This is a genomic window from Ruegeria sp. CL3 (assembly GCF_056536505.1).
The window spans coordinates 1-42,657 of sequence record NZ_JBQFPT010000020.1 but is presented as its reverse complement, the minus strand read 5'-3'; the positions used below and the strand labels follow the sequence as shown (position 1 = coordinate 42,657).

Genomic DNA, 42,657 nt, shown 5'->3' with positions numbered 1-42,657 from the left:
GACAAGCTGGACCACACCATGTCCTTCATGTTCGAAACCCGCTTCCCACAGCATCTGACGGCCTTCGCCGCGACCGAGGCCCCCTTGCAGGACGACTATATTGACTGCTGGGCAGACATCGAAAAGAAATTCGACCGCACGCCCGGCAAAAAATGAAACAACAAATCCGCTCGTGACAAAAGTCTGGATATGAAATGCCTTTGATGAACTCCTGGGTGACATCGGCCAATAATGAAGCCCATCCCTTTCCCTTGAACAACCTGCCCTATGGGGTTTTTTCGACCGAAGGCGGCGAACCCCGTTGTGGTGTGGCCATCGGTGATATGATCCTCGACGTCTCTGCCGCCGAGGCCGAAGGCCTGCTTGCGCTGAGCGACGAACCCCTTTTCGATTTGCCCTTATGGAATCCATTGATGGAAGAGGGCCCGGCTGTTTGGGTGGCATTGAGGGACCGGCTGATAACCCTGTTGGCCGAAGGCGCCAAAGAACGAGATAAAATCGAACCGCTGCTCGTCGCGCAAGACGATGCCGAGATGCATATGCCTTTCACCGTTAGCGAATACACAGATTTCTACGCGGGTCGACATCACGCTTTCAATGTTGGCACCATGTTCCGCGGACCGGAAAACGCGCTGCCCCCGAACTGGCTGCACATCCCAATCGGTTACAACGGTCGTGCCTCATCAGTGGTCGTTTCGGGCACGGACATTCGACGCCCCTGGGGTCAGCTGAAAGGTCCAAACGACACCCTGCCCCGGTTTGCCCCGTCGCAACGGTTCGATATCGAGCTTGAGATGGGCGCCATCGTTGGAACCCCTTCGGATGGTCCGATCTCCGTGCAAGAGGCGGATAGCAACATTTTTGGCTACGTACTACTAAACGACTGGTCTGCACGCGACATTCAGGCTTGGGAATACCAGCCGCTGGGGCCCTTCCAGGCCAAGGCCACGGCAACCTCGATCAGCTCCTGGATCGTGACCAAAGCTGCGCTTGAGCCATTCCGCTGCGACACCCCTGCGCGGGAGTTCGAATTGCTGGACCACCTGAAGGATTGTGGCCCGATGCTATACAACATCGATCTGTCGGTCACGTTGGCTCCTAAGGGCAAGGCGGCTACAACCATTGCCCGCACCAATTACAACGAAATGTATTATTCGGCGGCTCAGCAACTGGCCCATCACACCACGTCCGGGTGCCCGATGAATACCGGCGATCTGCTGGGCTCGGGTACAATTTCCGGCCCGGAAAAGCACAATCGCGGCTCCCTTTTGGAACTCAGCTGGGGTGCCAAAGAGCCATTTACTCTCGACACCGGTGAGACCCGCAGCTTTGTTGAAGACGGCGACACCCTAACCTTGACGGGTGCGGCGATAGGCGACGGCTATCGGATCGGTTTCGGCGAATGCACGGGGCAAGTCCTCGCAGCACTCGACGATCCCTACAAACGCAACTGACACGAAATTCGCCCTTACGGGCACCGGAGGAAATCCATGGCTAAAGCATTCGCATCGCAAGGCGACATGACAGAAAAGAAAATAACCTTCGATGAGATCGGCGAGGGCCTTTGGGCCTTTACTGCCGAAGGTGACCCGAATTCGGGCGTCATTATCGGCGACGACAGCGTCATGATTGTCGAGGCGCAGGCCACGCCGCGTCTGGCAAACAAAGTGATCGAGAAGGTGCGCGAAGTCACCGACAAGCCGATCAGCCATGTTGTACTCACGCACTATCACGCGGTGCGCGTTCTGGGCGCCTCGGCCTTCAACGCGCCGCAGGTGATCATGTCGGATGTAGCGCGCTCGATGGTCGTGGAACGCGGTCAAGAAGACTGGGACAGCGAGTTCCAGCGTTTTCCGCGCCTTTTTGAAGGTCATGAAAGCATCCCCGGCCTGACCTGGCCCACCACCACTTTCAGCGACAGCATGACGGTCTATCTGGGCAACCGCCGCGTGGATATCAAACAGATCGGCCGCGCGCATACGGCAGGCGATGCGGTGATCCATGTGCCTGATCAGAACGTCATGTTCACCGGCGACATCGTCGAGGACCACTCGGCCTGCTATTGCGGAGATGGTCACTTTGCCGATTGGGGCCAGACGCTGGACAATATCAAAGCCTATGACGTCGACGCCATCGCACCGGGGCGCGGCGGCGCGCTGATCGGCAAAGAAGCGGTCGAACGGGCCATCGAAAGCACGCGCGACTTTGTCAACTCAACCTACGAACCCGCCAAAAAGGTTGCGATGAAAGGCGGCAGCCTAAAAGACGCCTGGGATGCCGTGCGCGACGCCTGCGATCCTAAGTTCAAGGACTACGCGATCTACGAGCACTGCCTGCCATTCAACGTCAGCCGTGCCTATGATGAAGCTCGGGGGATCGCCCACCCTCGCATCTGGACTGACAAACGTGATCTGGAAATGTGGGAACAGTTGCAAGGCTGAACCCACTCATCTCCTCCGAACTCAACAAGCTAGGTGTTTCGATGCTTCAGGACCGATATTCCCTCGCCTTCAAGCTTTACCCTTATGAGAAATCAAAAGATCAAGACGCGCCCGTTGCGGTGCGCCACCCGGTTGTCATAGTTGGAGGCGGCCCTATCGGTATGGCCGCCGCGCTGGACCTTGGTCGACAAGGTATTCCGGCGTTGGTTCTGGACGATCACGAAGGGATAGGCATGGGCAGCCGTGCCATCTGCTTTGCCAAGCGAACGCTGGAAATCGCGGACCGTTACGGCTGTGGCGCGCCGATGCTCGAAAAAGGGGTGGTCTGGAATGTCGGAAAGGTATTTCAGGACTACCGAAAGGTCTTTGAGTTCAACCTTCTGCCTGAATCCGGCCATCGCAACCCGGCCTTCATCAACTTGCAGCAGCCTTATTTCGAAAAGTTCATTTTCGAAGCGATTTGCGCGGAACAGGAACGCGGCGCGCCGATTGAAATCCGAGGCAAGAACCGGGTCGAAGCTGTAGACGTCAAGGACGACCATGTTTTTCTGTCCGTCACAACTCCGGACGGGCCTTACCAGCTTAAGGCGGATTGGATGATCGCCTGCGATGGCGCAAGTTCGCCAACGCGCGACATGCTGGATCTGGGTTTTGAAGGCCGGGTTTTTCAGGACAGCTTTCTGATCGCTGACATCCGGATGAAGAACAACACGTTCCCGACAGAGCGCTGGTTCTGGTTCGAGCCCTACTTTAAGTCGGGCGCCTCGACTTTGCTGCACAAACAACCTGATGACGTGTGGCGCGTGGACTTCCAGATCGGCTGGGATGTCGATCGCAAGGAGGAGTTGAAAGAGGAAAACATCCGCAAGCGGCTGGATGCGATGTTGGGCGATGACGTCGACTATGAAATGGTCTGGTCATCCATCTACACCTTCCAGTGCCGGCGTATGAACAAATTCCGCCACGGGCGCGTTGTTTTTGCTGGCGACGCGGCGCATCAAGTGTCGCCCTTCGGGGCACGTGGCGCGAATTCCGGCTTTCAGGACGTCGACAACCTTGGCTGGAAACTTGGCCTCGTGATCTCGGGCAAGGCACCGGAAAGCCTTCTGGACACCTATGATGACGAACGGATTTTCGGAGCAGACGAAAACATACTGAATTCGACCCGTTCAACTGATTTCATCACGCCAAAATCGAAGGTAAGCAAGAATTTCCGGGACGCTGTGCTTAGCCTGGCGGAACGCCATACATTTGCGCGGCCTCTGGTGAACTCGGGGCGCCTGTCAGTGCCCTGTACCTATGATCACTCGTCTCTGAACGGAGCGGATGACCTCGCAGGAGGTCCTGACACGTCCAGAGTGGGATCTCCATGCAAGGATGCCCCGGTTGGCGACGGCTTCCTTCTGGATCAGCTTGGAAACGACTTCGTGATTTTGGCACTCAACACCGAAGTTCCGAACAGCCTCGATATCGACGGTATCACGGTCAGAAGCGTGTCCCTTACGGCTTCGGACACATTGGCGGAGCGCTATCTTGGATCCGAAAGCCAGGCGGTTTACCTCGTCCGCCCCGATCAGCATGTCGCGGCGCGCTGGCGGAACTACGACGAGGCTGCACTGCGTTCAGCAGTCCTTAAAGCCTGCGGAAAGGAATAAGCTGATGCCCCTGATTACCGAACCAAATTTGTATTCTCCGGATGATTTTTACGCAGACCTCATCGCAGTTCATGAAGGGTTGTCGGATGAGGAAAGCGAAGCCCTGAACGCGCGCCTCATTCTCATTCTCTCTAACCACATCGGGGATCGAGAAACACTAAAACAAGCGCTGGAAGCCGCGAAGGAAAGCTGACCTCTTGGTTGCCGGCTCGACAACTTTTCGGCTGTACTGTGACCAGCGAAACCACTTCGCCCCAAAAGACCCCGAACTCGTGCCCGAAATGCGCCGCATCTATCAGTAGCCATACGATGATGGTGTTTTGGTACGGATCGACGCCAACGACATCATCCTTCCCCCGCCCCTTATCGTACATCGATCCAGCGGGCTGATCAGATCCTGGATTGTCTGCATTCGGCGCTGCAAAACTAACAGAAAACAAGAAGACACGAAATGAATGGGCGGCCTATTGCAGGCCGCCCTTTTAGTTTCATTTGCCATCAATCACTCGCGGATCGTCAACGCCGGGTTATGTGCAAAAAAGTTGAACGGCATGATGTGAACCGTCTTCCATTCGGTCGACATCACAGGCCAGTCTTCCATACGCGGGATGTGGTGGAACCCTGCGGTGAACCAGGACACAATATCCTGACCCATTAGCGGCTTGTCCTCCTTGACCCATTCCGCCAGCGTGTCGGAACCGTCGCTTTGCATCGCGTATTTACCACCTGCATAGCGCTGCTCTTGGTCATAAACAGTCGTCCACGAGGAATACTCGATATAGGCGTTGCGCTTGAACGGCGGGTCGCTTTCAAAGTCGAACGGACCGTATGCGATCGAGCCGTGGTGGATCATCCAGCCCGGAGTGTGGCCCAGATACCCTTCCAATTGCGGGTTCGAGATATGGACGTGACGCGGTTTGGAGGCGCTGAAGCGATAGCGCGCGTCCAGCTCACTGTCCGGCATCACATGCTGCCAGGTCCACATCGATTTGCGCGGGCTGTCCGCAGGCACTTCGGCCGGAACGATTTCCATCAGACCCATGTGGTTGACCGGCTGGTCGATGTCAAAGTCGATCCGGAAGTTGAAGTAGTGGTCGTGGTTGGCCGCAACCAGATGCGGTGCAATCAGCGTGCCATACTTGGTGTCTTCCGCAGCGGTTTCATCATTCATCGAGGTCGAAACCACGCCTTTGACGGCGTCCAGACCGGTTGCGCCTATCTTGATGAACATCTGACCATCCTGCTTGAAGCGGTAGTCGATCAGATAGTCATAGTTACCGACCTCTGACGCAGTGCGCACAACCAATTCGGTTTCGGAGCGGCCTTCTGCAGGTACAAAGTTGTCCGGCGTCTGTGCAAAGATCTCAAAGTGGCGCCAAGCAGGGTCACCAATGTTGCGCTCGAAGATGCAGATCGCATCCGGGATTTCCAACGGCATACCTGCGTCATCCGCGATTACAGCAGGCAAGAAGGTTGCATATTCAGGGCAATCCACTCCCGCACGCAACGGCGTCAGGAACAGACCGAACCCGTATTCGCCACTGTCCATGTAGGTCCGCCAGTACCACCCCTCCGTCGGGTCCATATAGGGGACAAACACTTCGGACAGATGCGTCTGATAGATGACCGAACGCCAATTGCCCTGATCGTTGACATCAATGTTAGAGACAACGAGGCCGGCACGCTTTTCCGCGCGCAGATTCATGCGCCAGATGTCCCATTCCAGATGGCTCCCATCCAGAGTGTAGTTCGGACCACCTTCCTGCGTCAGCAGAACCTTGTTGGTTTCCGGGCGTAACTCGACCCGTTCGGCAACCTCTTCGGCCGTGTAACCCCAGGCGTCTTTCGGCAAGGGGATCGCACCAGTGTCGATGACCTCAACAACCTCTTGCTTGCCGATGTCGTAGATTGCGAACAATCCTTCGATCGGCTTGGCGTAGAAGTTTGAGCCTGTCGGGTTCTGATAACAGGGCACCTTCATCAGGCGCGTACCATCGAATTCGGGGGTAAAGAAGTTACCGGCAGTCAACGGCAGACAAAACGCGTCTTCATTTGTCAGGCCACGCGCTTCGAGCCCCGCGATCATATCCGGGTGACCCAAAGCCCCTTCCAGTGCACCGATGAACTCCGCAAACAATACCATCGGCTGACCCGAGCCTTCGATGGCAAAGTTTTCTTCAACGGTGCCTTGCGTGATGTTCACGATAGCTTCGCTGAATCCTTCGTCGGTGGTGTATTGCACAATCGCCTTGCGATCCAGTGCTTCGCCTTCTTTCCAATCCAGAACTTCGGCTTTCGACGGCTCGTGCAGATCGATCAAAGGGTACAGTGTCTCGTCGGTGACGGTGCCGCTTTCTTTAAGGATCGTGTTGATTTGCTGGAGTTCGTCCGGCGTTAACCCGTCCAGGGGATGTGCCAAAGCGCTGCCGGCGAAAACGGCGCCCAGTGCAGTTGTGGCAAGGATACTTCTGATCTTCATCTCTTCCTCTCCTGTCTTGTTCTTAGCTGAATACGACTTGGATATCGGTGTATTCGGCCAAACCTTCGTCCGCGAATTCGACACCAACGCCAGATGACTTGACCCCGCCGAACGGGGCATTGGGTTGAATGGCGCCATGTTTGTTGATCCAGACCGAGCCACACTCCATGCGGCTGGCAACGGCCTTGGCGGCGTCGATATCGGACGACCAAACCGAGCCACCCAACCCGTTCGGGCTGTCATTGGCGGCCGCAATTGCGTCTTCCACTTCTGAATACTTGATGATTGGCAGCGCCGGGCCGAACTGTTCTTCATCGACCAGCGGATCGCCGTTATTCAGACCCGCGATGATCGTGGGAGGGAAGAACAACCCGTCGCCCGGCGCACCGCCCAGCAAGACCTGGCCACGCTCTTTCGCGTCGGCCACCAGGCGGCTGACCTTGTCAAACTGCATCTTGTTCTGGACCGGACCCAGGATCGCGTTGTCGTCCATGCCATCTCCCACCGGGATATTACGGGCGAAGGCCACCAGCGCGTCGCAAACCTCGTCATGGATGCTTTCGTGGACATAAAGACGTTTCATCGCGGCGCAGGTCTGGCCGTTATTGATGAAACCACCCCAGAACAAACCTTCGGCGATCGCTTGCGGATCTGCGTCGGGCAGAACGATACCGGCATCATTGCCCCCCAGTTCCAGGGTCAGGCGTTTCATGGTTTCCGCGGCCGAGGCCATGACCTTCTGCCCTGTCGCACAGGACCCAGTGAAAACGATTTTGCGAATGTCCGGATGGGCCGACATAGCCCCTCCGATATTGTCGCCCTTGTCATCGCTGGTGATTACATTAACCACACCAGCGGGCAGTACTTCGTTCATGATCTGAACAAGGCGCAGGGTCGACAGTGGGGTCAGAGGCGAGGGTTTGACAACCACCGTATTGCCGGTGCGCATCGCTGGCATGATGTGCCAGATCGCAATCATCACCGGGAAATTCCATGGCGTGATCGAACCCACAACGCCCAGCGGCTTGCGATGCAGTTCAACACGGCCTTCGTTGTTATCTTGCAGCACTTTCATTGGTAAGGACAGCCCGGCAGTATATCCTGCCCAGGCCCCTGCCCCGCCCATTTCCCAGCGCGACCCAAGACCATTCAGCGGCTTACCCTGCTCAGCCGTAATGATTTGTGCTAGCTCCTCGGAATGTTCTCCGATCTTCTGCGCAACGGCCTCGCACGCGGCCTGCAGTTCTTCGTCCGATTTGGCCGACCAGCTTTCGAAAGCAGCTTTCGCAGCTTTAACAGCAGTATCCAGATCAGCGCGTGTCGCATTGGGCGCACGCCCTGCGACTTCACCGGTTGACGGGTTCAATACGTCAAAGCTGGCGGCGGTAGATACCGGTTGACCCCCGATAGTCAGATCGTATTCGATCACGGCTTGTCCTCCCTAAATCGCGATGCCTGTGCGCGAACGCAGCAAGGCTGGGGAGCACTATTATCCGACCGGTCGGTCGAGTCTTGGGGTTTTGCGCCAAATATTATGGCTTAGGACGACATATTCTTCCGCACCGCCCCCGGTGAGACACCAAATCGTTCCCGAAAGACCTTGTAGAAATGCGACAGGTCGTTGAAACCGGAATCATACGCAACCGCAGCGATCGTGTCGCGCCCTACGTCAGAGTTCACCTCTTTTAGCCGGGCTTTCGCTGTTTCAAGCCGCACAGACATAAGGCGTTTGCTTGCGGTTTCCCCAATGGTTCCAAAATGACGCTGAAGTGTCCGAGGCGAAACCTGCAATGCTTCAGCCAATGCCTGCGGTCCAAATGCTGGATCCATCGCGTTCTGTTCAATCAGTTGAAGAGCGCGTGAGAGGACGGCGTTTGCTTCTCGCCCGCGTTGGTCTTCCTGATGGCTGACACAGCGGAAATACGCGCCTAACAAGCTCAGAAAGGCTTCGCCCAAATGTGGGGCCACAGCGGCTTCCTCGGTAAATATCTTGGCCAGAACGGCACGCATGGCGAAAAACAGGGGGTCGTTTCGGTCCACCACGATACCGCCTGTGCAGATCTCACCGAATCTGTGGACCATCTCGTCGCGTGGCAAATGGATCGAGACCTGACGCGAGTTCATCCCGTCATAAACAAACTCGGAGCGTTTCGCGCTGTCGACCAGATACATGTCGCCCGGTCCCAGCAAAACCGAGGTATCATTCTGGTGGATACGGCAGTTTCCCTTATCCTGGATGAGAAGAAACAAGTGCTCTCCGGGGTCTTGTCGGATCATACGCTCGTCCCGAAAAACCCTTTGTGCGTCCAGTGATACGATTGCCGTCTCAAAGCGTGAGACCGGCAAGGTGGAGATGTCCCCGTCAATGCGTCCGCGCGTGGCAACACTGGACTCGACAGCAAACTGCCCGCAGATCTTTTCCAGATCCTGAGAAAACCCCTCTACAGATCGTGAACGCAAATTCGTCCGCACAAGCGGTTTAAAATATGCGCTGTCTAGCTGTGGCTTCATGGGTGACGGGCTTGCTATGACTGGATCAGCGTAAAGAATACCCGCGATGTGAGTTTTCAGCAAAACGTTTTGTCATGTCTATGACTGGTGGATTTGGCGAGATAGGCCCGAGGCTTTGGCGTCAGTCCAGACCGAAGACCAGCCGACTTGGCCCTTGTGGCTACAAACCGGAATGATTGCAGGGATTTCGCTTGTACTCACCTGACTATATGTGACTCGGCCCAAACTGTTTGCGGTAGGACGATAGCCACGGGCTGGCAAATTGGTTACGGCGCGTTCTCAGTTGTGAATAGCGAGGAGCCAAATTTTCAGCCTGTGAATTCGCATAGGCCAACTGGTCTTTCATTCCCCATTGAGCGAATTTCTGAACCCCCGGATAGTCGAGGATCTGAAGTGTTACCGAATGGCCCATTGCGATCAGTCGTCAGGCCACGTCCGACAAACCCCAGCCCTACACTGCTATTTTTCTTGTCATCCCAGGAACTTGGGCCTCGCCTCAGACTAGAGGACGGACCCAAAATCGGTCCAGTCAAGCGATTCACAAAGGCGTTCTCAGTCCAAAAGTCTTCAGCGTGTCATTCATCGTCTGGCTCCAGCGCTCTTTCAGGGAACTGTTTTTATTCCGCCGCAGACCAAGAGATTTCAACAACTCGAACCGTTTCGGATCGTCGCCCCCGAAAGACACCGCGACGCGAGGCCACCAGTAGTCGACCGAGACCTGCATTTGCTCAGCTTCGCCTCGTTCGATCAACTTAATTGCGCCTTCCATAGCCAATTCACCATGGTGTGCTTCGATCGGAGCAATTGAGCGGAACGCCTCGGCCAGGGGTTGGTAGGAAATCGTCGAATACTCAGCCAGTTGTTCGGCGACGGCGCGGCTCATGAGCAGATTCATGATCACGGCATCCGTCCAACCCGAGAACGGATAGTTGAACACAGCCAAGCGCATATCATGTTCGGAACGCGTTGCTCCGATGTCCGCATCCCTGCTTAACCGGGCCGTCCACGGATGATGATTGGCGTAGCGTTCCGTGTCGGCTCCGAACTCTCCCATAATGTTCAGAACACGATTTGCATGATCCGTTTTCTCAAGCACGATCTTCGCGGCAGCGATACGTTCTTTAATTCCCGGCCCGAGGTTAATTACGTCAGCAAAACCGGCAGCGCCTGCTAATTCACTGTCAACAAAAGTTGCCATCAGTTTCAGCAACTCAGCGCGATAGCGCGGTGGAACATTTGAAGGGTTGGTCAGCACGCCGCCTGCGGCAAGATAGCTGTCGAGAGTCATCGTATCGGTCATGTCTACCTCTCCTCTACTGATCGTAATCCACGACCACACGGTCCGTTATCGGATAGGCCTGACAACTGAGCACATAGCCCTTCTCGACCTCGTAATCCTCAAGCGCGTGGTTTGCGACCATCTCGACCTCACCTTCCAGCACCTTGCAGCGGCAGGTCGAGCAGACTCCGGCTTTGCAGGCATAGGGGGCGTCCAACGCGTTTTCCAAAGCTGCATCCAGAATGGACAAGTCCTTGGGGATGGTCAGAGTCTGGGTTGACCCATCCAGCGTAATGGACGCGTTGGTCTGATTGTCTGTCCGACCGGCATCTGCCGAACTTGCTTTGCGTTTTGCGCGACCCGGCTGGGCGCTGGCAAAAAGTTCGAATTTGATCTGGCTGTCGTCTAGCCCGTGGTCGCGCAGGGCCGCTGCGATCCCCAGCATCATGGGTTCAGGACCACAAATGAACGCCGTATCGACGTTTTCGATATCGACCCAGTGCTTGAATAGTTCGGCGCATTTTTCCTGTGTCACCAGCCCGGTGAACAGGTCAATTTCCTGGGAATCCGTTTCGAGAATATGGATCACGTTAAGGCGCCCCATATACAGGTTCTTGAGGTCCTCAAGTTCTTCGCGGAACATGATCGTGTTGATGCCCTTGTTGGCATAGATCAGCGTAAAGCGCGACTGGGGTTCACGGGCGAGTGTCGTTTTGAGGATCGACAGAACAGGAGTCACCCCGGACCCACCGGCAAAACCGAGATATTGCTTTTCTGAATCTGCGTCGATGGGAGCGTGAAAACTACCCATCGGCGGCATTGCCTGCACGATGTCCCCGACATTCAGTTCCGAGTTCGCCCAGCCCGAGAACGCCCCGCCGTCGACGCGCTTGATCCCAACCTGCAGGACACCGTCGTCCTTGCCTGCGCAGATCGAATAGGACCGGCGCAATTCTTCGCCGTCGAACTCGCGGCGGAACGTCAGGTATTGACCAGCGGTAAAGTCAAACTCTTGCGCTGCACCATTCATGGGCTCCAGCGTCAAAACCACCGCGTCGCGGATCGTTTTGTGGATGTCGGTGACCTTCAGGTCGTGGAAACGTGCCATCCGGTGCTCCTCCTCAGATGCACTTGAAATAGTCAAAAGGTTCAAGGCAGTCGGTGCAGCGCCAATGTGCCTTGCACGGGGTCGAGCCGAACTGGCTAACCTTCTCAACCGCCTTACTGCCACAATGCGGGCACCGCTGCGGACCGCCTGCCGGTTGTGGCGGGGCGATTCCGTATTCTTCCAGCCGGGCGCGGCCCTTGTCGCTGAGCCAATCGGTGGTCCATGCGGGAGCGATGGTGGTCTCGATCCGGATATCTTCGATCCCGCGATCCCGTAGCGCGGTTTCAATGTCCATGCTGATGACCGACGTTGCTGGACAGCCGGAATAGGTCGGTGTCACCGTCACCTTCAAGGTTCCGGCATCCCAGCACACATCGCGTACAATCCCCAGATCGACCACGGAAATGACTGGTATTTCAGGGTCGGGCACGGCATCCAGCCAGTCCCATATCTGATCTGTCGGCACCCGTTCCATATCGGCTTACCAGCTTGCGCCGGGATAGGCGCGTTGCAGCCACTGCATCTGAGTTAGCAAGTGCCCCAAGTGTTCGGTATGCGTCTGCCCGGTGCGCCCACCCTTATGCGCGAAATTGCTGTCTGGGATCGTTAGCGTCGCATCCGCCAAGACCCGCTGAACCAAAGCGTCATATTCATCGCGCAGATCGGCGGGATTGGGCGCGATGCCAGCAGCTGCCATTTCGGCGTCCACGTCGTCGCTGGCGAACATCTCACCCACATAGGGCCACAGATAGTCCAGTGCAGCTTGCATCCGGTCCTGGCTTTCCACCGTTCCGTCACCCAAGCCAACAACCGTGTCGCCAGAGCGTTCCAGGTGATAGGCGACCTCCTTGCTGGCTTTGGCCGCAATGGCCGCAACACGGTCGTCTGACGATTTGATCAGACGCCCCAGCATGATCGAATGCCACGCATCAAACAGGAACTGGCGCATCAGGGTCCGGCCAAAGTCTTCGTTCGGAACTTCGACCATCAAAACATTGCGGAAATCCCAAGCATCGCGCAGGAACGCCAGGTCATCTGCGCTTTGGCCGCCGTCGATTTCGCCTGCAAGGCCAAGCCACATCTGGGTTTGGCCGATCAGGTCCAGCGCGGTATTGGCTAGCGCGATATCTTCTTCCAACACGGGCGCACGGCCGCACCACTCGCTCACGCGGTGGCCAAGGATGAGTGTGTTATCCCCCATTCTCAGCAGAAACTGCAGGAAGGCTTCGTCGCGGGTCATCACATCGCCCCCACTTCATCGGGAATGTCGAAGAATGTCGGGTGACGGTAAACCTTGCTTTCGCTGGGCTCATAGAGCGGGCCTTTGTCACTGGGGGATGAGGCCGAGATATTGTTTGCTTCGACCACCCAGATCGACACGCCTTCGTTGCGTCGGGTGTAGACATCGCGTGCGTTCTTGATCGCCATTTCTGCTTCGGGTGCGTGCAATGAGCCGACATGACGGTGGCTCATACCGTGCTGACCGCGGATAAAGACTTCCCACAGGGGCCATTCGTTTTTCATCGGGTTTCCTCCTTGGGTCAGGCTTATTCAGCGGCCACTTGACGGGCGCGTTTCTTCTTGGCGTGGGCCAGCAGGCCGTCGCGCACCCATTGCCCGTCGTCCCAGGCCTTATTGCGGGCGGCCAGGCGGTCGGTGTTGCAAGGGCCGTTGCCTTTGATGACATCAAAGAACTCGGACCAGTCGGGTTCCGAGAAATCGTAGTGCCCGCGTTCTTCGTTCCATTTCAGGTCCGGGTCGGGGACGGTCAGGCCGAGGAATTCGGCCTGCGGCACGGTCTGATCGACGAACTTCTGACGCAGCTCATCATTGGTGTTCATCTTGATCTTCCAGGCCATGGATTGGGTCGAATGGACCGAGTCCTTGTCCGACGGTCCGAACATCATCAGCGACGGGTACCAAAACCGGTTCAGGGCATCTTGCGCCATCTTCTTCTGTGCGGGCGTGCCTTCGGCCATCTTGCGAATGGCATCGTATCCCTGACGCTGGTGAAAGCTTTCTTCTTTGCAGATACGGATCATGGCGCGCGAATACGGCCCATAAGATGTCCGCTGCAGCGGCACCTGATTCATGATCGCGGCCCCATCGACCAGCCAACCGACCGCGCCGATATCGGCCCAGTTCAATGTGGGATAGTTGAAGATCGACGAATACTTCATCCGACCGTCCAGCAGCATCTCGGTCAGCTCATCCCGGCTGACGCCCAGCGTTTCTGCGGCGCAATACAGGTAAAGCCCATGCCCGGCCTCATCCTGCACCTTGGCCAGTAGGATTGCCTTGCGTTCCAGCGTGGGCGCGCGGGTGATCCAGTTGCCTTCGGGCAGTTGTCCTACGATTTCGGAATGGGCGTGCTGACCAATCTGGCGGATCAGCGTTTTGCGGTAGCCTTGCGGCATCCAATCTTTGGGCTCGATCTTGATGTCCGCGTCAATCTTTGCCTGAAACTCGGCAAGCTTTTCAGGGTCATCGTTTGTAGCCTCAGACTTAACCATTTGGGCGTACATCGTGTTTCCTCCTCTCGGATGGGATCAGATTTTGAATACGTGGCTTAGAACCCGCATGTTTCCTTTTAGTGCGGAGCCACCAAGGTCCTTTGCCAAGCGCTGTAAAACATCCGCAAATCCGTAGCTGGGAATGGCGGCCTCGACCTGGGCGACTTGATCGCGCGACAGTCCTTTTCGCACCTTGCCCCCCGTCGCATCGATCCAGTCACCTTTTCGGCAGGCGTTGACCACATCGGCATGCGGCCCGTGGTAGGGTGTAACCTTGTGGTGCCAGTGGATGGCATTACGCAGCAGCTCTGGATCCAGTCCCCAACCCTTTTCGGCGTTGTCCCTCAGAGCCAGTTCTTCGGATGGCTCCAGATATGCCAGATCGTGTTTCGTCCACAGTCCGATATCGTGGTAGACGAAGGCCGTCTCGACCAATGCACGATGCGTGTCATCGCCGCCAAGGAAGTGCATGGCATAGGTAATCACACGATAAACATGGCCCCGATAAGCCTTGTAGTCGTCGCCGAGAACATCTTGATACGGCTCAAACAGCCGCTCAACCCGTTCGCTGTGGTCGATTATCTGGATCGCCTCAGTCAAAACAGTGCTCTCCCTATCAAACCCGTTCCAGGATCAGGGCTGCGCCCTGCCCGACGCCCACACACATCGTGCAAAGAGCATACCGCCCACCTGTCCGCCGCAGTTGATATGCAGCGGTCAACACCAGCCGCGCTCCGGACATGCCCAAAGGGTGCCCCATGGCAATGGCACCGCCATTCGGATTCACGTGCGGTGCGTCGTCAGCAAGGCCCAGTTCACGAAGTGTTGCCAGCCCTTGCGACGCAAAAGCTTCGTTCAACTCTATCACATCCATCTGCTCAATGGTTAGCCCGGCCCGGGCCAAAACTTTGCGGCTGGCCGGGACAGGGCCAATGCCCATGACGCGCGGCGCGACGCCAGCCACCGACATTCCCACAACCCGCGCAATCGGAGTAAGGCCGTTCTTTGCAGCCGCCGCCTCATTCGCCATCAAAATGGCTGCGGCTCCGTCGTTTACACCGGAAGCATTGCCCGCCGTAACAGTTTTGTCCGGCCCGTTCACTCCCTTGAGGCCCGACAGCTTGTCGGCCGTTGTTCCCGGGCGAGGATGCTCATCGGTATCGACCACGATCGGGTCAACCTTGCGCTGTGGGACCGAGACCGGAGTGATTTCGTCTGCGAACAGCCCCGCCTCATGCGCGGCGGCCCATCGAGCCTGACTGCGCGCAGCAAAACTGTCCTGATCCGCACGGCTGATGCCATATTCGTCGGCAACGTTGTCAGCGGTTTGGGGCATTGAATCGATGCCGTGGGCCTGCTGCATCTTAGGGTTCACAAAGCGCCAGCCGATGGTCGTGTCGTAAACCGCGTTACTGCGCGTGAATGCTGATGTCGCCTTGGGCATCACAAAGGGTGCACGGGACATGCTTTCGACCCCGCCCGCGATCGCAAGATCATAGTCACCCGCCTTGATGCCTCGGGCGGCCATTCCAACAGCATCCATGCCGCTGGCGCACAGGCGATTTATGGTGGTCCCCGGAACATCAATCGGTAATCCAGCCAACAAGGCCGCCATACGGGCGACGTTCCGGTTGCTTTCACCGGCCTGATTGGCATCACCATAGATGACGTCATCCACGCTGGACCAGTCGACTTGCGGGTTCCGCTCTTTCAGCGCAGCCAGCGGAATGGCCGCCAGATCATCCGTGCGGATCGACGACAAAGCCCCGCCGTATCGCCCAATCGGCGTGCGCGTCGCGTCGCAAATGAATGCATCCATCTGTGAATTCTCCCGGGCGTTCACACTCAATTATAGACCGTATGGTCGGTTTATATTTCCGTCATCGATTCGAGGCAAGCATTATGTTACCGATTTTTATTTTTCTGCACATTATCGTAACATAAAAAGAAATCAGTTTTCTGTTAAAGCAAGCCATCATCCTTTGAGATATCAGGAGGGCCTTTGTCCCAAAAAACCTAAGTGCTCAAATCTGCTTCCAAATTTTTGAGTTGCGGTCGGGGCAGCCTGTCCAAAATCCTAGAGACCGCCTCGCGGCAAGCGGGCTCCCTCCAGTCACTTGGTAGAAAATCCGAGGGCAAAGCTGGGTGTCGCAAGATGATGCGGCGCCAATTGTGCACAAGAAGAACACGCAGCGCTGCCGTTTTCATCGGATCATCCACACCGGTCGTCGGCAGCAGATCGTCGATCACCTGGATTGATGTCCAAAACTCGTCATACGCGGTTCTCAGCGGCTCTGGTCCGCATAGCTCTGTTAACCAATCTGGTACTGAAATCGCGGTGGTCTCAAAACCTAGCAGGTCTTCCAGATCGCGCGGCATGGTTCCCGCTGCCATCGCTGTGGAAGGGTTTAATGAGATATATTCCCCGGTCAGCAACAGATCGGCCAACTCCTTTCGGGATGTTTCCGAACTGCTCGACATCAGCACGTGCCAGACGTCTGGCTTGTCCGTTTCGCGGGCGTAAATGCGTGGCGCAGCGGCTGCGCTTTGAGTACGGCCATAGTCCGTAAGCTGATGGACGCTTGCGCGTCCAACGCGCGTACTTTCGATCCAGCCTTCTTTGCGCAATCGATGCAACGCCACTCGGGTCGCTTCGGCCTTGATTCCCACAAGGCTCGTCAGCGCAGTGATCAATGATCCGCTTATCTGATCGGATTTGTTTTGCGCCAGATCGCCAAAGATCGTGACAAGCACAGACCAAACCCGCAGAGACCCTTCGGAGGTCAAATGACGAACGCAATGGTCGAACCAGTCTGTGGAAGCGTCTTTCATGGCCGCAGTATAGGCAGGCTGGATCGAATTACCATCCAGCCCGGTTTCGTCAGTAGGCCACCATTGTCAGCAGTTCGTATTCAGCAACAAGGTCATCATCCTGTTGAGTCATCGTAACGTGCCAGCGAACCTCGCCATACTGATCGTTGCGTTTGGTCTTTGACTTAACGGTTAGGCGCACTTTGATGCTGTCCCCGGCCGCAACTGGTTTCATGAAACGCAACCCATCCAAGCCTGTATTGGCCAGAACAGGACCTTCGTTAGGCTCGACAAACAAACCGGCGGCGAAGGACAGCAGCAGGTATCCGTGCGCGACGCGACCCGGGAAGAACGGGTTCCGTTGCGCAGCGGCTTCATCCATATGCGCATAGAAGGTATCGCCGGTGAATTCCGCAAAATGTTCGATATCTTCGAGCGTCACGGTGCGTGGCGCCGTGTGGATCGTTTCGCCGATTGCCAGATCGTGGTAGCGCCGCGTGAAAGGATGCGCCGGGCCTTCGATCTCGGTTGCGCCCGAGACCCATTTCGAGCCAATCGCCGTCAACAGGTCAGGTGAGCCCTGAATGGCGGTGCGCTGCATGTAGTGTTTCACGCCCCGCACACCGCCCATCTCCTCGCCGCCACCCGCGCGACCGGGGCCGCCGTGGACCATATGCGGCAGGGGAGAGCCGTGGCCCGTGGCCTCTTTCATCGAGTCGCGGTTGTTGAAATAGAGCCGCCCGTGATACGCCCCGGCCCCCATGGCGAATTTGCGCGCTACATCCGGGTCATGGGTAATGACCGACGCGACCAGAGACCCCTGCCCCCGGTTCGCCAGCTCAATCGCATGGTCGGTGTCGCGATACCCCATAATCGTGCTGACCGGACCGAACGCTTCGGTGTCATGGACACGCTGTGCCGCATCCGGGTTGGCGCAATGGAACAGCATTGGCGGCAGGAAAGCCCCTTTTTGGGCATCTGCGCCGTCAACGGCAAAGTCATCCGGGTTGCCGAACACACGTTCGGCCTCTTGGCAAATGATCGCAGCCTTTTCCAGTACATCCAGTTTTTGATCATTCGAGACCAGCGCGCCCATGCGCGTTGTCTCAAGCCTAGGGTCGCCGATAACCGTTTTTGCCAGCCGCGCGGAAAGCGCTTCGATCACCGCCTGCACATGCGGCTCGGGCGCAATGATCCGGCGGATCGCGGTACATTTCTGACCCGCTTTTGTGGTCATCTCGCGCAGAACTTCCTTGATGAAAAGGTCAAATTCCGGTGTCCCCGGTTGGGCGTCAGTGCCCAGTACCGAACAGTTCAGACTGTCCTGTTCCGCCACGAAACGGACGGAGTTTTGCAGAATGACGGGGTTGGACCGTAGTTTCAGCGCAGTATCGGCCGAACCGGTAAAACTGACCACGTCTTGCATGGTCAGGCGATCCAACATGTCACCCAGACCACCCGACACAAGCTGGAGCGCCCCGGCAGGCAAAATGCCAGACTCCAGCATCAACCGCACGCACAATTCGGTTACGTAGCAGGAATTCGTCGCAGGTTTGACGATAGCTGGAACACCGGCCAGCAAGGTCGGAGCCAGCTTCTCCAACATGCCCCAAACCGGAAAGTTGAACGCGTTGATATGAACCGCCACACCCTGCAGCGGGGTGCAGATGTGCTGACCGACAAAGGTCCCATTCCGCGACAGCTGTTCGACGTCGCCATCCAGATAAACGTGACCATCGGGCATTTCGCGGCGGCCTTTCGAGGCAAATACGAACATCGTACCGATCCCACCATCGATATCGATCAGATGATCCGATTGGGTCGCGCCCGTGTTGAATGACAGGTCGTACAGGGCCTGCTTGTGCTGCCCCAAATGCACCGACAATGCCTTGAGCATCTTGGCGCGCTCATGAAAGGTCATCTGCCGCAGTGCCGGACCACCAACGTTGCGCGCATAGTCCAACATGCCCTGTACATCTAAGCCAGTGTTGCCAGCGGTCGCGATCACCTCTCCGGTCACAGCACTGGCAATGTTGCGGGCCCCTTCGCCCGGCGCGATCCACTCACCTGCCGCGAAACTTGAAATCTGTTGGATCGTCATGTGCCTCTCCTCAGCCCTGAGATGATCTACGCGGACCTATGTACGCGGTTATGGTAGCTATAATATTTACCGTACGGTCGGTCAATAAAAAGACTGACTCATTTTCTTGTTCGGTCACGTCAAACCTGTGCAGGAAGCTGGGCGAACCCGCGAAAGCGAATTCGCCCACCACGCTTTGCGCCCTCTGTGACCTGATAGTTGGAAAAGCGGTTCAAAAACCGAATGACCGCAATCTTGCCCTCCATCCGAGCAAGAGTCAGACCGACGCAGGTGTGCGGGCCACCGGCAAAGGCGTGGTGCTTGTTCGGGCGGCGGTCCAGCAGCATTTCGTCGGGCCGGTCAAACTGCCTTGGGTCGCGGTTGGCGGCGCCGATACACAGGTGAACATCCGTGCCTGCCGGAATGGTATGGCCGTGGAGTGTCACGTCTTCGGTGGTCAGGCGATTGCCAAACTGGTTTGGGCTTTCGAGGCGCAAGAATTCGTCCACTGCCGTGGCAATCAGGTCGGGATTGTTCAGCAATTCCGAACGTTTATCTCGGTGCCGATCCAGCAGATCCAGCGCGTTGCCGATCAGGTTTGTCGTGGTCTCGTGCCCGGCATTCAGGATAAAGATACAGTTCTGATACAGCTCAACGTCGGTCAAGCCGCCATCCGCATCGTCTTGCATCAGCCGTGTCAGAACATCCGTTTCCGGATTGCCCGGGTTGGCTTTTCGATCCTCAATGATATGGCGAAGAAATTCTTTGAATTCGGAGACGGCGCGATTGCCCCACTCTTCCTGCTCAGGCGTCAATTGTGGTTCCAAAGCCCCAAGAATAGCCAGAGACCAGTCCCGCAGGGGTTCGCGTTCGGACCTGGGAATGCCCAACAGGTTGCCGATCACTTCGATGGGGATCGCTCCGGCGAAATCCTCGATCAATTCGACCTGACCTTTGGCCTGCATCTGATCCAGCAAACCATCGACGAGCTGGATCAAACCCGGCTCCATCTGCGCCAAGGCACGCGGGTTCATCGCGCCGACCATCACCTTACGCACGCGGGTGTGCAGAGGCGGATCATTGAACACCAGACTTGTGGTGTGGTGTTCGTATAACGGGCTGTCGACCCCGTATTTGGGCCCAAACACCGCCTTTTTGTCCGAGATGAACCGCGTCGTATCCCGATAGACCAGATCCAGATCCTCGTATCGCGACAGGATCACCGAGCCGTCGGGTTGGGGGCAAACCGGCATATCTTCGCGCAGCGCGGCATAGGCTGGGTAAGGGTCCTCTTGAAACCCTTCGGGAAGCGCCGTCAGGCAAAACATCAGTGACCCATCGCCCCCATATGTTCGGGCAGCACCAGTACCAGCCAGGGCACCAGAACGATCAGGGCCAGACGGAAAATGTCGGCGATCCAGAAGGGCGTGACACCTTTGAAGATCGTTGCTGTTGAGACGTCCCCGACCACCCCTTTCAGGATGAACACGTTCAATCCGACCGGCGGGGTGATCAGGCTGATCTCGGTCACGACAACAACCACGATCCCAAACCAGATCGGGTCATAGCCCAGCGACGTCACCAGCGGAAAAAAGATCGGCACGGTCAGCAAAAGCATCGACAGCGATTCAAACACGCAGCCCAAGATGATGTAGATGCCCAGGATCATCAGGATCACCACGAACGGTTCCACGTCATAGGCCGTGACCAAGCCGATCAGCGCCTCGGGCAGGCCAGCGAGGTTGATGAAGTTCGAAAAGACCTGAGCCCCGATCAGGACCGAGAACAGGGCGGCAGCGGTATAAGTTGTTTCTTTCAACACCTCGAAGGTCGAACTCAGGGTCAACCCACCGCGGGACAAGGCGATCAGAAACGCCCCCATGGCGCCCATGCCGGCGGCTTCGGTCGGGCTGAAGGTCAGGTTCAGCGGATGGAAATCAAACGCGCCGTAAAGCCCGCCGATGACCAGAAAAAACAAAAGCAACACCGCCCAAACCGACCGTAACGCCCTCAGCTTCTCGCCCCAGCCGTGTTTTTCTCCTGCGGGTCCGGAGGCGGGTTTGCGCCAGACGGTCCAGCGAACGGCAAACAGGTACAGAAGGATGCCAAGCACGCCGGGAATGATACCGGCAACAAACAGCTTGCCGATGGATGTCTCGGTCAGCAGACCATAGATTACAAGGATCACGGAGGGCGGGATTAGAATGCCGAGCGTGCCGCCTGCCGCGATCGACGCCGTCGACAGCTCATCTGAATAGCGATAGCGGCGCATTTCCGGCATGGCGACCTTGGACATCGTTGCCGCCGTTGCCAGGGACGAGCCACAGATGGCCGAGAACCCACCACAGGCCGCAACCGTAGCCATTGCAATCCCGCCTTTGAAATGGCCAAGAAACGCGTTTGATACGGCGTAAAGCTCGCGCGCCAGCCCACCTTTGTTCACGAACAAACCCATCAGGATAAACAGCGGAATAACCGAAAGGCCGTAGTCCTGTGCCGTGTCGGTGATCTGACGACCCACCATCGACATCGCTGCTTTCAAGCCGCGTTCGGACAGAATGCTGCCTCCGCGTTCATACGCAAAACCCAGCGTTCCGACGAGGCCCATTGCAAAGACAATCGGCAGGCGCAGAAGCACTAGAACAAGAACAAGGCCAAAGCCGATCAGTGCGGCAGTCATTGAGGGTGCTCCGACAAAGTATGGGGGGCGAAGATGTGCAGAAGGCCGGTCGTGATCATCGCGACGGCGGTGATCGCTGTGGACGCGGCAATGAACCAGCCGACGTAGAAAACGGGGATGGACAGGTACTCGGTCACGTCACCGTAGTCCCGCGCCCGTTCGGCAAGGATCCAGACCCGCTGTATCGGCCAGAAGAGCATGATGCCCGAGACCAGATAGACAATCGCATCTCGGGCGCGGCTTAGGCGCAGTCGCGAAAACAACCCGTCCGTCAGGTCGACTGCAATCTGACCCTTTCCAGCCGAAATCATCGGCAGCACCGAGAATACAAGGATCGCCATCAGAATACGCGTCAACTCGGTCGCCGCTTCGATCGGCGCGTTAAACATGGACCGAAGAATGACGTCGCAAAACGTCATTACCATGAGGATAAACAGCGCCACACAGGCCATCACTGTCGGAAAAACACTGATGCGGCGCGCGAAGGATACCAGAGATTGCATGAGGAATTCCCGCCCGGTGGAAACGGCTGGCGGTGCGAGACCGCCAACCAGCTCGCGTTATTGCGCCGCCATTTCACTGACGATCATGTCATACGCGGCCTGAGCATCGACCCCGGCGTCGTTGACTTCGTCAATGACCTTGGCGCGGACATCGACAGCAATTGCGTTGAACTTTTCCAGGTCTTCGGCAGATGCGGTGTTGATCGCGTTGCCGTCTGTGCCTTCAGTGGCTTCGCGCCCAATGGCATCAATCTCGTCCCAGATTTTACCGATTTCGCGGCTCAACGGCTCTCCGAAGACCTGCTCTTCCAGCGCTTGCTGCAGTTCGGCAGGCAGATCGGCAAAGGTGTCTTCGTTCATGATGAAGGCAAAAGACCCGCGATACAGACCGCCTGGAACCTCGTACACGTTCTGCGCCACTTCGGTCAGCTTGAAGCCCTTGCGCGATTCAAACGGCATCACAACGCCATCGGCTGCTTTGGAGGCCAGCGTTTCGTAGACCTTGGGCGCGGGCACCTGAATACCGGTCGCGCCAAGCGCCGTGCCGACGTCCCCGCCCACACCACCGGGGATGCGGACCTTGAGGCCGGACACTTCGTCCAGCGAGGTCACCGGGCTGCTGGAATGCAGCTGGGCTGGTCCGTGCGTATGCAGCGCGATCACTTTGACGCCGCGATGTTCGTCAGCCGCCTTCAGGTGCGCGTCATAGGCGCGCCAATAGGCCACCGATGCGGCCTCGGCCGAGCCCTCGTATCCGGGCAATTCGATCATCTTGGTGGTGACAAAGCGGCCCGGCTGGTAGCCGTGGAAAATGATCGAGGCATCCGCTGCGCCATCCATGATCAGGTCCATCTGGGCCGGTGGAGGTGCGATACCCAGTTTCAGTTCAGCGGTGACTTGGCCGTCGGTGGCTTCTTCAACCATCTCGACGAATTTCGGCCACATCTTGGCGTTGATGCCATGGGTCGGTGGCGCCCAGCTGGAAATGGTCAGCGTATAGTCTGCCGCCATCGCAACGGTGCCTGAAATGGCAAGTGCCGCCGAAGCCAGCAAGGTGCTCAAGTTGCTGAGTTTCATGTTCTGTCTCCTCCCTGTGAAACATGCATTTTGAATGCGTTAATGGTTGCTTTTGTAACCATCAACACTTTTAAAGCGCCTTCGTTTGGGCCGCGATGGCCCAAGACGCCGGACTTTCCTCGGCCACGGTCAGCATAACCGACTGGGACACGTCACTCCCAATTTCCTTGCGATAGTTCATTGGCCCCCCTCGCCAACGCGGGAAACCATAGCCGTGGATCTGAACCATATCGACGGCTTCTGCGTTTTCGGCGATCCCTTCTTGGATGATCAAAGCGCCCTCATTCGCCATGACCGCCAGAAGGCGAGACGATATGTCCTCGGCCGTAAACGAACGGCGGGTAATGCCCTGCGCAGCGGAATACCCTTCGATCAAAGCCTCAACTTCGGGGTCGCGGATCGGTTTGCGATTTCCGTCTTCGTACCGGTACCAGCCTTTGCCGGATCGCTGCCCAAACCGCTCCATCTCACATAGCTGGTCGGCAATGGTGACATTGCGCTCGTTCGGGTTGCGGGTGGCGGCGTTGCGTTTTCTATTTGCCCAGGCGATCTGCAGCCCGGTCAAGTCCTGCAACTCGTAGGGCCCCATCGGCATCCCGAAATCCCGCATCGCCTGATCAATTTCATGGGGCAACGCCCCGTCTGCCAGCAGATAATCCGCCGCGCGCCGATAGGCGGCTAGCATGCGATTACCAATGAACCCGTCGCAAACGCCGGACAGCACCGAGACCTTGAGCATCTTCTTACCCAGAGCAAACCCCGTGGCCACCACTTCGGGGGCGGTTTGGGGGGTGTGCACTATCTCGAGCAATTTCATTACATGAGCCGGGCTGAAGAAATGCAACCCTATGCACCGTGTCTGGTTTTCGATGCCCGCAAAGATTTCGGCAGGGTCCAGATAAGATGTATTGGTGGCAAGAATTGCGTTGGCGCCCATGTTCTTGGCCAATTCAGCAAAGACCTGCTGTTTGACCGATAGGTCCTCGAACACGGCTTCTATGGCCAATTCCGCGTCGGCTGCTTCGGCATAGCTGTCAACGGCGCGAAATCGGGACAGGCATGTCTGGCATTGCGTATCAGTCATCTTTCCGCGTTTGACTGCACCCTTCAACAGGCCTTCAACCCGATCATGGGCAGCGGTTGCTGCCTCAGAGTCGCGCTCGATCAACGTTACAGACAGGCCAGCCGTCAGAGCGGCCGTTGCGATCCCGGCGCCCATCAAGCCGCCACCCACAACAGCAATACGGCTGATATCACGCGGTTGGGCATCCTTGATCAGAGAGGGCTTTGATACGCTGCGTTCCGCAAAGAACGCATGACGCAGCGCGCGGCTTTCCGCAGTTTGGCGAAGCGCCAGATGGCGCGCCCGCTCCATCGGCTGTGCTTCGGAAAACGGCTTCTGGGACCAGGTTAACGCGGTCAGGTTCTCCAACGGCGACTGCTGTCCCTTGGCACGCTTTTTCAGCGATGCCCGAGAGGTCTCGATCAGATCCGGCGCAAAATCAGCGACACTACGTTGGCTGACAGGCACAGGACGGTCGGGCAGATCGGCCACAAAACTCTCGACCGCCGCTTCAAGATCGTCGACCAATAGGTCGACCGCCCCAAGCTGCAGCATCTCTTCCGCCTTCAGCACTTTGCCTGTGCAGGCCAGATCAATTGCCGCTTCCATCCCCACAAGGCGTGGCAGACGCTGCGTGCCACCGGCGCCGGGGATCAATCCAACATTGACCTCTGGCAGACCAAATCCCGTCCTGGGGCCAGCAATCCGCCAAGCGCAAGCCATCGCAATTTCGAGTCCGCCACCCAGAACGTTCCCGTGCATACAGGCAATGAAGGGAACCTCGCTGTCTTCGATCATTTGGACGACATCAGGCAAGTGCGGCTCGACCGGCGACTTGTCAAATTCGGACATGTCGCCTCCCGCGACAAAGGTTCGGCCAGCGCATCGCAGCACAGCCACCCGAGCGTCTTTGACCGCGTCCACAGCATCTGCAAGCCCGTGCCGGACCGCTTGCGAGGTCGCATTGACCGGCGGGCTGTCAATGGTGACCCAGGCAACATCGCCTTTGAGTTCAACATTCACAAGTGGGGTCTGAGACATGGGTGTGCCCTTCAAGCGCTCTGGATTCGAGTCTTGTTTATATATTGACCAACCGTTCGGTTAATGCAATGATAAAAATGAAACGACATCTGGCAGAGCAGTCATGAGCGATACGATTCTTGTAGAAGATCACGGGACCTGGGTTGAGATTACACTGAATCGTCCCGACAAACTGAACTCATTCAATGATGAGATGCATTACGCGCTGCAAGACGCGCTGAAATCCGCCCGAGACAACGGCGCGCGCGCCGTCCTTTTGACCGGTGCAGGTCGCGGATTTTGCGCCGGACAGGATCTTGGTGACCGCGATCCATCGAAAATGGACGGCCCGCCTGATTTGAGTAAAACCGTGCGGACCTTTTATGCGCCTTTGGTGCGATTGATCCGGTTGCTGAACGTCCCGGTTATTTGTGCTGTGAACGGCGTTGCTGCCGGAGCCGGGGCAAATCTGGCACTAGCCTGTGACATGGTTTTGGCCGGTGAAAGCGCCAAGTTCATTCAGAGTTTTGCCAAGGTCGGTCTGATCCCTGATACTGGCGGCAGTTGGCACCTGCCCCGCCTATTGGGAGAGGCCAGAGCCAAAGGATTGGCGCTTACGGCACAACCTTTGCCAGCAAAACAAGCAGAAGACTGGGGCCTGATCTGGAAAGCCCTGCCCGATGATCAGTTGATGACCGAAGCCCGCGCATTGGCAAACCAATTTGCCAACGGTCCGACCGTTGGGCTGGGCAAGACTAAGCAGTGCATTCAGACCGCGGCGACCACCACACTTTCTGATCATCTTGAAATCGAAGCGGACGCCATGAAAATCTGCGGGGAAAGCGCGGACTATGCCGAAGGCGTGTCCAGCTTCCTCGAAAAACGCGCACCAAATTTTCAGGGCAAATGACGATGACCCCGCAAGAACGCGCCGCTAAATCTGCCGCTGCTATGTGGGCCAATGATGAGGCCAGCAAATGGTTCGGCATGGAACTCGTTAACGTCGACGAAGGCCGCGCCGTTCTGGCACTGACCGTCGCAACTCATCACTGCAACGGCCATGGCATATGCCACGGCGGCGTCACCCATGCCCTGGCAGACAGCGCGTTTGCCTTTGCCTGCAACAGTCGCAACGTGGCGACCGTCGGCCAACATACAATGATGAGCTATCTCGCACCGGGCCGCCTGGGAGACCGCCTGACCGCAACCGCAACAGAAACTGCTGTTGCAGGTCGTAGCGGTGTCTATGACGTGCGCATCACAAATCAAGATGGCATCACTATCGCCGAATTCCGGGGTATGTCCCGCGCGGTTGGTGGTCAGAATTTTGTCGAATAGAAATACGCTGGAGGAGCAACGCAATGGACGCCCTGTCCCCCAACAAAGCTGAATTGGACCCGATCGAAATCGCATCGATCGACGAAATCCGTGCGACACAGCTTGAACGCCTCAAATGGTCGGTCCGACATGCCTACGAAAACGTGGCGATGTACAAGCAGCGCTTTGATGAGGCGGGTGTCCATCCGGATGATTTGCAACAGCTTTCGGATATTTCGAAGTTCCCATTCACATATAAAAACGATCTGCGCGACAACTACCCTTTCGGCCTTTTCGCGGTCCCACGCAGTGAGATTATTCGACTGCACGCGTCTTCCGGAACAACCGGCAAACCAACTGTGGTGGGCTATACCAAAGCTGATATCGATAACTGGGCAGATCTGGGTGCGCGTTCGTTGCGGGCGGCAGGTTTGCGTAAGGGCGATTTGGTCCACAACGCCTATGGCTATGGCCTTTTCACCGGCGGCCTGGGCGCCCACTACGGGATCGAACGTTTGGGTGCGACCGTTGTCCCCATGAGCGGCGGGCAGACCGAGAAACAGGTCGGCTTGATAAATGATTTTCAGCCCGACGGGATCATGGTGACGCCGTCATACATGCTCAACATCCTTGAACAGTTCCACAAATCCGGGCTCGACCCCAGAAAAAGCTCTCTCAAGGTCGGCATTTTCGGAGCAGAGCCCTGGACAGACGCAATGCGAACGGAGGTTGAAACCGCATTCGACATGCACGCGGTCGATATCTACGGCCTTTCTGAAATCATGGGCCCCGGCGTCGCGAGCGAGTGCGTCGAAACAAAAGATGGTCCCGTGATCTGGGAGGATCACTTCCTACCAGAGATCATTGACCCGGCCACAGGCGAAGTACTGCCCGACGGCGAAACCGGCGAGTTGGTGTTCACCACTTTGACCAAAGAAGGTTTGCCAATGATCCGCTACCGAACGCGCGATCTGACCTGTCTGTTGCCTGGAACGGCGCGCTCGATGCGCCGGATGGCAAAGATTACCGGCCGCAGCGACGACATGATGATCCTGAGGGGCGTGAATGTTTTCCCCAGCCAGATCGAAGAGCAGGTCATGGCGACGGGCGGTCTGGCCCCCTACTATCAGATCGAACTTTACAAATCCGGCCGAATGGACGCGATGCGGGTGTTTGTCGAAGCGTCAGCAGACTCAACCGACGAGATGTCAAAGACAGCCGCAGCCCGAATGCTAACCAAGCGCATCAAGGACGTTGTTGGCGTTTCAACGGAAATTGTTGTAGGTGATCCAGGCGACGTCGAACGCTCTCAGGGCAAGGCGAAGCGCGTCATCGACAACCGCGATAAGGAATAAGCCGTGGCCAGGACAATCGCCAAAGACCACGACCAGAAGCGGGAACAGATACTCAAAAGAGCTGCGAAAATCTTTGCAGATCAGGGGTTCGACCGCGCCTCGATGACTTTGTTGGCAAAAGAGTGCGGGATATCCAAGGCGAACATATACCATTATTACGACAGTAAGGATGCCATCTTGTATGACATCCTTGAGACCTATCTTCGGGATTTACGTGACCGCATTTGCAACGTTGATTTCGAAGGGCTTGAGCCTGAAGAGAAACTTCGAAAGGCTGTCCGCGAAATCTTGTTCGCCTATCAAGGTGCTGATGACGAGCACCGGGTTCAGATCAGCGGTATGAACGCCCTCGCCGACGACCAGCAAAAGAAACTGCGCGAGTACCAGCGCGATATGGTCAACTTCATTAACAATATCCTACAGGAGCTGTCTCCAGAGACATTGGGTGATGACAAAGCCAAGTTGCGCGGGGCCACAATGTCAGTCTTCGGCATGCTGAACTGGTATTACATGTGGAATACAGGAGCCGGAACCAAGGCACGTGAAGACTACGCTGATCTGGTCAGCACACTGACGGTCCACGGCATTCGAAAGCTGTAGGTGGGAAGCACACTTCTTTCAATTGACGGCTTTTCATTGGCTTCAAGGGAGATTCCTCATCGCAGACTACTGGCATTTCGAATGAGGAAAAAACCAGATGCTGGGCTGTTCAACTAGTATAAATGACCGTATCTAAAACACCCAAAATGGCAAATTTCATTGGGAAAGTACATGGCCGGGCATTTCTCAACCTTTTGGACCGCATCGCGTTTTCTTAAGCATCGCGGTTTTCGGGCTTGTGTTCTGCTAGGTTGAGTGTTGATCAGGTCACCCTCAAGAGCCAGTACGTGTCAGGCAATTGGTGACGTTTAAAGCCAATGAGAATGACACCGGCAGTGCTTCTATGGAGGTTGGAATTCGGGCCGCGGCAGAAAACACTCGCAGTGGTATCCGTCGTCACACGAACTCTTGCCATGCTACCATATGCACCTCAGCCATGGAGACGCCTCGCTCGCTAGCCGTTCAATGCCCAATATGGATAAAATTGAGAAGATTAGATGCGCATAGCGTTCAATTGGGCCGTGTCGAACAAATGGATTGGCCGTCACCATTGTTTCAACTGACCCGCTGATCCTGCGCGAAACTAGCAAGGGGCGGCCAAAACCATTACCCAAGTTCGATCCGCGGCTTCGTAGAGCGCGAATTCCCTAGCCTCGCGAGAGAGCATGTTCGCTCGATGTCCGGGTGATCGAGCCCAAGCCGACACAACTGCATCCAACCCTTGCTGCCCCTTTGCGATGTTTTCAGCGACGAAGCACCATTTGTAGCCTGCCCCGAGAACCCGCCTTCCTACATCAGACCCGTTTGATCCGGTGTGCGAAAAGAAACCTCTCTTAGCCATGTCCACTGCATGAGATTTCGCAGCTTTCTCCAGTTTTTCGCTATATAGCAAGGCGTGAAGACCTTGGCGTTCGCGAAGTGAATTCAATGCGTCCGTCGCCAGTGTGTTAGCCACTATGGTCGAAGGGAGCAGGTACGCCAAAACTAGCAGTACACGGAACATTTCAGTCATCCCCAGAATCTTCCAATAGTTACAACCCTGGTTTGCTACAAACGAAGATAATTGGTCGTAAGTCTTGCTACTATAAATCTGCTCCTTCAGGGACTAGATATGCGCAGGCCAAGATAATCGCGGCCTATTGGGCTCTGTTGCAAGCTTTTAGCAATTGGCGGTGTAGCGGCTGCGAAGTGAATGACTTCGGGTCTTAACCAGTTGAAATCCTAATCATGATTTCATTCAAAGGAGCGAAGTATCCGAGAGACGTTATCCAGTTCACGGTCTTCTTTTATGTTCGCTATGGTGTTTCCTGCCGCGATTTGTAAGAAATCAAGTACGAACGAGATGTTCCGGTCGACCACAACACGCTGAACAGTTGGGGTAAGCAATTTTCCGGTGCAATCGCTGAAGCAGAACTTCGGCGGAAAGAGCCATGCGACCGCTCCTGGAGAATGAACGAGACTTACATATAAAGGTGAAAGGAACTTGGGTCTGTCATTACCGCGCCGTAGACAAACATGGCAAAATGCTTGATTTCATGCTTTCAGAACGTCGAAACAAACTGGCAGCCACAAAGTTCTTCGCCAAAATGCAGGAGCATCAACGGCCTTCTACGAAAGATTGTCATCGACAAAAGCGGCGCAAACACTGCGGGTAACAAAGCAATCAACAGAATGCTCAAAGGCTTTGGTTGCCCTATACTAATAGAGATTGTCAGGCGAAAGAACTCGAACAATATCATCGAACAAGACCACCAATCCATTAAGAGGCGAATACGACCGATGCTTGGGTCAAACGCCGAAGCATCAGCAGCTGCAACGCTAGATGGAATCGAAGTGGCTCACATGATCTGCAAAGGTCAACTCACGCCCGTTCTCAACCGAAGATGCAACGCCTGAAAAACCCAGGTTCTGTGTCTTCACCGAAATCGGTTTTGAGCCCAACGCAGAAACACTCGACATGTCAGCAGTTTTCATCCGTAAATTGCTGTCCTTCCTCTCGAAGTAGACTAACGACCTCATCAATCGCAGGATGGCGTCTCGATCTATGTGGAAGCTCGAGGGCCAACACCCGACCCGTTCCGATACTTTCCGATGAAACTTTCTTGAGTTGGCCAGACTGAAGCGCCTGCTCAACCAGGCAGCTATGTCCCATAAGCACACCCGCACCGGACTTCGCTTCTTCTACGGCAAGGGCGTATAGCGAATATCTCGGCCCCCTTTGGGGATCACCAACTGAAACACCCGTCGCCTCTGACCAAATGGACCAGTCTTCTTTCCACGTCTGGTCATGCAGCAACTGCGCGGTCTCTAGATCAAGACCATCTGCTATCTTTGGTGAACAAACTGGGAGGATTTCGTCTTCCGCAAGCACGATCTGATCCGGTGTTTCAGCCGGGACGGAAAAGAAAACCGACAGATCAAATAGTTCTCTCGACAGGCTGGGAGGCCTCTCCATCGCTGTCACCGAGACATTCAGGTCGGGACGCTTCTCGCGCAGCTTGCCCAATCGCGCTGGCAACCATAGCTGCGCAATTGAGGGCAAAGCGGCAATATGAATCTCGGGGTTGGGTGCTAGGTTTCGTAAACTCTGCGTCGCCGCCGCGAGAAGATCAAAGGCATGTGTGAACTCTCCTGCTAGCTTGCGACCAGAGGAGGATAGCGAAACACCGTGAGCACCTCTTTCAAACAAGGTAGTTCCGGCCCAGCCTTCCAAAGCTTTTATATGTTGTGAGACCGCGCCGGCCGTGACGCCCAACTCCTCGGCCGCAGAAACGAAACTTTCTAGCCTCGCCGCAGCTTCGAAGGCACGCAGAGCATTGAGGGGCGGCCCTTTAGGGCGACGTGGAGCGACGGCCATAGATCTCAGCCTTAGTTTTTCTAAGCCCAGAAATAGCAAAACTGGTTTGCGTTGTCATTCCGATCTGTCCAATCTGTGTGCAGCCAAGGAGGGAATTGCGATGACCATAGAAATGAGAAACTGGGTGCCGGCCGACAGCGAAGCACTGGTCCAGAAGATCGCAACCGAAACGTCTCGCACCTCATCCAAGGCTCTGCTGGATCGGATTGACCATTTAGCCACCCGAAATCGGGAAATCCACGAGCACGAATGCTTCAACCTAAATCCTGCAACCAATGTAATGAACCCTAGAGCTGAAGCCTTGCTGTCTTCGGGAATTGGCTCGCGCCCGTCGCTTGGATATCCGGGCGAAAAATATGAGATGGGACTTGAAGCCATCGAAGAGATCGAGGTCATCTCCGCGGAGCTTTGCGCGGAGGTTTTCGACGCAAAGTTCGCAGAAATCCGCGTGCCTTCTGGCGCGATTGCGAACCTCTATGGCTTCATGGCCACCTGCCAAGCCGGCGATACAATCATTGCGCCGCCGGCATCGATCGGTGGGCACGTAACGCATCACATCGCGGGATGCGCCGGGTTGTTTGGTTTGCATACAATAGATGCGCCAACCGATGCCGATGGCTACACCGTCGATCTCGACCAGCTGCGCGCGCTTGTGCGAAGGGAACGTCCCAAATTGATCACGATCGGCGGAAGTCTCAACCTTTTTGAGCACCCGGTCAAAGATGTACGAGCCATTGCAGATGAAGTCGGTGCCAAGGTGATGTTCGACGCCGCGCACCAATGCGGTATTATCGCAGGAAGAGCTTGGCGCAATCCCTTGGTCGAGGGCGCACACTTCATAACAATGAGTACGTACAAGAGCCTCGGCGGTCCTGCTGGGGGGCTGATTGTCACAAACGATGCGGAGATCGCAAAGGCTTTGGATGCCATAGCATTCCCAGGCATGACGGCAAACTTTGATGCTGCGAAGTCAGCTGCGCTTGCTGTGACGATGCTTGATTGGCGCGACTATGGACAGGACTACGCTGCCGAGATGATCGCAATGTCCCGCGCAATGGCCCAGGGCCTCGATGCGCGAGGTGTTCCGGTTTTTGCCGGACGCGAGGGCTTCACTGCCTCTCACCAGTTCGCTGTTCTGGCAGAACGCTTTGGCGGTGGACAGGCTGCATCCAAGACCCTGCGCAAAGCCGGGTTCCTGGCTTGCGGTATTGGCCTGCCGGTGACGGAAATCGAAGGTGACATGAATGGTCTGCGCATCGGTACGCCCGAGTTGGTGAGATGGGGCATGACGTCTGATCACGCCGACAGACTGTCTTCTCTGATTGCGCGCGGATTGAAGGGCGACGATATCGCCGCCGAAGTGGCTGACTGGCGCTGTCATTTTGCAAGTGTGCACTTCGTTCACGGCTAGATCTATAAATATCGCCGCAGGAGAATAAATGACCGCTTCGTCCGCACACTTCCGACACCAACCAGGGTTCGAAAGTGCAGCGAATGGCCGGTCTGACGGACCGCACCGCGGCACCACGATCCTTGGCTCAAGGTTCGGATTGGGCCGCTCATAGAAAGTTACGAACAGAATTCACAGTATCACCGCAGATCTCAACGCTAACGCTAAGATTCAACTATGTTGGCTACAACAATTCGCGGGCCATTGACTTCAAGTGACGCATGTCGGTACCGCAGCACCCTCCAAATACTTTAATCGAAGGATTCTGCCGCGCAATCGCGCCAATCTGCTTACCAAGTTCAATTGGATCGCCTTCGTCCAGCTCATCTGCCTCGTCCAGCTCCGCATGCGAGCAACTTGAAGCGTTCGCCACCAGTCATTTAAGTCGAGGGTGATTGCCAAGCGCTCCGCCGAAATGGGTCGGATGGGCGCAGTTAACCATAAAAAACAGCGCCGCTGAGTCGGTTGCCGCATCGATCTGGTCTATTCCGTCCACAAGTTTGGTTCCGTCTGCCAAGCACCCGTCTGTCTCAACGGCCAGAGACATTATCATCGGCAGATCAGCGTCTCGGGCGGCGAAGATGCATCCCGCTGCCTCGCTTGGACGGTTGAATGTATAAGCGGTGACCAGGTCGACGCTTGTGTCTTTCAGGCTTCGCATTTGAGCGGCGTGATACTGACGTGCATCTTCGAGGGGTACTGGTGGGATATCGGCGTAAGGATCATAGCGGGGGCCGATACAGGCCGACACCAGTACATCATCGCGAGCGGAAGTTTGGCGTAATTCCTCCATTAGACTGACCGCATCTTTGTTCACTTCAACGAGCCGTTCTGCATCGTACCCCAAGGGCGCTGCCCGGTCGGCGTTCGCCATCCATGTGGGCGCATCAAGGATGCATCCGACATTCATTTCACGCGCGAAATCGACAAGAGCTTTCATTTGACCGGCCAGTATTGCCCTTGTGTCAGGCTCTTCCAGCAATGGAAACGACGCGAAACCAGGCAACTCAACTCCATGATTAAATATCAGGTCGGTGCCAGTGCCAGCATAAACCAGATAAGTCTTTTGACCTTCGAGTGGGAACTGTCGTGCCATTTTAGTCCACTCCCATTGCTGTTAAGCTTTCAAAAGAAACCTACATTGTCTCGGGTTTTCTGTGAACCTTAGGGCGGCGACACACTGTGTTCCGCGGGACTGACCCCATCTTCCCGGGCGACTCTGAACCGCAGCGAAAGTCTCCTTCTGCCGGCCGCACTGCAGCGTCATCAAGCTTTAACCAAAGGCAGGTTTGGGCCCAGACAGCCGTTACAAATGGCGACTCATTGGTTTGGCGTCAGATATAGTCGAACGCCCATTCGTTGTAGCCCTGTTCTCCGCGGTACCATAGAACTTTGTCGGCTTCAGACTCACCGTGGTTCCAACGCTGCTTGACGCCTTGCCCCATTGCCCTGCGAACCAGAGCGCGTCGTTTCTGACTGAGAACGATGCTTTCCATCAACTCAGCTTCATTCCATTTTTCTTCGACTTCTTGGATGAATCCGTGGACCAATTCGCGATGGCTCTCGGTATGTGCGAGGTTTGTGCGCTCATTCGGGTCGTCCGATAGATCAAAGAGCATGATCCCGTCATGGGAAGACGAGATGAATTTGAAGTTCCCACGGCGGATCATGAACATCGGAACCTTGGTCGCCTCGGCCAGATACTCGGCATAGACTGCGCGTTCAGGTGGCGGATTACCCCTGTCTGCGAGTGACAACAGATCCACACCTTCCAGCGGTTCTACAGCGTTCTCAATCTCGGCAATTGTGTTCAGGGTCGGGACGACATCGACAAGAGATGTCAACTCCTGAACCCGTTGCGGCGCGATACCGGGGCCAGCGATGATAAGGGGAATGCGCAGGGACTTTTCAAAGAAATGCTTTTTGAACCACATGCCACGTTCACCAAGCATCTCACCATGATCCGAAGTGAAAACAATTACGGTGTTCTGGTCCGCGCCGGTTGCTCTCAGGGCATCCATGATCCGAGTCATCAGGCTATCGATATAGCTGATAGATCCATAGTAGGCGCGGATGGCGCGGACAACGTCCTCGTCACTGAACTGGATGCCCAACATACCAAAATCCTGGAGTAGGCGGACAGAGTGAGGATCATGCTCATTTTCCGACAATGCCCCGACAGCGGGCATGGGGATGTATTTTCCTTCGTAGAGATCCCAGAACTCTTTCCGGCAAAGGTAAGGTTCATGCGGATGGGTGTAAGAGACTTGCAAAAAGAACGGGCGTTTGTCGTCACCGCGCGCCATATCGAATATGTGTTGTATTGCCTTGAACGTGACCTCTTCATCATAGTCGATCTGGACCGATCGCTCGCAGATCCCGGCGATGCGCACGGCCCGAGGATCGTTGGTGTCGCGCTTGCCCTCGTTTTCCCAATTGGGAACCCAGGCGAAATCACCCGGATACAGGTCCGCTGTCAGGCGCTTTTCAAACCCGTGGAACTGATCAGGGCCGATGAAATGCATCTTGCCGGACAGGGCCGTTTGATAGCCCGCTGCGCGCATGTAATGCGCATAGGTCGGGATTTCGGCCGAAAACTCTGCTGCATTGTCATAAGCGCCAACTTTCGACGCCAGCTGCCCTGTTGCCATCGAAAAGCGGGATGGTGCACAAAGCGGATAGTTACAATAGGCGTTCTCAAACACCACACCACGCGCGGCCAAATCATCAATGGTCGGGGAGTGGCAGATGGTGTCTCCGTAGGTTTGCAGGGCAGACGCCGTCAGCTGATCGACCTGAAAGAACAGGATATTTGGGCGAGATTCGGTCATGTTACCACCGTCCCATCAGGCTGCGGACATATCCAACCGGGCCGGTTTCGTACCATTTCTTGTGACCACGCTCACGCGATGAAATGCCGAAGCTTTGCGATACACGGTCAATGACGATGGCCAGAAATACGATGCCCAGCCCACCGACGGTCGCCAGACCCATGTCCAGACGCCCGATGCCCCGCAGAACCATCTGGCCCAGACCAGTCACGGAAATCATCGAAGACACCACGACCATGCTCAAGGCCATCATGATGGTCTGGTTCACGCCTGCCATGATGGTCGGCATCGCCAAAGGTAGCTCGACCTTATACAGCGTTTGCCGGTTCGAAGCACCAAAGGCGCGCGCGGCCTCGACCATATCGCCCCGAACCTGTCGGATGCCCAGATTGGTCAGGCGCACCACTGGCGGCAGGGCGTAGATGAATGTCACGATTACACCTGAGACATTGCCGATCGAGAACAACATCACGATTGGCACCAGGTAGACAAAGGACGGGATCGTTTGCATCAGATCAAGCATGGGCTGCAGAACCGTCCAGAACCGATCATTCTTGGCCGAGTAAACACCCAGCGGAATGCCGATCAGTGAACAGAACACAACGCATGTCAGAACGATGGACAGGGTGGTCATGCTTTCTTCCCATGCACCCATCAGACCGATGGCAAGCATGCAGGCCGCCGAGATCAGGCCCAGACGGCGACCGCCTGCCTGCCAGGCCACCAAAATGATTAATGCCAGAACCACCAAGTCTGGGGCCTGGGTCAGAGCGTCCTCCAATCCGGTCAGAACGATTTCAAACGGCACCTTGATCGCCTGAAACATGAAGCGGAAATTGGTCACCACCCATTGCAGGAAGGATTCAACCCATGTGCCAACGGGGACCAATTCGGTGTCAAAAATATTCCAGATATCCATGATTTCGCCCCTTACCCGCGCAACGCAGTCAACGCGTCCTTGATGGTGATCTGCCCAACGGAGGCATGATCCGGACTAACGACGGTGACTGGAGACTGATCTTCCATGAACAGATCAATGATCTCACCCAGTTCAGCGTCGACGCGCACGGTCTTTTCCGTTGTCTCCCGCCCGTTCAGCGGCTCCATGATGGTTTCCGCCCGGACCAGCGCGACACGGCTGATGCCTTTCACAAACTCTGCGACATAGTCGTCCTTGGGGCTGGTCACGATTTCTTCGGGTGTACCAATCTGCACGATCTCACCGTCATTCATGATGGCAATGTGATCTCCCATCCGGATGGCTTCATCCAGATCATGGGTGATGAACAGCGTGGTTTTGTGCATATGCGCCGACAGGTTCAGGAACTGGTCCTGCAATTGGCGGCGGATCAGAGGATCAAGCGCCGAGAATGGCTCGTCCATCAACAGGATTTCTGGGTCGGCTGCCAATGCGCGGGCGAGACCGACACGTTGCTGCATGCCGCCCGAAAGCTGATCGGGGTAGTGATCAATCCAACCGCCTAGATCCATGGCTTCGAGCGCCTTGACTGCCGCCTCTCGCCGTGTTGGCAAATCAATGCCGCGAACTTCGAGCCCGAATCCGACATTTTCGCCCAAGGTTCGATGCGGCCACAGCGCCATATGCTGAAAGACCATGCCAATCGTTTCGGCTCGCAATTGGCGAAGTTCTTCTTCGCCCATCGTGTCCACACGCTGACCGGCCACATGAATTTGGCCAGACGTCGGTTCAATCAACCTGTTGACGTGGCGCACAAGGGTGGACTTGCCTGACCCGGACAGTCCCATGATGCAGAAAATCTCGCCCTTCCGGACGCTGAAACTCGCATCCCGAACGCCAAGAACGCAGCCAAATCTGTCTCTTACGTCCTCTTTCGACAGCCCCTCAGCCAGGACCGCCTTCATGGCTTCGTCCGAGCGGTTGCCGTAGATTTTCCAGAGGTCACGACATTCGATCTGTGCATCAGCCATTATCTTGTTCCTTCAAAAATCCGGAGCGGCCGGATAAGCCGCCCCAAAGTCTTCGGGGAGAGTTAGTTTGCGGCGGCGGCGGCCTCGGCCACCCAACCGTCGAATTGTGCTTGGTTTTCGGCGATCCAATCAGCGGCGTGGCGCTGGAAGTCTTCCAGCGTGTTTTCCCCGTCGCGCAGTTTCACTTGCGCCGCGTTGACGGCGCTGATCGGGATGTCGACCAGTTCAAAGAACTTGGCAGCGGCGGGGTTCTCTTCAAGGAATTCATTGTTCGCAACGATATAGACGTCGTTCACAGCAAAGCCTGCGTCCATCTCGCCGTCGCTTTGAACACCGATCTGCACCACGTCTTCACCGGGGATCAGGACGTCGCTGATCCAGTTTGGCGTCCATGTGTAATACAGGATGGCGCCACCTTCGTTGTATCGCGTAATGGTGTCAGCCATGATCGCAAAATAACTACCCTGATCATGTTGAACGGTTTCGCGCAGGTTCAAATTGTCCAGATGATCCTCGATTGCGATTTCACATCCCCAACCGGGATTGCATCCGGACAGGTTGGCACGACCATCGCCATCTGCATCAAACAGGGCAGCAACGGCAGGATCGGAAAACTGTTGAACGCTGGTTATGCCGTTCGCTTCGGCGGTCTTCTTGTCGATAAAGAACCCTTGGCCCGCCCCGGTAATCCCGGCCTTTACACGCGTCATTGTGCTTTCGCCGCCGGACTTGTCAAAAAAGTCGTTATGGAGGGGTTTCCAGTGATTGAAGGTGTAGTCGGCGTCACCAGACGCGACAGCCAGATGCACAGCCGGGAAATCTGCTTCCAAGGTTTCTTCGACGTTGTAGCCCAAAGCCTCCAAACCCTGTTGCACGACCATATGCTGAAACCATGCGTTGGCGGGCGATCCCTTAATTGGCGAGACATCAACACCTGCGCCGGGCTGATCGGCCGCAAATGCCGGAAGTCCAAGCACGGTTGTCATCGCGGCGGTACGCGCAAGATTGGAGAAGTTTGGCATGTTTACCTCCCTGAAATTTACGAGGGCCTGTTCGGCCGGTTTCTTCTCTTGGGGTAATTTTTTGTGATCTGATCGCAGTTGTGAAGTTCCAAAATACCATCCACAATGTTAACCATTGTGTTATGGTAAATCTCCGCAAAACTCTTACAAAGCTGCCGCATCTGATTACCTTTGAAGCGGCATGCAGAAATTCCAACTTTACACGTTCGGCAGAAGAGCTGGGTGTCACGCGCGTGTCGGTTAGCCGCCAGATTGCCGAGCTTGAACAAGCGCTTGGTACGACGCTGTTTGTCAGGGACCACAGAAAAGTATCTTTGACCCTGGCGGGCAGGATGCTGGAGGCTGAAGTGGTTCCGGCTTTGCACCAAATTGCGAACGCCGTCCTGAATGTCTCAAAGACATCAGGTGATACCCCACTGACAGTAACCACGACGACTGCCTTTGCGACCTACTGGCTCATGCCGCGTATGGTGGATTTCAGCAATCAGTTCCCGGAGGTTGAACTGAACCTTGTAGTCACTGATCGTAAGCTGGACCTTGCCGCGGAAAACGTCGATGTTGCGATCCGTTATTCCAAGGAAAAGCCAACCGGAGACAACGTAATTCCGCTGTTGCGCGAGCGCATTTTTCCAGTGATGAGCCCAAAATACTCTCCCAGTACTGCTCTGTCAGAACCCATGGATCTGATGAAGGAGAATTTGCTTTACCTGTCTGGTATCTATCGGGCTGGGGCGCGTTGGCCACATTGGTTTAAAGCCAACGATTTGGTGCTGTCAGCGGACTCCAGCGGCGTGGCTATGAATACCTATATCAACATGCTGCAGGCCGCGATCGCGGGACAAGGTATCGCTTTGGCGGGAAACCCATTGGTCGACCCATATCTCGCTGACGGAACTTTGATAAAGTTAGAAGGATTCTTGGAAATCGAACGCGACTATTTCTATTTAATCAACGCTGCTGCAGACAGAGAAGACACAAGAAAGTTCTGCAGTTGGGTAATTGATCAGGCACCTCAACTGTAAGATCCGCCAGTACTACAGCAGAAAGTGCGCTTCGCACTCTAAATCAGTTCGCAATATTGCGCCTGCGGCAAATGTCTTCTCTGACGGACCGCAGCGCAGCAATAGGACTAATGTATCAACGACAGCTTTGGGCTGTTCCTAGCTAATGGGCCGCGGAAGTTGCCCTTCATTAGGTTTTCGTCCTTGTCACGGTGCGGCTTCGGACAGGGAACCCAGCCATTCCCAAACTTTCTTTTAAGCGGCGTATTTCGAAGCTCTCTCGGTCAAAAAGGCGAAGTATCTCCGTTCGGTTCGGACCCTCCTGCTCGCCACGCGCACCAGTTGTCCTTGATCAATCAAGTTTTGAAAGAACATTTACCAGCCAAGGATCACGCATCACCATTTCTCGCAGCCTGGAGGCACACTATGAATGAGGTGAAGCGTTGTTCGAATCGAGGCACCGGGAGTGAAGTGTTCGTTCCTCTGACATACGTCTCCCAGTCATTGGCGTGAACTCAAGCCGAAAGGTGCAGCAAAGGCAGCCGCGCAAGCGCTCACGGTCAGCGTATACTGGCGCTTTGAAATGTGTATAGACTCATGGAAACGCCCTATCCAAAGGTATTCAGACCCGACCATCAGTTCGCCTTCCATCCAACTCTCGACTAAGATCTGAATTGCTTCAGAAATCTCTAAGCGGACCGGTTGCTAAGTTTTGCTTTGTAGCACCGAAAACAGCTCGTTGATCTAACCTGACGCCATGATGTCAACGACTTTCATCTTCACCACGTCACAGCCGCACAACTCGCTGGCGATGGCCATTTTAAAGAGAGGCGAGCCGCGATAGTTCGTTGCGAGTTCTAATCTTACTCGAATTGCCCAGACGTGTTTAGGTTTCAAAGGTCGTTTCTGACCGACGATGCGTCCCTTTTTCCAAGACGAACGAAGAGCACGAATGGCAAGTGAGTTTTGTGTTTCCACAACTGATCCTCCGATCCGCTATGCACGCCCACAACGAAGACCCGAAGTTGACTAGATAGGGCATAACAGGATGCCGCGCTGTCACCGAGGTCGCCACTGAGCCCCAAGGTGACCTTGTCGGGCTGACAGAACCTGAGCGTCGCGTTAAGTTCCTAGAAACGGGGGTTAACGAATGGACAGAAGGCTTACCACAGTGCTTGCAGCTGATATCGTTGGCTACTCTGCACTGATGGATCGCGACCGGGAAGGTACGATTGCAGCGCTCAGATCATTCCGTGAAGAAACGCTTCAGTGTCTGCTGGAAGACCATGATGGAACGCTGATCAAAAGCATGGGCGATGGTTGGATTGCCGAGTTCAAATCCACATCAGATGCCGCAGATTGCGCAATCGCAATACAGTCAGCTCAGAAACCTGAAGGTATCAGACTTCGAATTGGCATTCATACCGGCGAGGTCGTCACGGATGGTGATGACATTTTTGGTGACGGAATCAATGTCGCCTCTCGTCTCGAAGCGCTGGCCGAGCCGGATCAGGTTCTGATCTCAGACACCTCGCATAACAGTTTGGACCGCGGCGATGCATCTCACTTTGAAGGCGGTGAGCAAACAGAGCTGAAGAACATCACACGCCGCATCGGTGTTTGGCACTGGCCCAAAGGCACTTCGGCCATTCTTTCCACAACAACAGATGTCAGACCCGGAATTGCCGTACTTCCGTTCGACAATATGTCCGGTGACCCCGAACAGGAGTTTTTTGCAGACGGCATTACCGAGGACATCATCACAGAGCTGTCTCGTTTCCGCTGGCTGATGGTGTTGGCCCGAAACTCGTCATTCACGTTCAAAGGTAAAAGCACAGATATACGCGAAGTCGGGCGCACTCTTGGGGTGCGGTATGTTCTGGAGGGCTCGGTCAGACGTGCAGGTCAGCGCGTCCGCATTACAGGGCAGTTGATTGATGCAGAAAACGGCAGCCATCTTTGGGCAGATCGATTTGACGGTGTGCTTGATGATATTTTTGACCTTCAAGACAAAGTCACCGTTGAGGTCGTGACAGCGATTGAGCCATCGCTGAGACACGCTGAAACAAACCGAGCACGAGCGAAACCAACGGACAATTTGGAAGCTTACGAACTGTACCTTCGGGCGCAATCGCACTTCCATCTTTTGACGGACGAAGACAACCGCAAGGCCATACAACTAACAACACTCGCATTGGATCGTGATCCAGACTATACGTCCGCATCCGGGCTTTTGGCTTGGTTGCATATTCAACGAATGGTTCAAGGACTTGAACCTATTGGTGACGGGCCAAAGGAAGCTGTCACGGCCGCTGAACGGGTCCTCATGAGCGATCGTGCAGACGGGATCGCAATGGCGTATGCGGCGCATTCCATCTCAATGCTCGCGCGAGACCTGCCGCGTGCGCGGGACGTTTTCAAACAAGCGCTCAAGCAAAATCCAAACGCTGCAACAGTTCACATGCTAGCATCCATTAACCTATGCCTGCTTGATAGGCCGGAGGAGGCTCTGAAACACGCGGTTCAATCTGTCGACCTTAGCCCACATGATCCGTTGCGCCACGCCGCCTACCTTGCTCAGGCAAGCGCACTCTTTCAGCTTGAGCGATATGAGGAAGCGGCTGGAGCTTGCCGGGATGCTTTGTCAGTGCGATCCAGCTTCGTCATGAGTCATCTCATGCTGATCGCTTCTCTAGGGCACCTGACTGATGAAGAAGCCGCTCGCAAAGCGGTTAAAGACCTGCAGATTTTGCGCCCGGGCTTGACTGCCGCTTCACAGGAAACCCAGATACCAATCTTCACTGTTCCAGCCTCCGCAAACAACTGGCGTGAAGGTTGGTTGAAGGCAGGGTTACCTCAATAGGTGACTGGCAAAGTCGGCAAATGTCTGCAAAGTAGATGTTCAGTTAAGTTGCAGGGAACGACGGCAATTCGGAAAATGCGGGGCAAAGCCGCCCTTCAGTCAGTGGGTGGTTCGTAGGGGTCCGGCGTTCCTGGGGGGATCGGAGGAAACTCCTCGAAGGTAGCAATGTGCTCCTGCAACTGCGGCAGCGC

39 protein-coding genes and 1 pseudogene are annotated in these 42,657 nt (G+C 55.8%); 13 read left to right on the top strand and 27 right to left on the bottom strand.

Translation table 11 applies throughout. The annotated features are described in order from the left end of the window. The 5 genes from ACR0NO_RS21620 to ACR0NO_RS21600 all read left to right on the top strand — a co-directional run. Nucleotides 1–156, top strand: a 156-nt coding sequence (locus ACR0NO_RS21620; RefSeq protein ID WP_480725607.1) for a homogentisate 1,2-dioxygenase domain-containing protein, incomplete at its 5' end; no start/stop codon positions are given. Nucleotides 157–194: 38 nt separating this feature from the next. Continuing rightward, nucleotides 195–1,454, top strand: a complete 1,260-nt coding sequence (gene fahA / locus ACR0NO_RS21615) for a fumarylacetoacetase (protein WP_480725604.1) — start codon at nucleotides 195–197, stop codon at nucleotides 1,452–1,454. Nucleotides 1,455–1,490: 36 nt separating this feature from the next. Then, nucleotides 1,491–2,441 carry an MBL fold metallo-hydrolase gene (locus tag ACR0NO_RS21610; protein ID WP_475220753.1) on the top strand — a complete coding sequence of 317 codons (951 nt, stop codon included), beginning with the start codon at nucleotides 1,491–1,493 and terminating at the stop codon, nucleotides 2,439–2,441. A 41-nt stretch (nucleotides 2,442–2,482) separates the two neighbouring features. Then, a complete protein-coding gene (locus ACR0NO_RS21605; RefSeq protein WP_480725603.1) occupies nucleotides 2,483–4,096 on the top strand; it encodes an FAD-dependent oxidoreductase in 1,614 nt (537 codons plus the stop codon). Between the two features lie 4 nt (nucleotides 4,097–4,100). After that, nucleotides 4,101–4,289 carry a DUF2783 domain-containing protein gene (locus ACR0NO_RS21600; protein WP_170549697.1) on the top strand — a complete coding sequence of 63 codons (189 nt, stop codon included), beginning with the start codon at nucleotides 4,101–4,103 and terminating at the stop codon, nucleotides 4,287–4,289. Nucleotides 4,290–4,598: 309 nt separating this feature from the next. On the opposite strand, the gene ACR0NO_RS21595 is transcribed toward ACR0NO_RS21600, so the two are convergent. The 18 genes from ACR0NO_RS21595 to ACR0NO_RS21510 all read right to left on the bottom strand — a co-directional run bounded on the left by ACR0NO_RS21595 (nucleotide 4,599) and on the right by ACR0NO_RS21510 (nucleotide 25,241). Beyond that, nucleotides 4,599–6,575: a copper amine oxidase gene (locus ACR0NO_RS21595; RefSeq protein WP_480725602.1), complete on the bottom strand. Its 1,977-nt coding sequence runs from the start codon at nucleotides 6,573–6,575 to the stop codon at nucleotides 4,599–4,601. Between the two features lie 22 nt (nucleotides 6,576–6,597). Beyond that, nucleotides 6,598–8,004, bottom strand: a complete 1,407-nt coding sequence (locus ACR0NO_RS21590) for an aldehyde dehydrogenase family protein (RefSeq protein ID WP_480725600.1) — start codon at nucleotides 8,002–8,004, stop codon at nucleotides 6,598–6,600. 110 nt (nucleotides 8,005–8,114) lie between these two features. After that, on the bottom strand, nucleotides 8,115–9,086 hold the full coding sequence (locus tag ACR0NO_RS21585) for a helix-turn-helix domain-containing protein (protein ID WP_480725599.1): 972 nt from the start codon (nucleotides 9,084–9,086) through the stop codon (nucleotides 8,115–8,117). Nucleotides 9,087–9,624: 538 nt separating this feature from the next. Next, the gene (locus ACR0NO_RS21580) at nucleotides 9,625–10,386 is read right to left on the bottom strand and encodes a Phenylacetic acid catabolic protein (RefSeq protein ID WP_170662433.1); all 762 of its coding nucleotides are present in this window, start codon (nucleotides 10,384–10,386) and stop codon (nucleotides 9,625–9,627) included. A gap of 13 nt (nucleotides 10,387–10,399) precedes the next feature. After that, a complete protein-coding gene (locus tag ACR0NO_RS21575) occupies nucleotides 10,400–11,473 on the bottom strand; it encodes a 2Fe-2S iron-sulfur cluster-binding protein (protein ID WP_480725597.1) in 1,074 nt (357 codons plus the stop codon). A gap of 13 nt (nucleotides 11,474–11,486) precedes the next feature. Continuing rightward, complete coding sequence (paaD, locus tag ACR0NO_RS21570; RefSeq protein WP_480725595.1) at nucleotides 11,487–11,948, bottom strand: 1,2-phenylacetyl-CoA epoxidase subunit PaaD; 462 nt, start codon at nucleotides 11,946–11,948, stop codon at nucleotides 11,487–11,489. A 6-nt stretch (nucleotides 11,949–11,954) separates the two neighbouring features. Beyond that, the gene (paaC, locus tag ACR0NO_RS21565) at nucleotides 11,955–12,713 is read right to left on the bottom strand and encodes a 1,2-phenylacetyl-CoA epoxidase subunit PaaC (RefSeq protein WP_480725594.1); all 759 of its coding nucleotides are present in this window, start codon (nucleotides 12,711–12,713) and stop codon (nucleotides 11,955–11,957) included. After that, nucleotides 12,713–12,997, bottom strand: a complete 285-nt coding sequence (gene paaB, locus ACR0NO_RS21560; RefSeq protein WP_480725592.1) for a 1,2-phenylacetyl-CoA epoxidase subunit PaaB — start codon at nucleotides 12,995–12,997, stop codon at nucleotides 12,713–12,715. Before paaB ends, paaC begins: the two co-directional genes overlap by 1 nt. Nucleotides 12,998–13,020: 23 nt before the next feature. Continuing rightward, nucleotides 13,021–13,998 carry a 1,2-phenylacetyl-CoA epoxidase subunit PaaA gene (gene paaA, locus ACR0NO_RS21555; protein ID WP_170641531.1) on the bottom strand — a complete coding sequence of 326 codons (978 nt, stop codon included), beginning with the start codon at nucleotides 13,996–13,998 and terminating at the stop codon, nucleotides 13,021–13,023. Between the two features lie 24 nt (nucleotides 13,999–14,022). Further along, entirely contained in the window at nucleotides 14,023–14,586 is a 564-nt protein-coding gene (locus ACR0NO_RS21550) for a phosphohydrolase (RefSeq protein ID WP_170641533.1), read from the bottom strand. A gap of 16 nt (nucleotides 14,587–14,602) precedes the next feature. Next, a complete protein-coding gene (gene pcaF, locus ACR0NO_RS21545) occupies nucleotides 14,603–15,805 on the bottom strand; it encodes a 3-oxoadipyl-CoA thiolase (RefSeq protein ID WP_480725590.1) in 1,203 nt (400 codons plus the stop codon). Between the two features lie 197 nt (nucleotides 15,806–16,002). Continuing rightward, nucleotides 16,003–16,818, bottom strand: a complete 816-nt coding sequence (locus tag ACR0NO_RS21540; protein ID WP_480725588.1) for a PaaX family transcriptional regulator C-terminal domain-containing protein — start codon at nucleotides 16,816–16,818, stop codon at nucleotides 16,003–16,005. Between the two features lie 49 nt (nucleotides 16,819–16,867). After that, the gene (gene paaZ / locus ACR0NO_RS21535) at nucleotides 16,868–18,898 is read right to left on the bottom strand and encodes a phenylacetic acid degradation bifunctional protein PaaZ (RefSeq protein WP_480725586.1); all 2,031 of its coding nucleotides are present in this window, start codon (nucleotides 18,896–18,898) and stop codon (nucleotides 16,868–16,870) included. Between the two features lie 119 nt (nucleotides 18,899–19,017). Beyond that, nucleotides 19,018–20,205, bottom strand: a complete 1,188-nt coding sequence (locus ACR0NO_RS21530) for a cytochrome P450 (protein WP_480725584.1) — start codon at nucleotides 20,203–20,205, stop codon at nucleotides 19,018–19,020. After that, nucleotides 20,205–21,557, bottom strand: a complete 1,353-nt coding sequence (locus ACR0NO_RS21525; protein ID WP_480725582.1) for a TRAP transporter large permease — start codon at nucleotides 21,555–21,557, stop codon at nucleotides 20,205–20,207. The genes ACR0NO_RS21530 and ACR0NO_RS21525 overlap by 1 nt, the downstream gene beginning before the upstream one ends. Further along, nucleotides 21,554–22,060: a TRAP transporter small permease subunit gene (locus ACR0NO_RS21520; RefSeq protein ID WP_170681186.1), complete on the bottom strand. Its 507-nt coding sequence runs from the start codon at nucleotides 22,058–22,060 to the stop codon at nucleotides 21,554–21,556. The genes ACR0NO_RS21525 and ACR0NO_RS21520 overlap by 4 nt, the downstream gene beginning before the upstream one ends. A 57-nt stretch (nucleotides 22,061–22,117) precedes the next feature. Further along, nucleotides 22,118–23,137: a TRAP transporter substrate-binding protein gene (locus ACR0NO_RS21515; RefSeq protein ID WP_480725580.1), complete on the bottom strand. Its 1,020-nt coding sequence runs from the start codon at nucleotides 23,135–23,137 to the stop codon at nucleotides 22,118–22,120. Nucleotides 23,138–23,207: 70 nt separating this feature from the next. After that, on the bottom strand, nucleotides 23,208–25,241 hold the full coding sequence (locus tag ACR0NO_RS21510; RefSeq protein WP_480725579.1) for an FAD-dependent oxidoreductase: 2,034 nt from the start codon (nucleotides 25,239–25,241) through the stop codon (nucleotides 23,208–23,210). A gap of 103 nt (nucleotides 25,242–25,344) precedes the next feature. Between ACR0NO_RS21510 and paaG the strand changes: the two genes are divergently transcribed. Genes paaG through ACR0NO_RS21490 form a run of 4 tightly spaced genes read left to right on the top strand, consistent with a single transcriptional unit; the run spans nucleotide 25,345 to nucleotide 28,492 of the window. Further along, on the top strand, nucleotides 25,345–26,130 hold the full coding sequence (gene paaG / locus ACR0NO_RS21505) for a 2-(1,2-epoxy-1,2-dihydrophenyl)acetyl-CoA isomerase PaaG (protein WP_480725577.1): 786 nt from the start codon (nucleotides 25,345–25,347) through the stop codon (nucleotides 26,128–26,130). A gap of 2 nt (nucleotides 26,131–26,132) precedes the next feature. Beyond that, the gene (gene paaI / locus ACR0NO_RS21500; RefSeq protein ID WP_170668388.1) at nucleotides 26,133–26,558 is read left to right on the top strand and encodes a hydroxyphenylacetyl-CoA thioesterase PaaI; all 426 of its coding nucleotides are present in this window, start codon (nucleotides 26,133–26,135) and stop codon (nucleotides 26,556–26,558) included. A 23-nt stretch (nucleotides 26,559–26,581) separates the two neighbouring features. After that, nucleotides 26,582–27,892 carry a phenylacetate--CoA ligase PaaK gene (gene paaK / locus ACR0NO_RS21495; protein ID WP_480725575.1) on the top strand — a complete coding sequence of 437 codons (1,311 nt, stop codon included), beginning with the start codon at nucleotides 26,582–26,584 and terminating at the stop codon, nucleotides 27,890–27,892. A 3-nt stretch (nucleotides 27,893–27,895) separates the two neighbouring features. Further along, on the top strand, nucleotides 27,896–28,492 hold the full coding sequence (locus tag ACR0NO_RS21490; protein ID WP_480541860.1) for a TetR/AcrR family transcriptional regulator: 597 nt from the start codon (nucleotides 27,896–27,898) through the stop codon (nucleotides 28,490–28,492). Nucleotides 28,493–29,075: 583 nt separating this feature from the next. On the opposite strand, the gene ACR0NO_RS21485 is transcribed toward ACR0NO_RS21490, so the two are convergent. Next, nucleotides 29,076–29,495 (bottom strand): CAP domain-containing protein, encoded by a 420-nt coding sequence (locus tag ACR0NO_RS21485; RefSeq protein WP_480725605.1) that lies wholly within the window; start codon nucleotides 29,493–29,495, stop codon nucleotides 29,076–29,078. Between the two features lie 224 nt (nucleotides 29,496–29,719). Between ACR0NO_RS21485 and ACR0NO_RS21480 the strand changes: the two are divergent. Then, nucleotides 29,720–30,388, top strand: a pseudogene (locus tag ACR0NO_RS21480) (IS6 family transposase). 64 nt (nucleotides 30,389–30,452) lie between these two features. Here the strand turns inward: ACR0NO_RS21480 and ACR0NO_RS21475 are convergent. Continuing rightward, nucleotides 30,453–31,349, bottom strand: coding sequence for a LysR family transcriptional regulator (locus ACR0NO_RS21475; RefSeq protein ID WP_170549633.1), 897 nt, complete (start codon nucleotides 31,347–31,349; stop codon nucleotides 30,453–30,455). Nucleotides 31,350–31,449: 100 nt separating this feature from the next. Here ACR0NO_RS21475 and ACR0NO_RS21470 point away from each other — a divergent pair, with 100 nt between their 5' ends. Continuing rightward, entirely contained in the window at nucleotides 31,450–32,760 is a 1,311-nt protein-coding gene (locus ACR0NO_RS21470) for an aminotransferase class I/II-fold pyridoxal phosphate-dependent enzyme (protein WP_170641559.1), read from the top strand. Between the two features lie 223 nt (nucleotides 32,761–32,983). Here ACR0NO_RS21470 and ACR0NO_RS21465 read toward each other — a convergent pair whose 3' ends face one another. From ACR0NO_RS21465 to proX, 6 genes are all read right to left on the bottom strand, one after another. Further along, the gene (locus ACR0NO_RS21465) at nucleotides 32,984–33,172 is read right to left on the bottom strand and encodes a hypothetical protein (protein ID WP_480725573.1); all 189 of its coding nucleotides are present in this window, start codon (nucleotides 33,170–33,172) and stop codon (nucleotides 32,984–32,986) included. Nucleotides 33,173–33,175: 3 nt separating this feature from the next. Beyond that, nucleotides 33,176–33,895, bottom strand: coding sequence for a homocysteine S-methyltransferase family protein (locus ACR0NO_RS21460; protein ID WP_480725571.1), 720 nt, complete (start codon nucleotides 33,893–33,895; stop codon nucleotides 33,176–33,178). A 238-nt stretch (nucleotides 33,896–34,133) separates the two neighbouring features. Continuing rightward, a complete protein-coding gene (gene betC / locus ACR0NO_RS21455; RefSeq protein ID WP_480725570.1) occupies nucleotides 34,134–35,630 on the bottom strand; it encodes a choline-sulfatase in 1,497 nt (498 codons plus the stop codon). A gap of 1 nt (nucleotide 35,631) precedes the next feature. Beyond that, the gene (locus ACR0NO_RS21450) at nucleotides 35,632–36,549 is read right to left on the bottom strand and encodes an ABC transporter permease (RefSeq protein ID WP_480725568.1); all 918 of its coding nucleotides are present in this window, start codon (nucleotides 36,547–36,549) and stop codon (nucleotides 35,632–35,634) included. Nucleotides 36,550–36,560: 11 nt separating this feature from the next. Further along, nucleotides 36,561–37,580, bottom strand: a complete 1,020-nt coding sequence (locus ACR0NO_RS21445) for a glycine betaine/L-proline ABC transporter ATP-binding protein (RefSeq protein ID WP_170549618.1) — start codon at nucleotides 37,578–37,580, stop codon at nucleotides 36,561–36,563. Between the two features lie 62 nt (nucleotides 37,581–37,642). After that, nucleotides 37,643–38,602 carry a glycine betaine/L-proline ABC transporter substrate-binding protein ProX gene (gene proX / locus ACR0NO_RS21440; RefSeq protein WP_480676596.1) on the bottom strand — a complete coding sequence of 320 codons (960 nt, stop codon included), beginning with the start codon at nucleotides 38,600–38,602 and terminating at the stop codon, nucleotides 37,643–37,645. 122 nt (nucleotides 38,603–38,724) lie between these two features. Between proX and ACR0NO_RS21435 the strand changes: the two genes are divergently transcribed. After that, nucleotides 38,725–39,624 carry a LysR substrate-binding domain-containing protein gene (locus tag ACR0NO_RS21435; protein ID WP_480725566.1) on the top strand — a complete coding sequence of 300 codons (900 nt, stop codon included), beginning with the start codon at nucleotides 38,725–38,727 and terminating at the stop codon, nucleotides 39,622–39,624. Nucleotides 39,625–40,347: 723 nt separating this feature from the next. Here the strand turns inward: ACR0NO_RS21435 and ACR0NO_RS21430 are convergent. Continuing rightward, complete coding sequence (locus ACR0NO_RS21430) at nucleotides 40,348–40,581, bottom strand: site-specific integrase (protein ID WP_480725565.1); 234 nt, start codon at nucleotides 40,579–40,581, stop codon at nucleotides 40,348–40,350. A gap of 172 nt (nucleotides 40,582–40,753) precedes the next feature. Here ACR0NO_RS21430 and ACR0NO_RS21425 point away from each other — a divergent pair, with 172 nt between their 5' ends. Next, nucleotides 40,754–42,466 carry an adenylate/guanylate cyclase domain-containing protein gene (locus ACR0NO_RS21425; protein ID WP_480725563.1) on the top strand — a complete coding sequence of 571 codons (1,713 nt, stop codon included), beginning with the start codon at nucleotides 40,754–40,756 and terminating at the stop codon, nucleotides 42,464–42,466. Nucleotides 42,467–42,657 lie beyond the last annotated feature (191 nt).

Excerpts from the sequence above, each read along its gene's own strand:
- pcaF (WP_480725590.1), bottom strand. The coding sequence starts at position 15,805 with ATGGATGCATTCATTTGCGACGCGACGCGCACGCCGATTGGGCGATAC.
- proX (WP_480676596.1), bottom strand. The coding sequence starts at position 38,602 with ATGCCAAACTTCTCCAATCTTGCGCGTACCGCCGCGATGACAACCGTG.
- paaB (WP_480725592.1), bottom strand. The coding sequence starts at position 12,997 with ATGAAAAACGAATGGCCCCTGTGGGAAGTCTTTATCCGCGGTCAGCAC.
- paaK (WP_480725575.1), top strand. The coding sequence starts at position 26,582 with ATGGACGCCCTGTCCCCCAACAAAGCTGAATTGGACCCGATCGAAATC.
- ACR0NO_RS21520 (WP_170681186.1), bottom strand. The coding sequence starts at position 22,060 with ATGCAATCTCTGGTATCCTTCGCGCGCCGCATCAGTGTTTTTCCGACA.
- fahA (WP_480725604.1), top strand. The coding sequence starts at position 195 with ATGCCTTTGATGAACTCCTGGGTGACATCGGCCAATAATGAAGCCCAT.
- paaZ (WP_480725586.1), bottom strand. The coding sequence starts at position 18,898 with ATGACGATCCAACAGATTTCAAGTTTCGCGGCAGGTGAGTGGATCGCG.
- ACR0NO_RS21510 (WP_480725579.1), bottom strand. The coding sequence starts at position 25,241 with ATGTCTCAGACCCCACTTGTGAATGTTGAACTCAAAGGCGATGTTGCC.
- ACR0NO_RS21540 (WP_480725588.1), bottom strand. The coding sequence starts at position 16,818 with ATGAAAGACGCTTCCACAGACTGGTTCGACCATTGCGTTCGTCATTTG.
- ACR0NO_RS21580 (WP_170662433.1), bottom strand. The coding sequence starts at position 10,386 with ATGACCGATACGATGACTCTCGACAGCTATCTTGCCGCAGGCGGCGTG.
- paaI (WP_170668388.1), top strand. The coding sequence starts at position 26,133 with ATGACCCCGCAAGAACGCGCCGCTAAATCTGCCGCTGCTATGTGGGCC.
- ACR0NO_RS21475 (WP_170549633.1), bottom strand. The coding sequence starts at position 31,349 with ATGGCCGTCGCTCCACGTCGCCCTAAAGGGCCGCCCCTCAATGCTCTG.
- ACR0NO_RS21450 (WP_480725568.1), bottom strand. The coding sequence starts at position 36,549 with ATGGATATCTGGAATATTTTTGACACCGAATTGGTCCCCGTTGGCACA.
- paaA (WP_170641531.1), bottom strand. The coding sequence starts at position 13,998 with ATGTACGCCCAAATGGTTAAGTCTGAGGCTACAAACGATGACCCTGAA.
- ACR0NO_RS21600 (WP_170549697.1), top strand. The coding sequence starts at position 4,101 with ATGCCCCTGATTACCGAACCAAATTTGTATTCTCCGGATGATTTTTAC.
- ACR0NO_RS21460 (WP_480725571.1), bottom strand. The coding sequence starts at position 33,895 with ATGGCACGACAGTTCCCACTCGAAGGTCAAAAGACTTATCTGGTTTAT.
- ACR0NO_RS21445 (WP_170549618.1), bottom strand. The coding sequence starts at position 37,580 with ATGGCTGATGCACAGATCGAATGTCGTGACCTCTGGAAAATCTACGGC.
- paaD (WP_480725595.1), bottom strand. The coding sequence starts at position 11,948 with ATGGAACGGGTGCCGACAGATCAGATATGGGACTGGCTGGATGCCGTG.
- ACR0NO_RS21610 (WP_475220753.1), top strand. The coding sequence starts at position 1,491 with ATGGCTAAAGCATTCGCATCGCAAGGCGACATGACAGAAAAGAAAATA.
- ACR0NO_RS21470 (WP_170641559.1), top strand. The coding sequence starts at position 31,450 with ATGACCATAGAAATGAGAAACTGGGTGCCGGCCGACAGCGAAGCACTG.
- paaG (WP_480725577.1), top strand. The coding sequence starts at position 25,345 with ATGAGCGATACGATTCTTGTAGAAGATCACGGGACCTGGGTTGAGATT.
- ACR0NO_RS21595 (WP_480725602.1), bottom strand. The coding sequence starts at position 6,575 with ATGAAGATCAGAAGTATCCTTGCCACAACTGCACTGGGCGCCGTTTTC.
- ACR0NO_RS21525 (WP_480725582.1), bottom strand. The coding sequence starts at position 21,557 with ATGACTGCCGCACTGATCGGCTTTGGCCTTGTTCTTGTTCTAGTGCTT.
- paaC (WP_480725594.1), bottom strand. The coding sequence starts at position 12,713 with ATGACCCGCGACGAAGCCTTCCTGCAGTTTCTGCTGAGAATGGGGGAT.
- ACR0NO_RS21515 (WP_480725580.1), bottom strand. The coding sequence starts at position 23,137 with ATGAAACTCAGCAACTTGAGCACCTTGCTGGCTTCGGCGGCACTTGCC.
- ACR0NO_RS21575 (WP_480725597.1), bottom strand. The coding sequence starts at position 11,473 with ATGGCACGTTTCCACGACCTGAAGGTCACCGACATCCACAAAACGATC.
- ACR0NO_RS21530 (WP_480725584.1), bottom strand. The coding sequence starts at position 20,205 with ATGTTTTGCCTGACGGCGCTTCCCGAAGGGTTTCAAGAGGACCCTTAC.
- ACR0NO_RS21485 (WP_480725605.1), bottom strand. The coding sequence starts at position 29,495 with ATGTTCCGTGTACTGCTAGTTTTGGCGTACCTGCTCCCTTCGACCATA.
- ACR0NO_RS21425 (WP_480725563.1), top strand. The coding sequence starts at position 40,754 with ATGGACAGAAGGCTTACCACAGTGCTTGCAGCTGATATCGTTGGCTAC.
- ACR0NO_RS21435 (WP_480725566.1), top strand. The coding sequence starts at position 38,725 with ATGGTAAATCTCCGCAAAACTCTTACAAAGCTGCCGCATCTGATTACC.
- ACR0NO_RS21585 (WP_480725599.1), bottom strand. The coding sequence starts at position 9,086 with ATGAAGCCACAGCTAGACAGCGCATATTTTAAACCGCTTGTGCGGACG.
- betC (WP_480725570.1), bottom strand. The coding sequence starts at position 35,630 with ATGACCGAATCTCGCCCAAATATCCTGTTCTTTCAGGTCGATCAGCTG.
- ACR0NO_RS21605 (WP_480725603.1), top strand. The coding sequence starts at position 2,483 with ATGCTTCAGGACCGATATTCCCTCGCCTTCAAGCTTTACCCTTATGAG.